48 protein-coding genes and 9 pseudogenes (1 of these 57 running past the window's edge) are annotated in these 57,671 nt (G+C 58.5%); 37 read left to right on the top strand and 20 right to left on the bottom strand.

Going from position 1 to position 57,671, the window contains the following annotated elements:
• The 4 genes from H0241_RS26880 to H0241_RS26865 all read right to left on the bottom strand — a co-directional run.
• Positions 1-478, bottom strand: the 5' portion of a protein-coding gene (locus tag H0241_RS26880; RefSeq protein ID WP_181060848.1) for a helix-turn-helix domain-containing protein. 170 nt of this gene lie to the left of the window's left edge; only the first 478 of its 648 coding nucleotides appear in the window; the start codon lies at positions 476-478; the stop codon falls past the left edge of the window.
• A 481-nt stretch (positions 479-959) separates the two neighbouring features.
• Positions 960-1,463 carry a ribonuclease toxin HepT-like protein gene (locus H0241_RS26875; RefSeq protein ID WP_181060847.1) on the bottom strand — a complete coding sequence of 168 codons (504 nt, stop codon included), beginning with the start codon at positions 1,461-1,463 and terminating at the stop codon, positions 960-962.
• On the bottom strand, positions 1,444-1,785 hold the full coding sequence (locus H0241_RS26870) for a nucleotidyltransferase family protein (protein ID WP_081738831.1): 342 nt from the start codon (positions 1,783-1,785) through the stop codon (positions 1,444-1,446). Before H0241_RS26870 ends, H0241_RS26875 begins: the two co-directional genes overlap by 20 nt.
• A 538-nt stretch (positions 1,786-2,323) precedes the next feature.
• Positions 2,324-3,133: an EipB family protein gene (locus H0241_RS26865; RefSeq protein WP_181060846.1), complete on the bottom strand. Its 810-nt coding sequence runs from the start codon at positions 3,131-3,133 to the stop codon at positions 2,324-2,326.
• A gap of 580 nt (positions 3,134-3,713) precedes the next feature.
• Between H0241_RS26865 and H0241_RS26860 the strand changes: the two genes are divergently transcribed.
• Entirely contained in the window at positions 3,714-4,070 is a 357-nt protein-coding gene (locus H0241_RS26860; protein WP_027038419.1) for a hypothetical protein, read from the top strand.
• A 33-nt stretch (positions 4,071-4,103) separates the two neighbouring features.
• On the opposite strand, the gene H0241_RS26855 is transcribed toward H0241_RS26860, so the two are convergent.
• Positions 4,104-4,310: a hypothetical protein gene (locus H0241_RS26855; protein WP_328824839.1), complete on the bottom strand. Its 207-nt coding sequence runs from the start codon at positions 4,308-4,310 to the stop codon at positions 4,104-4,106.
• Positions 4,311-5,611: 1,301 nt separating this feature from the next.
• On the opposite strand from H0241_RS26855, the gene H0241_RS26850 reads away from it, so the two are divergent.
• Together H0241_RS26850 and H0241_RS26845 are read left to right on the top strand one after the other, a co-directional pair.
• Positions 5,612-7,054, top strand: a complete 1,443-nt coding sequence (locus H0241_RS26850) for a UbiA family prenyltransferase (RefSeq protein WP_181060845.1) — start codon at positions 5,612-5,614, stop codon at positions 7,052-7,054.
• 444 nt (positions 7,055-7,498) lie between these two features.
• A complete protein-coding gene (locus H0241_RS26845; RefSeq protein ID WP_235984497.1) occupies positions 7,499-9,364 on the top strand; it encodes a hypothetical protein in 1,866 nt (621 codons plus the stop codon).
• 70 nt (positions 9,365-9,434) lie between these two features.
• Here the strand turns inward: H0241_RS26845 and H0241_RS26840 are convergent.
• Positions 9,435-10,135, bottom strand: a pseudogene (locus H0241_RS26840) (ABC transporter ATP-binding protein); the annotation flags it as partial.
• Positions 10,136-10,171: 36 nt separating this feature from the next.
• Positions 10,172-11,095 carry an NAD-dependent epimerase/dehydratase family protein gene (locus H0241_RS26835; protein ID WP_235984496.1) on the bottom strand — a complete coding sequence of 308 codons (924 nt, stop codon included), beginning with the start codon at positions 11,093-11,095 and terminating at the stop codon, positions 10,172-10,174.
• A 1,162-nt stretch (positions 11,096-12,257) separates the two neighbouring features.
• On the opposite strand from H0241_RS26835, the gene nifH reads away from it, so the two are divergent.
• The 15 genes from nifH to H0241_RS26760 all read left to right on the top strand — a co-directional run bounded on the left by nifH (position 12,258) and on the right by H0241_RS26760 (position 26,818).
• Positions 12,258-13,151, top strand: a complete 894-nt coding sequence (gene nifH, locus H0241_RS26830) for a nitrogenase iron protein (protein ID WP_181060842.1) — start codon at positions 12,258-12,260, stop codon at positions 13,149-13,151.
• 115 nt (positions 13,152-13,266) lie between these two features.
• A complete protein-coding gene (gene nifD / locus H0241_RS26825; protein ID WP_181060841.1) occupies positions 13,267-14,766 on the top strand; it encodes a nitrogenase molybdenum-iron protein alpha chain in 1,500 nt (499 codons plus the stop codon).
• Between the two features lie 158 nt (positions 14,767-14,924).
• Entirely contained in the window at positions 14,925-16,466 is a 1,542-nt protein-coding gene (gene nifK / locus H0241_RS26820) for a nitrogenase molybdenum-iron protein subunit beta (protein WP_181060840.1), read from the top strand.
• 4 nt (positions 16,467-16,470) lie between these two features.
• Complete coding sequence (gene nifE / locus H0241_RS26815; protein ID WP_181060870.1) at positions 16,471-17,964, top strand: nitrogenase iron-molybdenum cofactor biosynthesis protein NifE; 1,494 nt, start codon at positions 16,471-16,473, stop codon at positions 17,962-17,964.
• A gap of 9 nt (positions 17,965-17,973) precedes the next feature.
• A complete protein-coding gene (nifN, locus tag H0241_RS26810; RefSeq protein WP_181060839.1) occupies positions 17,974-19,356 on the top strand; it encodes a nitrogenase iron-molybdenum cofactor biosynthesis protein NifN in 1,383 nt (460 codons plus the stop codon).
• Positions 19,322-19,813, top strand: coding sequence for a nitrogen fixation protein NifX (gene nifX, locus H0241_RS26805; RefSeq protein WP_181060869.1), 492 nt, complete (start codon positions 19,322-19,324; stop codon positions 19,811-19,813). Before nifN ends, nifX begins: the two co-directional genes overlap by 35 nt.
• Positions 19,814-19,830: 17 nt before the next feature.
• Positions 19,831-20,310 carry a NifX-associated nitrogen fixation protein gene (locus tag H0241_RS26800; RefSeq protein ID WP_181060838.1) on the top strand — a complete coding sequence of 160 codons (480 nt, stop codon included), beginning with the start codon at positions 19,831-19,833 and terminating at the stop codon, positions 20,308-20,310.
• Positions 20,311-20,413: 103 nt separating this feature from the next.
• Positions 20,414-21,118, top strand: a complete 705-nt coding sequence (locus H0241_RS26795) for a response regulator transcription factor (RefSeq protein ID WP_235984494.1) — start codon at positions 20,414-20,416, stop codon at positions 21,116-21,118.
• Between the two features lie 110 nt (positions 21,119-21,228).
• The gene (locus H0241_RS26790; RefSeq protein ID WP_181060836.1) at positions 21,229-22,092 is read left to right on the top strand and encodes a universal stress protein; all 864 of its coding nucleotides are present in this window, start codon (positions 21,229-21,231) and stop codon (positions 22,090-22,092) included.
• Between the two features lie 709 nt (positions 22,093-22,801).
• Positions 22,802-23,218, top strand: coding sequence for a phasin family protein (locus tag H0241_RS26785; RefSeq protein WP_181060835.1), 417 nt, complete (start codon positions 22,802-22,804; stop codon positions 23,216-23,218).
• 341 nt (positions 23,219-23,559) lie between these two features.
• Positions 23,560-23,763: a CCE_0567 family metalloprotein gene (locus H0241_RS26780; RefSeq protein WP_181060834.1), complete on the top strand. Its 204-nt coding sequence runs from the start codon at positions 23,560-23,562 to the stop codon at positions 23,761-23,763.
• Positions 23,760-24,077, top strand: a complete 318-nt coding sequence (gene fdxB, locus H0241_RS26775) for a ferredoxin III, nif-specific (protein WP_027038815.1) — start codon at positions 23,760-23,762, stop codon at positions 24,075-24,077. The genes H0241_RS26780 and fdxB overlap by 4 nt, the downstream gene beginning before the upstream one ends.
• A gap of 36 nt (positions 24,078-24,113) precedes the next feature.
• A complete protein-coding gene (locus H0241_RS36250) occupies positions 24,114-24,368 on the top strand; it encodes an exopolysaccharide production repressor protein (RefSeq protein WP_181060833.1) in 255 nt (84 codons plus the stop codon).
• Between the two features lie 396 nt (positions 24,369-24,764).
• Positions 24,765-25,778 (top strand): 1-aminocyclopropane-1-carboxylate deaminase, encoded by a 1,014-nt coding sequence (locus H0241_RS26765; protein WP_181060832.1) that lies wholly within the window; start codon positions 24,765-24,767, stop codon positions 25,776-25,778.
• A gap of 197 nt (positions 25,779-25,975) precedes the next feature.
• The gene (locus tag H0241_RS26760) at positions 25,976-26,818 is read left to right on the top strand and encodes a radical SAM/SPASM domain-containing protein (RefSeq protein ID WP_181060831.1); all 843 of its coding nucleotides are present in this window, start codon (positions 25,976-25,978) and stop codon (positions 26,816-26,818) included.
• Between the two features lie 94 nt (positions 26,819-26,912).
• On the opposite strand, the gene gmd is transcribed toward H0241_RS26760, so the two are convergent.
• Positions 26,913-27,974: a GDP-mannose 4,6-dehydratase gene (gene gmd, locus H0241_RS26755; RefSeq protein WP_181060830.1), complete on the bottom strand. Its 1,062-nt coding sequence runs from the start codon at positions 27,972-27,974 to the stop codon at positions 26,913-26,915.
• A gap of 749 nt (positions 27,975-28,723) precedes the next feature.
• Between gmd and H0241_RS26750 the strand changes: the two are divergent.
• From H0241_RS26750 to H0241_RS26740, 3 genes and pseudogenes are all read left to right on the top strand, one after another.
• Positions 28,724-28,950, top strand: a pseudogene (locus H0241_RS26750) (ATP-binding protein); the annotation flags it as partial.
• Between the two features lie 190 nt (positions 28,951-29,140).
• A complete protein-coding gene (locus H0241_RS26745; RefSeq protein WP_181060829.1) occupies positions 29,141-29,488 on the top strand; it encodes a transposase in 348 nt (115 codons plus the stop codon).
• Positions 29,437-30,147 (top strand): IS3 family transposase, encoded by a 711-nt coding sequence (locus H0241_RS26740; RefSeq protein ID WP_181060868.1) that lies wholly within the window; start codon positions 29,437-29,439, stop codon positions 30,145-30,147. Before H0241_RS26745 ends, H0241_RS26740 begins: the two co-directional genes overlap by 52 nt.
• A 223-nt stretch (positions 30,148-30,370) precedes the next feature.
• On the opposite strand, the pseudogene H0241_RS26735 reads toward H0241_RS26740, so the two are convergent.
• Positions 30,371-31,536, bottom strand: a pseudogene (locus H0241_RS26735) (IS110 family RNA-guided transposase).
• 195 nt (positions 31,537-31,731) lie between these two features.
• Between H0241_RS26735 and H0241_RS36600 the strand changes: the two are divergent.
• From H0241_RS36600 to H0241_RS26720, 4 genes and pseudogenes are all read left to right on the top strand, one after another.
• Positions 31,732-31,827: pseudogene (locus H0241_RS36600) on the top strand (IS3 family transposase); the annotation flags it as partial.
• 1,433 nt (positions 31,828-33,260) lie between these two features.
• Positions 33,261-33,824 (top strand): hypothetical protein, encoded by a 564-nt coding sequence (locus H0241_RS26730; RefSeq protein ID WP_407941778.1) that lies wholly within the window; start codon positions 33,261-33,263, stop codon positions 33,822-33,824.
• 63 nt (positions 33,825-33,887) lie between these two features.
• On the top strand, positions 33,888-34,898 hold the full coding sequence (locus tag H0241_RS26725) for a S8/S53 family peptidase (RefSeq protein ID WP_235984493.1): 1,011 nt from the start codon (positions 33,888-33,890) through the stop codon (positions 34,896-34,898).
• A 163-nt stretch (positions 34,899-35,061) separates the two neighbouring features.
• Complete coding sequence (locus H0241_RS26720; protein WP_181060827.1) at positions 35,062-36,021, top strand: S8/S53 family peptidase; 960 nt, start codon at positions 35,062-35,064, stop codon at positions 36,019-36,021.
• A gap of 444 nt (positions 36,022-36,465) precedes the next feature.
• Here H0241_RS26720 and istB read toward each other — a convergent pair whose 3' ends face one another.
• Positions 36,466-37,212 carry an IS21-like element helper ATPase IstB gene (gene istB, locus H0241_RS26715; protein ID WP_210285091.1) on the bottom strand — a complete coding sequence of 249 codons (747 nt, stop codon included), beginning with the start codon at positions 37,210-37,212 and terminating at the stop codon, positions 36,466-36,468.
• Positions 37,190-38,059 (bottom strand): annotated as a pseudogene (gene istA, locus H0241_RS35810) (IS21 family transposase); the annotation flags it as partial. The gene istB and the pseudogene istA, both read right to left, overlap by 23 nt.
• Before the next feature lie 107 nt (positions 38,060-38,166).
• Between istA and H0241_RS26705 the strand changes: the two are divergent.
• The 3 genes and pseudogenes from H0241_RS26705 to H0241_RS36475 form a co-directional block, all read left to right on the top strand.
• Positions 38,167-39,264: a 1-aminocyclopropane-1-carboxylate deaminase gene (locus H0241_RS26705; protein WP_328824836.1), complete on the top strand. Its 1,098-nt coding sequence runs from the start codon at positions 38,167-38,169 to the stop codon at positions 39,262-39,264.
• A gap of 537 nt (positions 39,265-39,801) precedes the next feature.
• Positions 39,802-40,968, top strand: coding sequence for an IS110 family RNA-guided transposase (locus tag H0241_RS26700; RefSeq protein WP_181060825.1), 1,167 nt, complete (start codon positions 39,802-39,804; stop codon positions 40,966-40,968).
• A 1,095-nt stretch (positions 40,969-42,063) separates the two neighbouring features.
• A pseudogene (locus tag H0241_RS36475) lies at positions 42,064-42,144 on the top strand (IS21-like element helper ATPase IstB); the annotation flags it as partial.
• Here the strand turns inward: H0241_RS36475 and H0241_RS26690 are convergent.
• Together H0241_RS26690 and H0241_RS35805 are read right to left on the bottom strand one after the other, a co-directional pair.
• Entirely contained in the window at positions 42,145-42,774 is a 630-nt protein-coding gene (locus tag H0241_RS26690; protein WP_235984492.1) for a substrate-binding domain-containing protein, read from the bottom strand. It lies immediately after the preceding pseudogene.
• A complete protein-coding gene (locus tag H0241_RS35805) occupies positions 42,771-42,887 on the bottom strand; it encodes a LacI family DNA-binding transcriptional regulator (RefSeq protein WP_328824835.1) in 117 nt (38 codons plus the stop codon). Before H0241_RS35805 ends, H0241_RS26690 begins: the two co-directional genes overlap by 4 nt.
• Positions 42,888-42,991: 104 nt before the next feature.
• On the opposite strand from H0241_RS35805, the gene H0241_RS26685 reads away from it, so the two are divergent.
• Positions 42,992-43,351, top strand: coding sequence for a hypothetical protein (locus H0241_RS26685; RefSeq protein WP_181060824.1), 360 nt, complete (start codon positions 42,992-42,994; stop codon positions 43,349-43,351).
• A gap of 510 nt (positions 43,352-43,861) precedes the next feature.
• Here the strand turns inward: H0241_RS26685 and queC are convergent.
• The 5 genes from queC to H0241_RS26660 all read right to left on the bottom strand — a co-directional run bounded on the left by queC (position 43,862) and on the right by H0241_RS26660 (position 46,673).
• Positions 43,862-44,638, bottom strand: a complete 777-nt coding sequence (queC, locus tag H0241_RS26680; protein WP_181060823.1) for a 7-cyano-7-deazaguanine synthase QueC — start codon at positions 44,636-44,638, stop codon at positions 43,862-43,864.
• A 4-nt stretch (positions 44,639-44,642) separates the two neighbouring features.
• Complete coding sequence (queD, locus tag H0241_RS26675) at positions 44,643-44,996, bottom strand: 6-carboxytetrahydropterin synthase QueD (RefSeq protein WP_181060822.1); 354 nt, start codon at positions 44,994-44,996, stop codon at positions 44,643-44,645.
• On the bottom strand, positions 44,993-45,628 hold the full coding sequence (gene queE / locus H0241_RS26670; RefSeq protein WP_181060821.1) for a 7-carboxy-7-deazaguanine synthase: 636 nt from the start codon (positions 45,626-45,628) through the stop codon (positions 44,993-44,995). Before queE ends, queD begins: the two co-directional genes overlap by 4 nt.
• 236 nt (positions 45,629-45,864) lie before the next feature.
• The gene (locus H0241_RS26665) at positions 45,865-46,326 is read right to left on the bottom strand and encodes an iron-sulfur cluster assembly scaffold protein (protein ID WP_181060820.1); all 462 of its coding nucleotides are present in this window, start codon (positions 46,324-46,326) and stop codon (positions 45,865-45,867) included.
• A 26-nt stretch (positions 46,327-46,352) separates the two neighbouring features.
• On the bottom strand, positions 46,353-46,673 hold the full coding sequence (locus H0241_RS26660) for an iron-sulfur cluster assembly accessory protein (RefSeq protein WP_181060819.1): 321 nt from the start codon (positions 46,671-46,673) through the stop codon (positions 46,353-46,355).
• 976 nt (positions 46,674-47,649) lie between these two features.
• Between H0241_RS26660 and ectB the strand changes: the two genes are divergently transcribed.
• From ectB to H0241_RS26640, 4 genes and pseudogenes are all read left to right on the top strand, one after another.
• Positions 47,650-48,909, top strand: a complete 1,260-nt coding sequence (gene ectB / locus H0241_RS26655; RefSeq protein WP_181060818.1) for a diaminobutyrate--2-oxoglutarate transaminase — start codon at positions 47,650-47,652, stop codon at positions 48,907-48,909.
• On the top strand, positions 48,899-49,741 hold the full coding sequence (locus H0241_RS26650) for a 2OG-Fe(II)-dependent halogenase WelO5 family protein (protein WP_181060817.1): 843 nt from the start codon (positions 48,899-48,901) through the stop codon (positions 49,739-49,741). The genes ectB and H0241_RS26650 overlap by 11 nt, the downstream gene beginning before the upstream one ends.
• Positions 49,742-49,866: 125 nt before the next feature.
• Positions 49,867-50,740, top strand: a pseudogene (locus H0241_RS36155) (transposase).
• 299 nt (positions 50,741-51,039) lie between these two features.
• Complete coding sequence (locus tag H0241_RS26640; RefSeq protein WP_181060816.1) at positions 51,040-51,219, top strand: hypothetical protein; 180 nt, start codon at positions 51,040-51,042, stop codon at positions 51,217-51,219.
• Positions 51,220-51,259: 40 nt separating this feature from the next.
• Here the strand turns inward: H0241_RS26640 and H0241_RS26635 are convergent, their stop codons facing one another.
• Together H0241_RS26635 and H0241_RS26630 are read right to left on the bottom strand one after the other, a co-directional pair.
• Complete coding sequence (locus tag H0241_RS26635) at positions 51,260-52,555, bottom strand: ATP-grasp domain-containing protein (RefSeq protein WP_181060815.1); 1,296 nt, start codon at positions 52,553-52,555, stop codon at positions 51,260-51,262.
• 324 nt (positions 52,556-52,879) lie between these two features.
• Positions 52,880-53,566 (bottom strand): annotated as a pseudogene (locus H0241_RS26630) (helix-turn-helix domain-containing protein); the annotation flags it as partial.
• A gap of 88 nt (positions 53,567-53,654) precedes the next feature.
• Between H0241_RS26630 and H0241_RS35790 the strand changes: the two are divergent.
• The 4 genes and pseudogenes from H0241_RS35790 to H0241_RS26615 form a co-directional block, all read left to right on the top strand.
• Positions 53,655-53,983 (top strand): annotated as a pseudogene (locus H0241_RS35790) (transposase); the annotation flags it as partial.
• Between the two features lie 202 nt (positions 53,984-54,185).
• Positions 54,186-55,211: a condensation domain-containing protein gene (locus H0241_RS26625; RefSeq protein ID WP_181060814.1), complete on the top strand. Its 1,026-nt coding sequence runs from the start codon at positions 54,186-54,188 to the stop codon at positions 55,209-55,211.
• Entirely contained in the window at positions 55,208-56,260 is a 1,053-nt protein-coding gene (locus tag H0241_RS26620; RefSeq protein ID WP_181060813.1) for a KamA family radical SAM protein, read from the top strand. Before H0241_RS26625 ends, H0241_RS26620 begins: the two co-directional genes overlap by 4 nt.
• Before the next feature lie 435 nt (positions 56,261-56,695).
• Complete coding sequence (locus H0241_RS26615; RefSeq protein WP_181060812.1) at positions 56,696-57,454, top strand: class I SAM-dependent methyltransferase; 759 nt, start codon at positions 56,696-56,698, stop codon at positions 57,452-57,454.
• The last annotated feature ends 217 nt before the right edge of the window (positions 57,455-57,671 follow it).

Genomic DNA, 57,671 nt, shown 5'->3' with positions numbered 1-57,671 from the left:
CGCTCCGTGCCAAGGCGCGCCGCAACTCGTCGAAAGGCTTGAGCGCCTTGTTGAGCGCCTGGACATCGATCAGCTGAAATTGAATGGGAATGCTGCGGAGCTCCCTCAGGACCGTCGACGCGCGATGCAATTGCGAGTCATTGGGTAGAGCTGTGCGCAGCGTCTGCGTGACGATCTCAGCTTGGCGTAGTTTGTTCAGGGCGCTCGCGGCTGCTTTGCTGGTCGCCTGGGGCGTGGTCGACCGCACGACACTGTCCACTGCGGGAAGCGCCTTCTTCGGCACGAGCTTCACCTCAAGATCGAGGAGCCGCGCCAGCTGAATGAGGCTGGAAAGTTGCAGATCGACCTTCCCGCTCTCGATTTTGGAGATGTGACTTTGAGGCACGCCTGCGCGCGCGCCGAGGCCACGCTGGCTCAAGGCTTTCGCCTCGCGCGCGGACTTAAGCACATTAATGATGTCTTCTGTTTCGTAGGGCATTTGATGTTCTTTTACATATCAGTCTCGATCGCAGATATGCTTTTGCATATCAGATTGCAAGGCCGTTTGGTGGCAGAGAGTGATCCGCAATTATATATCGACACGGAATTCGATATGAAATAGAATATCATTTGACTGGCGGAATTAACGCCGCCGCTCAAGGGCCTAAGCAGCGCTGCGCTCGCGCAAAACAAGTGCAGACTTGCACCACGAGCTAGGAAGCGGGTGGGTTTTCAACATTGAACGCCGGATGCTTGACCGATCATTTCGATTGCCGTTGACCATCCAATCGCGCTCGACAATACCGCCTCGGAGCTAAATAAGGCGGGTCAAAACGGATGGAGCGCGCGCCCTGGCAGTCGCCGACCTGCTCAATCAATTGCACGGCATTAGGGAGCAAACGCCACCAAATCAATAGGCAATTACATCTTTATTTCAGCGAACTCGCGTCCGGGCTGCGAAAGTGGAAAGCCGTCGACTGTCAGGGCTTCCAACTGCCATTATTGTCCGGCCCGCTAAATTTTTGGGCGAACTCGTTCACTTCGGATCGGAATTTCTCGAATGCCGATCCAGTCTCGACCGCCCGCTCCAGCACAATCCCGGGATCAAGGGTGAGGCCGTAGCTGTTCCGCTCCCGATGGCGGAAGGACCGCAGCCTCTCGAGTGCATTGAAGCATTCGTCAGAAATCACCGTGTCCCGAACGCTTGGGAAGGGATGGGCCATCCGCTTCAGTAGCGAGACATGCCAGCCCTCGCTGTGGTCAATTCTCGCACCATCAATGTCGCTCGCTATCATCGCCATTACACGTTCGCAGCCCGTGTAAATCTTCTCCACACCCGAAGCAAGGCCTTGGACCGCAAGCCAAGTCCAGACAGGACCGACATTCGCTGCTTCTTCGTATATCCTGACACTGTCGGCCAGCATCTTCGCTTCTTTTGCGATGTCGGCCAGCTCGTTGTTGATGTCAACGAAGATGCCCAGCATCGACCGCCTCCCTGGTCAAACGCTCGAGCCTGTGGGCAGGCACTTCATCGAGATAGACGACATCGAACGGCAGACCACCGAGGCAATCCTCGACGAGTCCCTCGATGGCGTATTTCAGGTGACGCGGGCAGTGCTCGACGAGGAAATCAATGTCGGAATCCGGGCCAAAACGACCTGTGGCGAGCGATCCTATCACACGTACAGTCACGCCCATGTCCGAGAGCGCCTTGCAGGCAAGCCGCGCGCGAGCGACAGCCAACCGACGGCGCTCGCTTGCCCGATCCGACGCAAGACGCTTCAACCGACTGTGCGAGTGGGCCATCCCGGCAACCACGATTCCAACTCCGCTACACGCTGCGCTTTGGCAGATATGCGGTTGCCCCGTACTTAAGTCAACTCATGGTCAGTCACGAGTTTTCTCCTGAGGGACGAACGCTTGGGCGAGCCTTCCGTCCCAAGGCCTACCGTCGGAGAGAAAATGGCGAGATCAATTCCAGGCGAATGCTGCGCGATCTCGGTGAGTCCGGTGATCATGCCGTCGCCAAGGCGGCGCGAACCGCTCGAATATGAAGCCCATTCGACTTTTCAAGTTCGGCAAAAGTCGGTTCCGTCCGTGCGTCGTCTCATCCGCGGAAGCTTTCATTGGGCATAGCGCCTGCTGCGACCAAAACGCCTTTGAACCGAGGAGAGTTTTGTGTACGTGCCAACTTTCGTGTGCGCTATGTGCGAGTGGATCGAAACGTAGCGAAAAAGCGGACGACGGCTCGCGGGACACAGCCACTGTCGTAATCATATGCAGCGCAGAGTTGGCTCGATGCAATCGGCGCCGATCAGAAACCCTTTTGCTCCCGAGTGGCTACTTATTCGCAGGTAGCCGAGTTCATATCCGAGACCTCAAGACTGATGATCTTGCCTGAAAGCGAGAAGTCGCCATTGTCCGTCACGAAGTCGCGCATTATGCCAGTCTCGTGCAAGGTGAATCTAAGGGTAGATTGTGGTACTGTTACCCCCTCCTTATCGCTCTCGTCGAAATAGGTCTTTGTGACCGGCCAGACGCGACCTTTCGCAAGAGCTGGCGTCACAGGGTTTTTTTGTTCGATCTCGGCCTCCTTCCCGATCAGAATGCTCGTAGTTATCGCCTCCGAGCTGTCGTCGAACAGTCTAGTCTCATAAAACATCTCGCCGGCATCGGCACGGCTTAACACGTCGAGCATCTGCTGTGTCGGAAACAGTGTCGAGCCGATGTTGAGAGTCTGTTGCTTCGGCTTTTCCAGTTTGACTTTGACGTCCTCATCCTGTCGTGTCGCCGTCCCTCTCACCTCCTCCTGGAGTTCCTCGTCGATATAGCTTTTGGTCACGAACGAAAACGACTTGCCGCCGGGATCCTCGAAAGTCGTCGATTGCCGATCAATTACCCCGTCCGCTTCCTCCGAAATAACACGAAGCACCACACGGGTTTGAGTTGTGTAGCCTACGCAGGCAGAGCCACTGAACTCGTAACTCATGCGACCCGTTACCATGCCAACCCCTGATGGGGCGGATGCTTTAACTAGCGCCAAGTCGTAAACAGCGCGATGAGGCAACAGAACGCGCGCTGCCAAGGCGGTGCCCGGAAGTGGTAGGACACTGAGGACAGCGATAACAAGGATGAGCCGGGTCGAAACAAGCATTGAAATCTCCGTTTGATGCACCCGGATCGGGCTACAAGCGTGTCGTATGAGCTGAATGGCGCGACACCATTGGTGATGCGCCGGTGCTATCGCGCGGTCTCTGATCCACAAGGCGCACGCACTGCGGCGGGAAGACACATCGCAGACAGCCTCGCCCGGCTCGACCTCGTCATGCTGACGAGCTTGGCTGTCTGCGTCGCGGCGCAATTACTGTTCCAATTGTTCTATCGAGACATCGAACGCGGGAAGTGCTCTGCATGTTCGTGTGTGCGCAGGCACGGCTATCCCGAACCAACGGCTGGCGTAGCAACCACGAGCGCAGCAGCAAACTTTCCGAGGGTGTCTATCGGCAACCTTCTGGTGCCCGAAGCTGCACAAGAATGTCGCGACCCTCACCGAACCTGCTGGCAGCCGCCGCTTGCATCGTTCACGTTGCGGAAGGCCGAGAAGAGGGTGGCGCAGTCGCGACAATTGACTTATGAGTTCGGCCTCGGCTCCTGGCCATCAATTGGCGCCAATGTTCAAGGACGACCCGAGAGCTTGGGTCCGACCCGGGCTGAGCAAAGGGGATAAGGAACACTTGGGCGAGCACGATCCGAAGGAAGAGCTGATAGAGACGATTTTCCGCAACGGTTCGATCACCGTCGTGGGCATCCTGCTTGCCTTTTCGCTCGGCTTCGTTACGCATTGGGCGGCGAACCCCATGCCATGGGGGCTTTATGACCTGCTCGCCGTTGTGCCGATCGTGGTAGGCATCGCGTTACAGATGCGGGCACTGTCCTCGCTGCTCAACGTGAGTTCGTTGCGCCGACCCCTCTACGAACGCGCCAACCGCATCTTCATGTCCGGTCTTATCCTGACTGCCTGCGGTGTCGGGCTGGCCATCCTGCTCGATGTCCTCGAAATGTCGGCCAACGGCACCATGCCCGTCGCTTAGAGGACCCTTTGAACGCCTTGAACGATCGGTGACTCAACTGGCCGGCCCGTTTTCGCCGAAGGGCGATCGTGCTCGCGAGAGCTCTGCGGAACGAGACGACCGCATCGACCCAAATGTTCCATTCTTCGTGGCGCCAAATGACAAAAGGTCGACGCCGGCGCTCCACGTCATCTCGGCCGGGGAGCAGGCGAGAGTGGTAAGTACGTTGGCGAAGCAGGCGCCGTCCATATGGAGCGGCAGGTTCGCTGACCAGCAGATATGGCCGATCGCCTTGATCTCATCGAGCGCGTAGTCAATCCCACGTTGGTAGCCTGCGTGATGCTAACGCTGGAGGGTTGACGATTTGGGCCGGGGCATGGCCTCGCGCCTTTTCTACTCGATACGCACCAGCCTGCTGGTTGTCTTCGGCACCGCGCGTTCAGCGTGCCGGTCGGGACGGCGGTCGCCTTCGTTGCCGCTTATGTCGCAGCTCGTCGAGCATGTCCTGCTGCTAATCATCGACGTTCAGGCTTCGCTACCATTCCTCATCGTGGCGCTGGCCATGCTCGCTTATTTCGGTAATTCGCTGACGCGGTTCGTCCTATTGACGGGATTTACGGCTGGGAGCAAAAAATGCGCGGCAGGCGCCGGGACTGGCGATCACCTCCGGCGCAAACGGCTATGCCAGCGCAACGCGCCAGCTCGGCGCCCATCCGTTGTGTGTATATAAGGTATATTCTGCCCGACATTTGCGGCGACACCTCTCGTGGCCGCGACTGTGACCTTTCCGGAATCGTTCTGGTGGCTCTGCAACGGTTGTCGGTGGCCATGGTCGCCAGCGTATTCACGCAGGCGGAGCGCAGCTCCGACGGACTTTCGCTCGGCTAAGGTCGTAATCTTCGTCGAAGACACGTCGACCCAGACATCCTGATCTCTTCAACCTCAGTGTTGTGGGTGCTGAGGGCAAGCTTGGCCAACCTATGTATTTGGACGATCGGTCGCCATATGCGACGCGGCCATGGGTCCGTGGTTGATGTACGTCTTTGCAGCGACGGCAATCGCGGACGAGCTCGCTCTATGACGCAATAGCAAGATTGAATTCACCGCCTGCTCGGTTTGCCCCACCGCAGTTGGGTCGCTGCCGATCGTCGCAGCGCACCTGGCCTCACTTGTCGATTTGTTGAGTGTACGACAAAGGCAGGAGTTCGCTCAGAATCATGCAGCCATTGAAAACTACGCGAAAAAGTCTTTTGGGCTCCTGCTGCATAGTTGGCACGACTCTTGATCTTGCTTGGCTGCAACGCAGCTGGACTTAGCGAGCCCAGGAAGGAAGGAACAACATGTCAGGTCTGGTCTCCGGACACGGGGCGTATCCGAGGTTCAACACTCTCAAGATGCGTCCCCCAGCCGTGTTGACCTGGGACTTGGATCGGCAGCGACGCGCCAGACCAAATCGCTGCGTCGTTTCGCGTTCAAGGAATCGACACGCCTCGGTGTTGACCCAACCAAGCAGAGTAGAAGTTCGGATTCAGCGACGTGACTTCGGTTAGGGAGTCAAGATCATGATTTTCAATTTGCGCGGCTTTGATCGCCGATTGCCTCTAATTTGTGATTTGGATGGCACTCTGATAAAGTCGGACAGCTTGCATGAGAATTTCTTTCAAGCCTTCTTTCACTCACCGAAGCGCCTGTTTTGCTCCGTTCCGAGATGCCTTAACCGCGCCGCCTTGAAACGTACCCTGGCAAGCATTCGTCCGATCGAAGTTCGAGCCCTTCCATATCGTGAAGAAGTGTTGGTTCTGATACGTGAGGCGCATGCTGACGGACGTGAAATTCATCTCGTCACGGCAGCAGACCAGAGCATAGCTGACAGAGTCATTTCTCATCTTGGCGGATTCGACGGGGCGAAGGGCAGCGATGGCAATTTGAACCTCAAGAGCTGCAACAAGCTCAAATGGCTTCAAGAAAGCTTCCCAAACGGGTTCATCTACGCGGGCGACAGTGCTGCGGATCTCCCAATCTGGGAGGTGGCTACCGGAGCCGTTCTTGTCGGCAACGCGGTGAGGTACGCGAGCCGACTCCGAAACGCTGGCGTCGAGGTTAGGACCATCATCCCTGAAAAAAGCGAGTTGGTGAAGGACTGGCTGCACGAGCTGAGGATACACCAGTGGTCGAAGAACGTGCTGATCTTTGTCCCGCTGTTTCTCGCTCAAGAGGGGGGGGACTTTGGTGTCGTCTTGAACACGGCGATCGCCTTCGTTGCTGTCGGTCTGGTTGCTTCCTCAACTTACGTCATCAACGATTTGGCCGATTTGGAGTCGGACCGGGCGCATGCGACCAAGCGCTTCAGGGCGATTGCCGCCGGAAGAATACGCATCATCAACGGCTTCGTGGGAAGCATATTCCTGCTCGCTACAGGATTGGGAATGGCCTTGTTCTTACATCCGCGATTCGCGCTGACCCTCTCGGGTTATCTGGCGCTGACATTAGCATATTCATTCTCTCTAAAGCGCTATGCCTTGCTTGATGTGACAGTGATTGGATGGCTGTTCACATTGAGGATCATCATGGGACAAGTGCTGAACGATTTCGAATTCTCGCCATGGTTGTTTTCTTTCTCCTCCATGCTCTTCTTTTCGCTGTCGCTCGCAAAACGCCATGTGGAGGTGATGCGTGCACACTCCCAAGGACAGGAGGTTGTCAGAGGGCGCGGATATTTGCCGGACGATTGGCCACTCACCCTCGGCTATGGCGTTGCTTCCGCCTCAGCTTCGATTGTCATCATGCTGATTTTCGTCGCGCTTGATCCCAGAGTGACGGAAACCTATCGCAATTCCGTATGGCTCTTTGTGGCCCCGGCCGGCATGTTCGTCTGGCTGCAAAGGATCTGGATTCTAAGTCATCGCATGCGCTTGCATGACGATCCGGTAGTTTTTGCGCTCAAGGACAAGACGAGCTACCTCATCGGTTTTTGCATCGCATTGGCGTTTGCTTTGGCACTATAACATTAAGGCCCCGCGTGCAATCCAATGGACAATCGCAGTGATCTTGCTAAGCCCCTGTGTTCTGGCAGGAGTCGCCGGAAGTCTGGGAGAACGCGTCGGAGCCGCGCCAACGGCAGGTTTGCCGAAAGTGTGGCTTCATGCAGCCCAAGGCGGGCACTCGCTCTTGCACAAGTACACGTGGTGCAGTTGCGTCTGCAAGCCATCCAAGTGCGGCAAGTATATCTGAGACGTGGAACCTCTCCGCGGATCCGTAGCCGATGCACATGGCGCCGCATTAATCCCAAGATGCTGATTGTGGGTGCGAGCAGAGATTGCCGCCGCCAAACCTGAGGTCATCTTTTGCTAGTTAAAACCGCCTCCCTGATTTCAAGTGCTCTCACATTAGGCGCCGTAGGCTATGCCATCGGCCTGCCGGCCTCCAGGTACTTTGAGGGCAATGTTCGAATGCGTTTGCTCATCTCGCCGGCCATTGGGCTTGGCATATTCGGCGCCGCGGGTGCCTCTATCTTTCATCTACTGCCATTTACAGTCAGCAATCTACTTGCAACTACCATCTTTCTGTCAGTTGCCGCGGTAGGGTTGTCGAAAGCGGCCTGCCCGATTTTCAGCTCGCCGGTAAGTCCAAGCTTCTCCTGGATAGCTGTTGCGTCTGTTTTCGGCCTTTTACCTATGTTGACAGTCATTCCCCAATATTATGGCGCTGGCGCGAGTGTCGGTGCTCCGATTTTTGACCATGCCAAAATAGCCATCATCGATGAAATCGCTCAAAACGGTTTGCCTCCTTACAATCCGTACTATTCCGAGGCCCAGGGTTCCAATATTCTTATTTACTACTACATCTGGTACTTCTTAGCCGCTTCTTCATCAATCATTACGGGCGCCGGTGGCTGGGAGGCCGACATTGCTCTTACTGCCGTGACGGCGTTGAGTTCGATCTTCGTCGTAACATGGCTTGCCGTCGCGCAAAGTAAACGCTCAGATGCCGCATGGTGGGTACTGCCGCTACTGCTTGTAGGCCCGCTTAGCCGAATCCTTCTATTTATCTCTGAAAAGTCCGACGATTGGATTGTGGCAATGGGTCATCCGAGAACGTGGTTTGCGGAGGCGGCATGGTCACCCCAGCACCTATTTTCCGCGACCATCGTCCTAATCGTTATTACCGCATACATGCGAGTTCTATTTTGCAATATTCGAAACAATATTGCTTTGTCAGTGCTGATGGGAGCAATGCTAGCGACCGCTTACGGCAGCTCCATGTGGGCGGGCGGCCTTTCACCCCTTTTGGTATTGCCTGTTATAGGACTGCTGTCGACTCCCCATATATTACGCGCTAAGCGGACGATGCAGGTGGTCACGTCAATTTTCGTCATTGCTGCTGTGACAGTACTCTGTGCGGGGGTGCTGGCGTACGAGCAAGCAGCCATCTTGGAGACAAGAACCCCCGTGGAATTTTGGATCTTTCCCGTATTCGCCGGTGGGAAATGGTTTATTGACCTGCCGGGGTTCTGGCTCATCCGAATCATTTTCGACTTCGGCATTCTGTTTCTATCCTTTGTTGTGTGGCGGGCAGAGTCGAGCTATCCCCTCCAGAAGGATAACGGCAACCTGGCTCCAGCAGTAATGTCCACCGTATTAGTTCCGTTCGCGTGTGTTCAGTTCGTGCACAGCGTAGTCATGTATAATGACTTAGCACTCCATGTCGCAATGCCATCGACGCTCCTCATGATGGTGATTACTGCTACAGTCTTATCACGGCACATGGGCGAAAAAACAAAATTGGGACGGCTAGTGACGGTAGCTGTGGTGATATTGCTGACCCCATCGATTCTGGTTGGCGCTCGAGATCTATACGCATATGCGTTTCGGTTCCGGGTTGAGGGTCCGGAAACCGAAGAAACTAAGGCTTTCAGAGCGTCTTCTGAAATGTGGAAAGCCGTTCGACGAGTAACGCCACCCAATGATGCGGTCGCTAACAACCCGCTAGACCTTGCTGAGTTGACGTTTTCGCCGGCGAATATTTCATGGGCAATAATGTCGCAGAGGAGAAATTGTGCGACGTCTCTGCAACATCTGCGTGCTTTCGCTGGTCAACTCTCGCCGGAGCAAGCATCCGATATTGACGGGTTTTTTACAGATGTATTCCACGGCAACATCACTGAAGCTCGGCTGAAAGTTATGAAGGAAAAGTATCGTTGCAAAACGCTGGTTGTTACGGTTCGAGATGGGTTATGGGGTAAGCCGCTTCTGGACCATAATTCAGTTTTCCAGCTTGTTTCCGAGGAAAAGGGGAAGTGGCGCATTTACCGATAGTAGGTCCTAGGGTCCAACTCAGTGGGACTCAGGAAGACCTACTGATAGAGTCTTAGTAGTTGATCCGCAATCAATCGCGGTCGAACAGATGGACAGCCGCCACCTGCGGCATCAGACGCACGGTCGATCCTGGCTGCGGCGCCAGACGTTCCGACGAGATCGCCATCATCATCAGGGTTTCTGCGACTTTCGCAATGATCTGCGTCGACGATCCCATAGGCTCGATCATGACGACTTCCGCTGGAAAGCCCCCGTCATCAAGTTTAAGGTGCTCCGGCCGGATTCCATAAGTTGCCGCATCGCCATGCGCGTTCGCTGGGAGCGGCAACTGAGCGGTGCTATGCGCGACGAACACCCCGTCCTGCACTGTGCCGGGGATGAAGTTCATCGCAGGCGAGCCGATGAAATCGGCCACAAACACGTTTCGCGGGTGGTCGTAAAGATCAAGCGGCGACCCGATTTGTTGGATGATATCGTCTCGCATGACCACAATCCTGTCGGCCATCGTCATGGCCTCGACCTGATCGTGGGTGACGTCGAGGATGGTCGTTTTGAGCCGTTGGTGCAGCTGCTTGATTTCTGTTCGCATCTGCACCCGGAGCTTGGCAACCAAGTTCCTTAGCGGCTCATCGAAGAGGAGCACTTGTGGATCGCGCACGATCGCTCGGCCCATGGCGACACGCTGCCGTTGACCGCCGGAAAGTTGCCCGGGTAGCGTTTGAGGAGGTCGGCAATGTTTAGGATCCTGGCCGCATAACCGACCTTCTCATCCGTGGTCAGACGGCGCCAGCGGGCGTTGGCACGAATTTACAAGGACTTCAAAAACCCCGTATAGGCCTCGTAAATGATATCCATGTCACTCCAAATTGGCGCCCAGCCCAGGCCTTTGGTCGTCGCCTCGATGTCGAGCAGGTAATCAATGTTCGCGATAGCAAACTGTTCCGGATAGAGTAATGTCAAGGCGACGCTATCCAACAGTGAAAGAATAGGCTTCAGAATGATCGCGGGTACAGGAAGAAGGACCGATCTTGAACCGGCTCGCCGAGTTAATTCTCGGAGAAGCTCTTTGACCGTAGGCGGTTCACGGGAGCCGAGGTGAAATGGACCAGACGGGCAATTTCGTTCTACAGCCGCCAACGCAGCAGTGACGCAATCCTCAACGGCAATCATTTGATACCGGTTTTCGCCGGTGCCTACTAGCGGGACAGGTAGCCCTGCCCTGATCAGCCGAAAGAGCTTCATCAATATTCCAAGGCGCCCAGCGCCAGCGATCAGTCTTGGCCGGAATATGGTCGCGTGGAGGCCGAACTCCCTACAGGCACGCATCAGAAGCCGCTCCGCTGCCACTTTGCTCCTGCCATAGGGTCCGATCGGACGTTGCATATCGGTTGGATTGACCGGCGTACGCTCTGGTTTTCCATAGGTCATGTCGGTGGAAAAGAAAACAAGTCGCTGCGTGTGGCCAGCCGAGATTGCTTCCAACAGGCAGCGGGTCCCATTGACGTTCACGTCAGAAAACCATTGATCTCGATTTCTGTAAGGCACATCACCGTGAAATTGACGCGCCGCAAGGTGGTAGACCACATCATCGCGTTGGAGCTGAAGCTTCCTCAGGTCTCGGTGCTGCCGTACGTCACCAAGTATGAAATCCAAAGAGCTCTTCATTCCCGGCGGCTCGCCGAGATCAAAAACGACAACGTTCTCTCCACGCTCAGCGAGAACGGATGCCATGTACGTTCCGACGAAACCGGAGCCTCCGGTGATGATATGTCGCATCGGCTACGCCGTCCGAGCAATCAGGACTACGCCTGCGCAAATCAGCGCGATGCCAGCCAGCCTTGGGAGTGGTATTGCCTCGCCAAGCACAAAGAAGCTAAGTGCGACCGCAATTACGTATCCGATTGACAACATTGGATAAGCAAAACTAACCTCGTAGGTCGACAGTACAATGACCCAGGATAACACGCTTATCGCATAACAGCATAACCCACCCCAAAAATAAACATTACCAGCGAGTGCAAGAGCCGCAACTATTGGATCAGCAAAAGAAATGCTACCAAGAGACAGCATAGCTGCCCGGAGAGCGATTTGAGCTAGTGAGTTCATGCTCACGCTAAAAAGGATCATTCCAAATGAGGAAGCGGTCATGATATATTATCTGATGGTTTTCTGGAGAGTGAGACACGTAATGTCCGGAAGTGCCGTAGTTCCTTTTGGTAGGCGACTCAGAATAGTAATTTAATTTTTATGGTTTGTCGAGATCAAGTCAGGTCCTTTACTATTTATATTCGCAAGTGAATGCGTTATCCGTGCTGATGTGAAATCTGCAACCTGTGTCCGGTGTGAATGTTGATATACGAGGCACGTGGCATGAATAAGGCAACAGTGTTAAGGTTTTTCGATGTATTGTTACTAGTGTTTGCTATCCAATTAATAAACGTTGAACAGCTAAGCGTTTCGAAACTGAGGAGCGGCCGAACGAATAACGCTTACGATCAAAATTGATGAGCACGGGATCGGACGCGAATAGTGCCAATCTGCCGCTCAGATAGAAATCAGGCGCTGCGCAGACTGTGCGTGGACGGATTCCGCTATAGCCGCTTAGTAGCAATCGCCTCGGCGCTGCCGCATTCTGCCAGTCAGCGTAGCGGCCTCGAGGATCGCTATCCCACGCGATCTGTCGCCCTTTGTCGGTTCCGCTACATGGGTTGTCCGACAATGGCTGTCGGATGGCGAGCCAAGCCGTTGAGGAGCAACGCTTGGTTTTTCCTCGGGCTGGCTCGGGCGAGTTGGCATGGATCTTGAGGTCCTTCGGCTGTGAGGCGGCGAGAGCTGCCGACGGCATTGATGTCGCGGGCGACCGCGATTGCAGGAACGAAGGAAGGAAAGCACTATGGCAGGTCTGCGTCAGATCGCCTTTTACGGCAAGGGCGGCATCGGCAAGTCCACCACCTCGCAAAACACGCTGGCCGCCCTTGTCGACCTCGGCCAGAAGATCCTCATCGTCGGCTGCGACCCCAAGGCCGATTCCACAAGGCTGATCCTGAACTCGAAGGCGCAGGACACCGTGCTGCATCTTGCGGCCGAGCAGGGTTCGGTGGAAGACCTCGAGCTGCAGGACGTGCTCAAGATCGGCTACAAGGGCATCAAATGCGTGGAGTCCGGCGGTCCGGAGCCGGGGGTCGGCTGTGCCGGGCGCGGCGTCATCACCTCGATCAACTTCCTCGAGGAGAACGGCGCCTATGACGATGTCGACTATGTCTCCTACGACGTGCTCGGCGACGTGGTCTGCGGCGGCTTCGCCATGCCGATCCGCGAGGGCAAGGCGCAGGAGATCTACATCGTCATGTCGGGCGAGATGATGGCGCTTTACGCGGCCAACAACATCGCCAAGGGCATCCTCAAATATGCCCATTCGGGCGGCGTGCGGCTGGGCGGGCTGATCTGCAACGAGCGCCAGACCGACCGCGAGCTCGACCTCGCCGAAGCGCTGGCCTCGAGGCTCAATTCCAAGCTCATCCACTTCGTGCCGCGCGACAACATCGTCCAGCACGCCGAGCTGAGGAAGATGTCGGTGATCCAGTATGCGCCGGACTCCAAGCAGGCCGGCGAATACCGCGCGCTGGCCGAGAAGATCCATGCCAATTCGGGGCAAGGCACCGTGCCGACGCCGATCACCATGGAGGAGCTCGAGGACATGCTGCTCGACTTCGGCATCATGAAGAGCGACGAGCAGATGCTGGCCGAGCTGCAGGCCAAGGAAGCGGTCAAGGCGGTGGCGCAGTAGCCGGCCCTGCCGCACCGGGCGCGGGGCTTGAGCCGCTCGCGCCTGGCCAAAAGACAACGGCGCCTCGCCGCTCGAGGCGTCCACGCCAACCCTGCCCGACGTTGAAAGGGGTCCCATGAGCCTGCAATACGACAATGACGGCGCTCTGCATGCCAAGCTGATCGAGGACGTGCTGGCGCGCTATCCCGACAAGACCGCCAAGCGCCGCAAGAAGCATCTCGGCGTCGCCAGGAGCGGCGAGGCGCCTGGCGAGGACGGCACGGTCGTCTCCGAATGCGAGGTCAAGTCGAACATCAAGTCGATTCCGGGCGTGATGACGATCCGCGGCTGCGCCTATGCCGGCTCCAAGGGCGTGGTCTGGGGTCCGGTCAAGGACATGGTCCATATCTCGCACGGCCCGGTCGGCTGCGGCCATTATTCCTGGTCGCAGCGCCGCAACTACTATGTCGGCACCACCGGCATCGACACCTTCGGCACCATGCAGTTCACCTCCGACTTCCAGGAGAAGGACATCGTCTTTGGCGGCGACAAGAAGCTGGAGCGGATCATCGACGAGATCGAGGGGCTGTTTCCGCTCAACAACGGCATGACGGTGCAATCGGAATGCCCGATCGGGCTGATCGGCGACGACACCGAGGCGGTGTCGCGCAAGAAGGCCAAGGAGCACGACAAGACCATCGTGCCGGTGCGCTGCGAGGGCTTTCGCGGCGTCTCGCAATCGCTCGGCCACCACATCGCCAACGACGCCATCCGCGACTGGGTGTTCGACAAGAAAGAGATCGCGTTCGAGGCCGGTGCCCACGACGTCAACGTCATCGGCGACTACAACATCGGCGGCGACGCCTGGGCCTCGCGCATCCTGCTCGAGGAGATCGGGCTGCGCGTGGTCGGCAACTGGTCGGGCGACGCCACGCTGGCCGAGATCGAGCGCGCGCCGAAGGCCAGGCTCAATCTCATCCATTGCTACCGGTCGATGAACTACATCTGCCGGCACATGGAGGAGAAGTACGGCATCGCCTGGATGGAGTACAACTTCTTCGGCCCCTCGCAGATCGAGGCCTCGCTGCGCAAGATAGCCCGGCATTTTGGCCCCGAGATCGAGGCCAGGACCGAGGCGGTCATCGCCAAATACAGGCCGCTGGTCGATGCGGTCGTGGCCAAGTACCGGCCGCGGCTGGAAGGCAACACGGTGATGCTCTATGTCGGCGGCCTGCGCCCCCGCCACGTCGTCACCGCCTACGAGGACCTCGGCATGGTGATCGTCGGCACCGGCTACGAGTTCGCCCACAATGACGACTATCAGCGCACCGGCCATTACGTCAGGAACGGCACGCTGATCTATGACGACGTGACCGGCTACGAGCTGGAGAAGTTCATCGAGGGGGTCCGCCCCAATCTGGTCGGCTCGGGCATCAAGGAAAAATACCCGGTGCAGAAGATGGGCATCCCGTTCCGGCAGATGCACTCCTGGGACTATTCGGGGCCGTATCACGGCTATGACGGCTTTGCCATCTTCGCCCGCGACCTCGACCTGGCCATCAACAACCCGGTCTGGGACCTGTTCGACGCGCCCTGGCGCGAAAGACCGCGGCGGCGGGCAATCGCTGCCGAATAGACAACCGGCCGCACAGGTCTGCCCGGGGCAACGATGCTGGCCGGGCAGGCGATGAAGCCCGGCGGCCGCCTGCTTTGCCGGCGACCTTGGAAAAAACGTCCCGACATCCTGGGCTGGCGCATGGCGCGGCCAGGTGAACGAAAAGAGGGAGTTACGTTATGCCGCAGTCTGCTGAAAAAGTCCTCGACCACGCGCCCCTGTTCCGCGAGCCGGAATATAGGCGGATGCTGGCGCACAAGAAGCTGAACTTCGAATGCCCGCATCCCGACCAGCTCGTCAGCGACCAGCGCGAGTTCACCAAGAGCTGGGAATACCGCGAACTCAACCTTGCCCGCGAAGCGCTGGTGGTGAACCCGGCCAAGGCCTGCCAGCCGCTCGGCGCGGTGTTCGCGGCCGCCGGCTTCGAGCGCACCATGTCCTTCGTCCACGGCAGCCAGGGCTGCGTGGCCTATTACCGCTCGCACCTGTCGCGCCACTTCAAGGAGCCGGCCTCGGCGGTCTCCTCCTCGATGACCGAGGATGCGGCGGTATTCGGCGGCCTGAAGAACATGGTCGACGGGCTCGCCAACACCTACCAGCTCTACGACCCCAAGATGATCGCCGTCTCGACCACCTGCATGGCCGAGGTGATCGGCGACGACCTGCGCTCCTTCATCGAGAACGCCAGGGACGAGAACGCGGTGCCGCGCGACTTCGACGTGCCGTTCGCCCACACGCCGGCCTTCGTCGGCAGCCATGTCGACGGCTATGACGGCATGGTCAAGGGCATCGTCGAGCACTTCTGGAAGGACCGGCAGCGCAGCGCGGCCAAGGGCACCATCAACATCATCCCGGGCTTCGACGGCTTTTGCGTCGGCAACAACCGCGAACTCAAGCGCCTGCTCGATCTGATGGGCGTCTCCTACAGCTTCATCCAGGATGCCTCCGACCAGTTCGACACGCCCTCGGACGGCGAATACCGCATGTATGACGGCGGCACCAGGATCGAGGACGTCAAGGCGGCGCTCAACGCCGAGGCGACGCTGTCGCTGCAGTATTACAACACCCGCAAGACGCTCGACTACTGCCAGGAGGTCGGCCAGGAGACCGCCGCCTTCCACTATCCGCTCGGCGTCCAGGCGACCGACGAGTTGCTGATGAAGGTCTCGGCGCTGTCGGGCAAAGAGATCCCCGAGGCCATCCGCCTCGAGCGCGGCCGGCTGGTCGATGCCATGGCCGACAGCCAGTCGTGGCTGCACGGCAAGAAATACGCCATCTACGGCGATCCCGACTTCGTCTATGCCATGGCCCGCTTCGTCATGGAGACCGGCGGCGAGCCGAGCCATTGCCTGGCCACCAACGGCTCCTCGGCCTGGCAGGCCGAGTTGCAGGAGCTGCTTGACGCCTCGCCCTTCGGCGCCGATGCCCAGGTCTGGGCCGGCAAGGACCTGTGGGCGCTGCGCTCGCTGCTGTTCACCGAGCCGGTCGACCTGTTGATCGGCAATTCCTATGGCAAGTATCTGGAGCGCGACACCGGCACGCCGCTGGTGCGGCTGATGTTCCCGATCTTCGACCGCCACCACCACCATCGCTTCGCGCTGATGGGCTACCAGGGCGGGCTGCGCGTCCTGACGACGATCCTCGACAAGATCTTCGACAAGCTCGATCGCGACACCGGCGAGACCGGCGTCACCGACTATTCCTATGACCTCACCCGCTGACCCGATGGCCTCGCCCGGCGCCACGATCCAGCAGGTCTTCAACGAGCCGGCCTGCGACAAGAACCGCGGCAAGGACGCCAGGGCGCGCAAGCACGGCTGCTCCAAGCCGCTCACCCCAGGGGAGGCAGCCGGCGGCTGCGCCTTCGACGGCGCCAAGATCGTGCTGCAGCCGATCACCGACGTTGCCCACCTGGTCCATGCGCCGCTCGCCTGCGAGGGCAATTCCTGGGACAACCGTGGCGCCGGTTCCTCCGGCGCTACGCTGTGGCGCACAAGCTTCACCACCGACCTGACCGAACTCGAGCTGGTGATGGGGCAGGGCGAGCGGAAGCTGTTCAAGGCAATCCGCGAGATTAGCCAAGCCTATGCCCCGCCGGCGATCTTCGTCTACTCGACCTGCGTGACGGCGCTGATCGGCGAAGACATCGAGGCAGTCTGCAAGCGTGCGGCCGAAAAATTCGGCTTGGCCGTGGTGCCGGTCAATGCACCGGGCTTCGCCGGCTCCAAGAACCTCGGCAACAAGCTCGCCGGCGAAGCGTTGCTCGATCATGTCATCGGCACGGTCGAGCCCGATGATGCCGGGCCCTACGACATCAACATTCTTGGCGAATTCAACCTCTCCGGCGAGTTCTGGTTGGTGAAGCCGCTGCTTGATCGCCTCGGAATCCGGGTGCGCGCCTGCATTCCCGGTGACGCGCGCTACCTCGACGTTGCGTCCTCGCACCGCGCCCGGGCGGCTATGATGGTGTGCTCGACCGCACTCATCAACCTGGCACGCAAAATGGAAGAGCGCTGGGGCATCCCGTTCTTCGAGGGCTCCTTCTACGGCATCAGCGACACCTCGCAAGCGCTTCGCAACATAGCTGAGCTGCTCGTGAGGAAGGGCGCCGATCCGGGAATCCTCGACCGCACGGAGACCCTGATCGCTCAGGAAGAGACGAGGGCGTGGAACAAGCTTGATGTCTTCCGGCGGCGGCTTCAAGGCAAGCGCGTACTGCTCAATACGGGTGGTGTGAAATCGTGGTCGATCGCCCACGCGCTGACCGAGATCGGCATGGAGATCGTCGGCACCTCAGTCAAGAAATCCACCGTCGAAGACAAGGAGCGCATCAAGCAAATCCTCAAGGACGGCAACCACATGTTCGAGCAGATGGCCGCGCGCGAGCTTTACGCAATGCTCTCGCAAGGCGAGGCCGACATCATGCTGTCGGGCGGGCGTACGCAATTCATCGCGCTCAAGGCCAAGACACCCTGGCTCGATATCAACCAGGAGCGCCAACATCCCTATGCCGGCTATGAGGGCATGGTGGAGCTCGTACGCCAGATCGACCTTGTCATTCACAACCCGATCTGGCGCCAGGTGCGGGACCCGGCACCATGGGATTGTCCGCCTGTGATCATGGACGAAATGCCGACCACGACGAGCGAGATGGCGACCGTACGGGCCTTGAAGACATGTGCCGGCCTGGCGGCTGCCGCCGACTTAGACGCGTGTTGAGGAAACCAGATGGCCTGCATCCTGCCCCAAACCAAATCAGCCGCGATCAATCCGCTGAAATCATCACAGCCGCTGGGCGCTGCCATGGCCTTTCTTGGCGTCGATGGCGCGATGCCCCTGTTTCACGGCAGCCAAGGCTGCACCAGCTTCGCGCTCGTGCTCTTGGTGCGGCACTTCAAGGAAGCGATCCCCCTGCAGACCACGGCAATGGACGAGGTGGCGACCATCCTGGGCGGGGCAGACCGTCTGGAGGAGGCGATCCTCAACCTGAAGGTCCGCATAAAGCCGAGGCTGATAGGGGTCTGCACGACTGCGCTGGTGGAGATGCGTGGCGAAGATTGCGCAAGATACATCGCCGACATCAAGGCGAGGCGCGCTGAAGAAATCGCCGATACGCAGGTCGTGCTGGCCAACACGCCGGATTTCGACGGCTCGTTAGAACAGGGCTGGGCCAAGGCTGTAACAGCAATGATCGAGGCCATTACACGGCCTGGCGAACGGGCGCGGCAGCCGAAGAAGGTCGCGATCCTGCCCGGATGCCATCTCACCGTGGCTGATATCGAACATATGCGTGAGATGGTTGAGAGCTTTGGACTCGAGCCGGTTGTTCTGCCGGACATCTCCGGCTCCCTCGACGGCACGATTCCCGACCGGTGGGTCCCGACCACCTATGGCGGCACCAGCGTCGAGGATATCCGCGAGCTTGGCACTGCCGGACAATGCATCGCCATCGGCGAGCACATGCGCTGCCCCGCGAAAGTGCTGCGCCGCTTGGCCGGCGTGCCTTACGCGGTGTTCCAGTCGCTGACTGGATTGCAGGAGGTCGACCGCTTCGTCTCGCTGCTGTCGGCGGTTTCGAAGGCCGCGGCGCCGGCCCGGGTCCGCCGTCGCCGGGCGCAATTGCAAGATGCGTTGCTCGACGGACATTTCCATTTCGGAGGCAAGAAAATTGCTATCGCTGCTGAACCAGACCAACTCTATCAACTTGCAACATTCTTCGTCGGCATGGGCTGCGAAATCGCGGCGGCCGTCACCACGACCGATATGTCGGAAATTCTGGAGAAAGTACCGGCGAAGTCGGTTCAGGTCGGCGATCTTGGCGATCTCGAAGCTCTCGCCGCTGGCGCTGATCTTCTGGTCACCCATGCGCACGGTCGCCAGGCCGAGCAACGCCTTGGCATTCCCCTCATGCGCCTCGGCTTCCCCGTCTTCGACCGACTTGGCAGCCAGCACAAGCTCACCATCCTCTATCAAGGCACCCGCGACCTCGTTTTCGAGGCCGCCAACGTTTTCCAAGCGAACCAGCGGGCGCCGACGCGTTTCCCACTCCAGCCAGTCAGCAAGGGGGGGCCGGCAACTGGGCCCGGTTCGCCGCTTCTCGGTGGTCGTTGACGAGGGTCCAATGCGGGAACGAGCAGCAGGGGCTTTGCGGGTGGCAATGGCCACGCAGGACATGGAGGACCTCAACGCCCATTTCGGGTCGGCCAGGCGCTTTGCGGTCTATGACGTGACGCGCGAGGAATGGGACCTCGTAGAAGCCATCGAATTCGACGATGTTTCCGACGAGAGCGGGGAGCATCGGATCGAGGGGGATGACCGCATCACGCCAAAGGTGGAGGCGTTGAAGGGCTGTCATCTGCTGTTTTGTCTGGCGATCGGCGGGCCATCAGCAGCCAAGCTGATTTCGGCAAAAATCCATCCGATCAAAGTGCCTGAGAGCCAATCCATCCAAGAGGTGCTGTTGCGTACGCAAGTTATGCTCAAGACCTGCCCTCCGCCCTGGCTTCGCAAGGTGCTGGCGGAAGCAGGCGTCGTCGAAAAAAAACCCTCCTTCGAGGACGAGGACTGAAGCGAGGAGAGAGCGAGATGTTTGATGCCGCGGTCACCCCTGCTGTCGACGAGGACGAGGCGGCCCTTGCCACCCCGTTCGTCAAATGCCTGGTGCGGCTGATCCGCGCCCAGGATGCCAACGGCGCATGGGAAGGCAAGCCGGATGCGGATCTGCTTCGGGACTTCATCATCACCAGGGACCAGCGCCGTGCGATGCCGATCATCGGCGATCCCGATCCGGACGTGCTGTGGAGGCTCGACAAGTTCTACGCCGCCGTCGGGCTTGCGATCGAGGAGCGCTGCGGCCTGATGGCCTCGCCGATGATGGAGATCAGCGATGAGGGCTTTGGGCGCGTGCTGCTCACGGCCGGGCGGCTGGTCGTGCTGTCGCGGACCGTGCGCGATGTCCACCGGTTCGGCTTCGAGACGTTGTGGAAGCTGGCAGCGGCCGGCACCAAACTGGCCGGCGACGCCATCGCCGCCATCGAAGCCTATCCCGACGTGGCGCGGGCCTGAAGAAACCCGTGTTTTGAACAAGGGAGTCATGTCAGGCCTTGAGCAGTTGCGATGCCACCCAACCGACGCGGTCGAGGCCGATCTGGTTCCTGGGATAGCGCTGATGAAGCCACGCGTTCTGATCTGTTCGCAAGACGCGGAGTTCTATTTGTTCCTCAGCCACATCCTCGAGGTCGACGGTTTCGCCACCGAGCCGGCAGGCGGCGCCAAGGAAGCGCTCGCCCTGGCCGGCGAACGCGACTTCCAGGCCGTGGTGCTGGACTGCGGGCCGGCCGGCATAACCGGCTCCGCCATCTGCGCCCGGCTGAGGCGGGAGCCCCGGACCGGCGGCCTGCCGATCATTGCGCTGATCTCGCCCGGCGCCGAGAACCAGCACCTCAATCTCCTGAAGGCAGGCATCGACGAGAGCTTTGTGCGGCCGATCGCTCCGGCCAAGCTGCTCGACTGGCTACGCACCAAGCTGGCGCTGCCAAAGCCTGGTGCCAACGGGGCTGAAAACGGCCAGTGGCTCTCGTGTGGCGGCCTTGAGATGAGGCTCGATGCCCACCGGGTTCGCGGCAATGGCCACGAGATCCACCTTGGACCGATCGAGTTCAACGTGCTGCGGTTGTTGCTCGAGACGCCGGGCAGGGTCTTCAACCGCGACGAGCTGATCGGCGCGGCCTGGCCGGCCAACATCCATGTCGGTCCCCGCACCGTCGACGTCCATATCAGCCGGCTCAGAAAAGCGCTGCAGGCGGCCTCGCCCACCTTCGTCATTCGCACGATCAGGTCGGCCGGCTACTCGCTCGAATGGCCGGACGGCTGAAGAGCTAAACCGACGGAGTGTCACCACACCCATCTCCGTAGTGCTGAGGGCAAGCCTTGCGGCTTTAAAAACGCGCCCAAAGGTACGACTCACTCAGAAAGAACAGGCAGATGGCATTCAAAAGCGTACTCAGTGTGACGGGGGTCGGCCACTGCGATGAGGATGTCAAAACAGCTGCCGGCTTGTGTGGCGAGGTCCGCGCGCATCTTTCCGTGCTGGTGATGTCGCGACAGCCAATCGGTGCCGGCATCCCTATGTTAGTTGAACGTGAAAGGGACATTGCTGGACTGGAGAGGCGATTCAGGCAAATCGAAAGATTTTCCCACGACATGGCCAGACTGGAAAAACGGTATAGCGAAATCCAAAAACTGCTGAGAGCGACGTCGCTTTGCTATGGCATCGAAACCGATCATTGCGATCCGGTCAGCGTCGGCGAAATCGTGCGACAGCGGGCGCTATGCAACGATCTCACGATCGTCGGACCGACCCTACTCTACGACGAGGATCTCGGGCCTCCTGTTATAAACGGCTGCTTGTTCGATACCGGAAAACCGGTGCTGGTTGTGCCGAAGGGCGCCGAGGCGACCCTGTCGCCGCGGCGCGTGCTGGTAGGCTGGGATTCGCGAGCCGAGGCGTCGCGTGCGGTTCGGGAAGCTCTGGATCTGCTATCCGGTGCCGAGGAAGTCTGTGTCGCCCTGGTCGATCCGCAGGCGAACTACAACGGCAATGGCTCAAAGCCCGGAGCCGACATTGCTGCCTATCTCACTCGGCACGGTGCTCATGTGTCGGTTGATCTGTTGCGGAGCGGTGGCAAACCGGCGGCCTCGGTGCTTGCGCAGCACGCCATCGATACCTGTGCCGACATGATCGTCATGGGCGCTTATGGCAGCCGTCGGTTGCGTGAGCGCATCTTCGGCGGCGCGACGAGATGGATCGTTGCGAAGCCGACTTTGCCGCTGTTCTTGGCCCGCTGATGGGTTCGGGACCAATCGCCTCGGAGCGATTCAGTCAAAGCTTCTGCGCCAACCTGTTTGAGGACTCCGGTAAGGGTTTTGCGCCGAGTGGAGCTTATCCTCGTGGCCCAGCCGGGTAATGTCCTGTGGACTTACCGGGTTTTCACAGGTAGCTCGGTTGCCGCGACTTCGTTTGGCTTTAAAAACGGGTGAGACGATGAGGAGTGAATCCTCGACCTCCACGCAGCCGGGCTCGGAAGACGGCCCGGAATACAGTTCTGCTGTGGCGCCATCCGGCCCATTAAATGGATGGGCTGTCTGAGGGTGAGGCCTATGCAGAATTGCGCTGCGGTCCGCCGCTCGTCCTAGTGGAGGCTTGGGTAGGGAGTGTGGCTGCGAGGGACGCGTATCAGATCGCTTCCGTCGCGATGAGGTTATAAGCGTTACAAAACGACTGAATGAGATGCCATATAATTTCCTGTGTTAAGACGGGTTTTACAATAATGTAACAACAAATAACGTAAGAAATGTTTCTAATTTCTACCCATAATGCCACAGTGCCAAAGATGTATTGAGGTCCTTGGTGGTGCTTACATGTCCCTCGCCGCGGACGGTAGCGGCGGGCCAACGACACGGAAGCTCGGCGTTCGCCTTGCTCAGTGCGAGAGGACTCCTACTGCAAAAGAACGTTGGCGTGTCGAAGCGATTATCGGTCGGAAAGGAATCCGAAATGACCAGTGTCGAACACAAACCCGCTGACCCCGTCAGCTTCCTGGCGTTGGTTCCTGCCAAAACCATCGATCATCCCGCGGCAGTCGCCAAGAAGGCCCAGGCGCAGTCGACAACTGCGCTCGTCAAATTTGCGGCGGCTGCCGAAGACACCGGACGAATGCTCGACGCCATCGTCGAAAACACAAGAGCCAAGAACATAGAAATTTCGATGAAGACGCTTGCCGCATTGCGGGCCAACGCCGACGCCGAGTTCTCGCATCTGAAAGCGTTGTTGGGCGCGAAGTTGCCGTCCGAAGTTATCGAGCTGCAGTCTAGCTTCCTGCGCAAGCGCGTTGAGATGTGGGTGGAGCAGGGCAGGGCGTTCCAGGCACTCACCACTCGAACGATGGCGCAAGCATTCACCGCCTCATCGTAGCAGAGGTCCTAGTCGATCGAGGATGTCTCGGTAAAAACCCCTGACGGACTTCGAGGCGGCCTGTTTCCCCGGGGACTTAGGCGGGACGCTGCCCGGGCCGAAGTGCGCTCAGGCCGGCGGCACTGCCGATGAAATGAGCTGCCAAGTTTCGGATGCGTGCTGTTCACGGCTGGACGTTGGTCGTTCTGGGCAAATCTGTCGCGCGACGTCCTGCGGTCGGCTTCGAGTCCTTTCGGAGCTTCTCGGCGCGGCAACGAATCTGATCGGTGATGCGACCGCCACCGCTGAAGCCACTGGGGCGGCACGAGCGTAAATGAAGCCGGTTTTCAAGGAAGGTGATCATGTCAGATCTTGAGGCGTTGCAGAAAAACGTCCGCAGGCTCCAATCGCGCGCGGGAAACGCGAAGATGGCATTGCACGACCTTGCCGAAGACCTGCCCGTCAACTGGACTGAGATCAAGGCAGTTGCCGAAAAAACATTCGATGCTTTTGCCGAGTTGCATGCAGCCAAGACAGAGCTCGCTGCCTGGGAGCGCTCACAATGACGGCCGCCTCCGTCACACGCGATGGCTCCACATGGGAGCCGAAATATCTGACGGCTATAGACGGCAAGACCTGCATTGGCTGCGGCCGCTGTTTCAAGGTCTGCTCGCGCGAGGTCATGCATCTTTACGGCGTTGATGATGCGGGTGAAATCCTCGGCGCCTGCGACGGCGAGGACGACGATTTCGATGGCGAACTCAATCGCATGATCATGGTCGTCGACCATGCCGGCCGCTGTATTGGCTGCGGAGCCTGCGGCCGCGTCTGCCCAAAGAACTGCCAAAGCCATCTCGCGGCCGACCAGATCTCGGCATGAGCAGGACAATCGACGACACAAATCAGGAGAACGCCGGTGCGCTTCATAACTTTTTGTCGGCTCCTGGGCCTGGCCCTGTGCGGCAACGCTGTCATTGTTTACGCCGGCTCGAATTCGATCCCTCTAGCGGTCGTCACGACGCTGGCCTGCTCGCTGCTGCTTCAAGTCTTTTACTTCGCAAGCGTGCTCTTTCTGATCTGGCGGTCCAGCTGCTCTTCCGGAGGTGGTCCGGGCGCCGAGCAGTTCGGCGGCTGTAGTCAAATCGGTACCAGCCGCCGGACCACGAGGTGATCAATGACTACCAATGAATGGGTCCCTCGGTGTGTTCCGATGGGCGGTGTGCATTCCGCTCCGTCCCTGCGCACCGAGAGCTTCAGAGCTAGGTTCGCGCCACTTTGGAATGACCAGGGACGATGCGGTGACATTCGGAACAGGTGCGCCAGAGTGGGCAAAGGTGACAGAATGGAATCGTGCGATGGCGGCAGATGCAGCTGTTTGCATTCCAGCATGTGATGGTGCCGCCGCGGCGCTCGGATGCGGAGCTTCGTCTCAATCAGGAAGCCGATGCTGACAACGATGATGACGAAGCTGTCCTGCCACGCACCAAAACGCGGGTGGCCTCAAAAAAGAACGCTTGTGACCAAGGTCGCAGCTGTCTGAGGCGCGAGGGCCTGGTGCGGAGAAAACATGCTGAAAAAATTCGAACGCTATCCGCTCACCTTTGGGCCGACGCCCATCGAGAAGCTCGACCGGCTCAGCGAGCATCTGGGCGGCAAGGTGCAAATCTACGCCAAACGGGAAGACTGCAATTCCGGTCTCGCATTCGGCGGAAACAAGCTGCGCAAGCTCGAATACATCGTTCCCGATGCGATCGCGTTAGGTGCCGACACGCTCGTCACCGTCGGCGGCGTTCAGTCGAACCATACGCGCATGGTCGCCGCGGTCGCCGCCAAGATCGGCATGAAGTGTCTCCTGGTTCAGGAGAGCTGGGTGCCGCATGACGATATCGTCTACGACCGGGTCGGCAACATTCTGTTGAGCCGCATCATGGGAGCAGAAGTGCGCCTGGTCGACGAAAGCTTTGACATCGGCATCCGCCGCAGCTGGGAAAAAGCGCTCTATGAGGTAAAGGCAGCGGGCGGCAGACCTTATCCGATACCGGCCGGAGCGTCTGTTCATCCGAATGGCGGCCTTGGCTATGTGGGCTTCGCAGAGGAAGTGCGCACCCAGGAAAAACAGCTTGGGTTTGCCTTCGACTATATCGTCGTTTGCACGGTCACTGGCTCAACGCATGCCGGCATGCTCGTCGGCTTCGCCAAGGACGGTCGCCAGCGCAATGTGATTGGTATCGATGCCTCCGCCACTCCGGCAAAGACCAAGGCGCAGGTGCTTGGGATCGCCCAGCATACAGCGACGCTCGTCGAGCTCGCAACGGAACTTGTCGAGGACGACGTGGTGTTACTCGAGGACTATGCGCACCCGCGTTATGGCATTCCTTCGGAGCAAACCAAAGAGGCGATCCGGCTGTGCGCGCGGCTGGAGGGCATGATTACCGATCCCGTTTACGAGGGCAAATCGATGCAAGGCATGATCGACCTCGTCCAGAAAGGCTTCTTTCCAGAGGGATCGAGGGTGCTTTACGCGCATCTCGGCGGCGCGCCCGCGATCAATGGCTACGGCTACGCCTTCCGCGATGGCTGACGCCTGACAGATGCGATGGGCTGTCCTGTCGTGCCGACACGCTCGAAGTTCATGAACGTCGGCTCAGAAGTTCGAGGAAGCCGGCAGTTGACCGAGGCAAAGCTCGGGTCGTTCGCAAGGTCTTGGAGGGCAGTGTCAACAGCCAAAGAGCACCGTTGTGGTGTGTCGCCGGACCAGAGAAGATGGAGTGAGACAGGATGATTTTACCCGAATTGCGCTCTGCTGTCCCAGCCGGGAGAGTTTTGGAAATAACCACGACCACAGGATGCATCGTGGGATGCTCATATTGTCCGCAGGACAAATTCGCGGATCGGCAAAGAAAAATATCTCATTCTAAGCATCTTAGCCTTGAGGATTTCAAGCGGTGTCTGGCCCGCGTGCCAGCTTCCGTCGCCATTGGTTTTTCGGGCTACTCCGAGCCTTGGCTCAATCCGCACTGCACCGAAATGGTCGAGCACGCTTTCGCCGCCGGCCACGGCATCAGGATCTTCACGACGCTTGTCGGAATGAACCTGCAGGATCTACAACGCCTGCAAGCACTGCGCTTGGAGGTGTTTATGGTTCATGTTTTTGATGATGGCACCTACATGAACAGTCGCCTTGTCGGAGACAAATACCGCAATTTGATTCGTCAGTTCGTCGGCGCGGAGATCCCCTCGATTCAGTTCGTGGTTTTGGGCGAAGCCCATCCAGATGTCGTCGACATTATCCCAGCCGAAACGTTGATTCATGGACGGCCGGTGAGCAGCAGGGGTGGAAGCGTCGATCCCAAGATCGTTCAACCGCGGCAGCCAGTCGTTGGAGCCCTGACATGCGTGGACGGACGCCAGTATCGTAACGTTCTTCTTCCCAACGGGGATGTCACTTTGTGTTCCATGGACTTTGAGCGCCGTCACTTATTGGGCAATCTGCTACGCGACGAATATGCCGAGCTCTTTGACGGACCAGCTTTTCGCGAAATCGTGGATCGCATGAATGGAGCCGATGGTTTTCTGCTGTGTAGGATGTGCGAATTTGCCGATGCGAACGACCGCACCTGACTGTGCCGGTTAACGCCTGAAAAGGCCTGCAGCGAATGCGAAACGGCTTGGAGTGCAACTAAGCTGTGCGCTCGGTTGAACTCATCGCGTTTCATCACGCGAGTGCGATCCCATAGGCGCGGCAGTCGGCCTCCACCATTTCCGAGACGAGCTCATCGAAAGTGGTCTTCGGCTTCCAATCGAGCTTGGTAGCCGCCTTAGAGGCATCACCGATCAGCAGGTCGACCTCGGTCGGACGGAAATAGCGTTTGTCTATTCGGATGAGCGCCTGGTTGCTGATGGGGTCGCGGCCCACCTCGTCAACGCCTTCGCCCTCCCAAACGATCTCCTTTCCGACTCGCCTGAAGGCAGCCTCGACGAAGCTGCGGACCGTATGTGTCTCGCCGGTCGCGAGCACAAAATCGTCAGCCTCGTGATGCTGGAGGATCCGCCACATGCCCTCGACATAATCGCGCGCCGAGCCCCAGTCGCGCTTTGCCTCGAGGTTACCGAGATAGAGACAATCCTGTTTGCCGGCCATGATCGCAGCTACCGCACGCGTCACCTTGCGCGTGATGAAAGTTTCGCCGCGCGTCGGCCCTTCGTGGTTGAACAATATCCCGTTGCTTGCATAAAGGCCGTATGCCTCGCGGTAGTTCACGGTGATCCAGTAGGCGTAGAGCTTCGCCACCCCATACGGCGAGCGTGGATAAAATGGGGTCGTCTCGTCCTGCGGGACGCCCTGGACCGAACCGAAGAGTTCGGAAGTGGAGGCCTGGTAAAACCGGGTCTTCTTCTCAAGACGAAGAATGCGGATCGCTTCCAGCAGCCGCAGCGTGCCCAGCGCGTCGGCATTGGCGGTGTATTCGGGGGTCTCGAAAGAGACTTGCACGTGGCTTTGCGCAGCCAGATTGTAAATTTCGTCGGGCTGAGTTTCCTGCAGGAGGCGGATCAGGTTTGTCGCATCGGTCATATCCCCGTAATGCAGGACCATGTCGGAATGGTCCTCATGAGGGTCTTGATACAGGTGGTCGATGCGCTGGGTATTCCCGATCAGCGACGCGCGCCGCTTCAGGCCGTGCACCATGTAGCCCTTCGAAAGCAGCAGTTCGGCGAGCAGCGCGCCGTCCTGGCCGGTGATACCTGTTATGAATGCTGTACGCCGAGGTGAACTCATTTCGCATGGTTCCAGTGGATGAAGTGTGGGACAGGAATAATCAACGAAGCACCGAACGATTTCGGACCCGGCAAACGCGGTGCACGACGCTGATGCGTCTTGGCTGGCATCTGCGCCTGAATGACTCTAAAACGCATGCCCATCACGCGGAGTGTTGTTTCGTGGGCCTCATACCCAGGAGCGTCTAGCTCCTTTTCCGCGAGCCGGAGACATCTCCCTGTAGAACAGCCTTTCGAAGCGGCGTCTTTTCATGTGCGTTACACTTCGTAAAATCGATTGTTTCGATGCGATGCATCCTCGGGATGGATGAGCTCTTACCGCTTGGATGGAGGGTTCAAGTCCCTGACCCAGATAAGTTCCGGGAGAGCCGCGCCACAAGGAGGTGGAAAGGGCTGCTTTTGTGCACCGCAGTTCGTAACACAGGCTTGCTGGCGTGGCATGGATGTCGTCGCCTTCGGTCTCATCGGCCTGCATCACCAAGCCCACGCCAAGCTCAAGACGTTAGTCTAGCCGAGCGTTCACACCGTTGGGCGGTCGCGCGCGAGATTGGATTGTATCAGCTGTCCGATTTCTGCTGCATTGCGGTGCCGGCGATCTCGATGCCTTCCAGCGTTCGTCTCCGAGGAACGGCCTCGGCGCCGAATGTCGAGCCCTCTAAGAAACTCCGGTGCGGAGCTGCCCTGTTGAGCACCGGGGCAAGGACGACATCCAAAATCGGCCGCCGGTGTAGGGTTTTATCCCTCAATGTCGGATATGTCCCCTTCGCCCAAGCCGGCCGGCAGTTTCTCTTCCATCTCGTCGGTTGGCTCTACCAACGCACCTCCATCATTGTCACCACCAACCTGGCATTCGGCGAATGACCGAGTTCTTTGCCCGCGACGCAAAGATGATGACAGCGCTGCTCGACCGGCTCACCCATCACTGCGAGATCATCGAGACCGGAAACGAGTCCTGGCGCTTCAAGAACCGCGCCTGACGCGCGTCCCATCGCCAAACAATGCACGCTCGCCGGGCTGCGCAACCCCGACCAGCTCCGCCCGGCGAGCGCTCTCGTCGCGCTTATGCAAGGGGTCAAAAATTGCACGCCGATCTGGAGTGCGCCCCCGAGGGTGGACAGATCGGCTTGAGGGATTGACCAGTCTTGTCGGGTTTTCGAAGAGAGAACCATGGCAAGGTATCGCACACACAGCATCGAGTTTAAGCGTCAGGTCGCGCAGGAATATCTGTCGGGCGAGACGCTACATGGATTGGCAAAGCGCCACGATATCCAGCGCCAATTGATCCGCGTCTGGGTCCGCAAGTATGAGGAAGGCGCTCTTGATGATGCGCAGGCGGCCGATCTCATCCAGGAGTATGAGGCTCGCATCGCTGCGCTTGAACGGCTCGTCGGCAAACAGGATCTGGAGCTGGAGTTCCTAAAGGGGGCTCTGAAAAGCGCACCGCGGCAGAGAAACAGGCCTACATCCGCGATCACCGGTCCCGAGGTCTCTCCGTCGCCGAAGGATGCCGGCTGATTGGGATCGCGCGTTCGACCTACTACGACCGCCTGGAGAAGACGTCCGACGACACCGCGATCGTCGAAGCGATCGCAGCCATCTGCGACGAGTTCGAGCACTATGGTTGGCGTCGTGTCCGTGCCGCTCTTCGGCACAAGAGCATGATCGTCAATCACAAGAAGATCCGCCGCCTGATGCGCGAGCATGACCTTCAGCCCAGAATGCGCCGCCGATTCACGGTGACCACGGACAGCGATCACAATCAGCCGATCTTCCCGAACCTCGCCCAGGACATCATCCCCGACGGGCCCAACCAACTCTGGGTGGCCGATATCACATACGTCACCGTCGTCGGCGGTTTTGCCTATGTTGCCGTCGTCCTGGATGCCTGGTCGCGGCGGGTTGTCGGATACGCCATCAGCCGCTCGATCGACGCGCGGCTGACGCTGGCGGCTTTGACCGCCGCAGTCGAAGGACGCAAACCGCCACCCGGCTGCGTGCATCATTCCGATCGCGGATCAAAATATGCCGCGACAGCCTATCGCGATCACATTGCCGCCCACGGCCTGGTCGGTTCCATGGGCCGACGCGGCAATCCCTCACATGAGGCTTTTCGGGTCAAGGGGTATTTTCAAGGCGGCATGGGATTATCCCTGTTCACGGTATCCATGGTCTGAGCCCGTTTCTAATACCGGTCCGATATCCGGACCTGTACAACCTCACATCCGGTCGCCGCTCCAAGGCGGCTGCACCAATATCCCGCATCCAGCGGTCAGGGCTCAGGAGGACGGGACCATTCTACGACACGGCTGTTGAGGGCCATAGGATTGCTCGGTGCGTCCACCCGGATCCGTCAGGAAAGTGATCAACTCCTGAGGATAGGAAGAGAGTTGAAGAGCGTCACGCTGCCTTCACGATGGCTCCTTCGATAACGATGCCGTGGTGCACGTATTTCCAGAGCGCGACGAGCAGCTTGCGGGCAAGCGCGACGATTGCGACCTTTTTGCTGCGCAAGGCGCCCTTGTCGATCCGCACATGGAACCAGCGGGTGAGAGCCGAATCCGGCTGATGGCGCAGCCAGAGCCAGGCCAGTTGGATCATCGTTGTCCGTAGCCGAGGATTACCCGCCTTCGAGACACCTTGCTCCTGATTGATCGTCCCGCTTTGCCAGGGAGACGGTGCCAGCCCGGCGTAGGCGGCGATCTGCCTTCGGTTGCCAAACTGCCGAAACAGGCCTTCAGCATACAAGATGGCCGCAAACTCCGCACCAATCCCCTTGAGAGCAAGAAGCGCAGTCATAGGCGCTGTCTGGTCGGGCTTCTCTTCGGCGATCAGCGCATCCCGTTCGGCCTCGACCGCCTTGATTTGGCCGAGCAGTAGTTCGAGACGATCAAGCTCGCGAACGATCTGGGCCTTGAGATGATGGGACAGCGGGCGGCCATCGCCGGTCCGCAATTCTTCCAGCCGCTTGCGCCGGTCACGGCACATCGGTTCATAGGCCCGGATCCCTTGGTTGAAGAGAAGCCCCTTGATCCGGTTGTTGTGAGCAATCCTCTCGGCCACCAGCGCCTTGCGCTCGCGGGAAATGCGGAGCCGATCTTCCGCCTCGAGGCTCGGCACCTTGACCATCGAGCACACCCGTGGCTCTCCCCGCTTGTAGGCCATCAGCGTCCGGATTAGCGTCTCGCCATCGATCCGGTCGGTCTTTGCTCGCCGCCGCTTGCGCGGCACCGCAATCGAGGCGGCATCGACCACGTAGCTTTCAATCCAGGACTCTGCTGCGAGTACTCGCTCGATCCAGAAGCCGTCCAACCCCGCCTCCTGGATGACTACCACTGGATACAGTTTGCCCTGCCGGCCTGCGCTTTCTGCCGCAGGGCCTCAAAGCGGGCAAACAGACCGGCAATGTCACCGCCCTTCACCGAGTGGAATGACATCTTCTCGCTGCCCGGCGACAGCGAAGTCACAAGCCAGGTCGACTTGCTCAGTTCCAACGACACGAAGACTGCGCCAAGATTGGTTCGGATAGCGGCTTGGGTGTTGGGGCCGTCAGTGTTCAAAAGCATGATTGTCTCCAGAGTGGGGATATTGAGCAACCTCACTTTGGCAGAGCCTAGGCCGCTATCCACTCCTCATGGGATCTACGACAACGCAAAGGCGGAAAGCTTCATGAAGACGCTCAAAGTCGAGGCCGTCTATCCGATGCCTTCGAGACGTTCGCCGATGTCATCGAACACCTTCCGCATTTCTTTGAGGAGGTCTACAACCGGCGACGGCTTCACTCAGCACTTGGCTATCTCAGTCCAATGCAATTCGAGGATCAACACACCCGGCAAACGGTCAAATCAGCAGCCTGACTCTGTCCGGCCCGAGGTGGCCCACTCCAATCAGGGGTCAAAGTTCGGCGCCGATGGCAGGTCTCCGCTATGGTTGCGTCCCAGAACAACTGTCCGCATCCTCGGCGACATCGCCGTGCCGCCATCGAGGTCTCGGCGTTGCCATACGACGGTCCTGCTGTCGCCCGCTCACCGTCTCAGGCGCGGATATCTTGCACCCTATTTAACTCCGTGCCCGAGGGGACCTGACCTGCGATGTTTTCGAAGCACCGCCTGACGTGCGCTCGAGTGCCTCAATGCTCTAAGTCTGGGCCAAGCAGGAAAACGCGTCTAACTTTCGTTCTTCGTGCGCTCGACGGCTCACTTGCTGGGGCGTGACATCGCGATGTCGCCGGAGGCTGATTGGCCTACGGCGCGTCCATGTGTGTGACGACAGGTATGTTGGCCGCCTAACGACAATCGAGATGGCCGGTTTGTGATGCGCCTGTCAGTTTTGCCCCCTGCGATCGCAGGGGGCAAAACTGATGTCGGGTGAATGGATCACGGATCGCCAGTACAGGCGGCTCATGGAACGTAAACGAGCGGGTGACACCGAGGCGGTCGCAGCGGCAAAGGCCGGGATCAGTGAACGTAGCGCCCGCCGACTTGCCGGGACCGGCGTGCTACCGAGCCAGTGCCGCAAGCCGCGTGGGCGGACACGACCAGATCCACTGGTGGATTTATGGGACGAGATCGTTCTGCCAATGTTGCGTCAGGGTACGCAACGTAGAGGAAGCTGACTCCCGGGTGCTTTTAAATGCTTTTTGGCTTGGCACGGTACATGCTCCTTATTGCGCAAAAAGCACGGATTGAGTGGTCCCACCGCCACTAAAGCCGCTAGCATTCGCCACCTTCCAAGGCGAACCCGGCCCGGCAGGGAGCTCCGTCTCTGCCGGGCATGCCTTTTCAGACGTACTCGCGTTCAGAAATTGGGCGGCGCAATGTCCGGGAATATGGAGGCCGTTTCGAGGGCTCTCCGATGCACGGCCGGACGCGAAGGGATTGTTGGCCCATGAGGCTGGGTTCACGCTCAGCGTGTTCGTCGAGATCCGGTCAATTGTGTCGGCTTTGTCGGTTTGACGACACAGCCTTGGTTGGCCGGCATCTTGGACGTTTTGGTCTAAGCCGCTTGAAAACAAATTACATAATGCCTTCTCTTACACGCTCATCTAGATGGCATGAATTTTGCTGGATTTCGCTGATCGGGCGGGAGCAGTTTGCCAGGGAAGAGCGAAGAGATGGCTCGACAAAGTTGAAGGACGGGGGAGCACAGGTTTGTTGGGATGAATACGTTGCCCGCTGGCAGCCCTGCGTCTGCGGCTAGAGCTTCCGTGCGGTTTGAAGATGCGGCGAGGGACTGCAGTACGCGTGTCGATTACATGATTTGCAGGCGGGTCCAACAATGGGCGCTGCAGATGTGCATGCCGTTGGCGGCGGGTTTTGGCCTGTTCGTCGTGGCATTCTTCGTCACCGCGATGGCTGCGAACGGACAGGAGACCAGCCTTGTCGGCATTTACCAGGGTTCGGAGCTAACCGCGGCCGCTAACCATCTGGGACAAGGCGGATACGAGCTGTCGGGTGGTACCAAAGTGTCTTTCGACAAGTGGTACCACAGCAAATGGATCGACATGCGATTTGAAATGTTGACGCAGCTGTCGGATGATTTCGGTCTCCTGTGGGGCGCGAGCACCGGACAACGCGCCGAAAAGGTCCGAATCGGCCCAAGTGTGAAACTCGGCTTTATTCTGCAAAAGCGACCGACGCCGTCCACGACGCTTTCTCTCACCGTCAGTTCCATTTTGGGCGGGAATCTGACGGAACGACCTTGCACGGCTGACTATGGCGCCGTCGGCGGCTTCCATACAGTGAATTGCCGTCTGGCGGCCTCGCAACTGCGGCCCTCGGATACGTTGAAATACATGACAAACCTCGAGCCAAGCCGATGGAAACTCTACCTTCGGTTCAGGGGTGAATTTTAGCGATGGTGAAAGGGAAGGCCGTAAATTTTCGTTGATGAAGAACAATCAGACAGGAAGTTGATTATGCACAAAACACAATTGTTCCCGGCAGGTTTCCTTGTCGGTCTTATCGCGTGCCTGTTGGCTGCACCCGGTTTCGCGGGTGATCTCGATGCCGGTGTCAGCGGCAAAGGAACGACCGGTACTCCAGCCGCGGAAAGCAGTAGCTCGGGCTGTCCACAAAATGCCGACGGCACATTCTGCTGGATGAGCCCGGATATTGGTGAAGCATGGACATCAGGCTTTATCGGTTCCGGCGTATCGATAAACGTCATAGATGACTTCACGGGACAGCCATTTGATGCAGATCTCGGTCGCGGTAGGCAGACGCAGCGACATGGAGATTGGGTCTCTGAAATTGCCGGCATGGTCGCCCCTGGCGCAAACATATTCAAGTATGGCTATCTCGATGGGTCTTCGATCGGGCTGCAGGACGGCCTCAATATCATCAATGCGAGCTACCGCATTATAGAGCCACTGAGCCAGCATCCGCGCGAGCAGGCGATCGTCGATGCAGCCTGGGCGGGCACTGCCATCGTCACAAAGAGTGCCGACAACCGCAGCAGCGAGGTAGGTAGGCCGCACGAAGGGGATTTCGATGAGCTAACACTCGGGCTGATCGGGGCGCCATCGGCAATCTTCGTGGGTGCTCTCGACCATAATGGCACTCCCGGGAACAAGACGCGGCTGGCCCGATACTCGAATTATCCCGGCTCAAACCCCGAGGTGCGGAACCAGTTCCTGACCGTGGGTGTCGAGGGTGACAAGACTGACTTATACGGCACGTCTCATGCGGCACCTGTGGTTGCAGGCTATGCCGCCATCCTTGACAGCAAGTTCACGTCCGCAACTCCGACACAGATTACTAATCAGCTGCTGGATGCGGCCAGGACCGATACGCTCGTCAACTACAATCCGGCGACTTACGGCCGCGGCGAAGCCAGCCTTTCGAGGGCGCTGGCACCTGTTTCGACTAGACTGCCACCGTACCCTCATGCGTCCGAACGTGGGTGGATCGCGGCGCCCGGGCTGTAAATTGCCGTGTGTGGCGTCGCTGCTCCGGCTGGCGGACACGTTGAAATACCCCGCGAACGCCCATCTGAATCCGCTGAACATCGGTCTCTGGTTCAGAGGTCGTTCCAGCCATGGTGAAATGCTTCGTCTTGTTGATGAAGAACAGTTCAAACAGGAGAGTTGAATGCAGATAAAGCGATGGTTGCCGGTGGCGTACCTTGCCAGTCTTATCCTATGGGCGTCGGCACCACCCGGTTTCGCCGATGACCTCCAATCCAGGCTCGCCGGCGATGGAGGGGCTGCCAGGCCAGCCATGGAGGGCAGCAGCTCGCGTTGCCCACAAAATGCCGATGGCACCTTTTGCTGGATGAGCCCGGACGTCGGCGCAGCATGGGCCTCGGGCTATAATGGGTCTGGCGTGTCGGTAACTATCATAGATGACTTCACAGGTAACATGGGACAGGTGGGGGATCTCGGCCATGGCTCCCAATGGCGGCGACATGGGCAGTGGGTCGCTCAAGCAGCCGGCATGGTCGCGCCTGGCGCAAACATAACCGAGCTTGACTATTCAGAACAAGTTCCGCTCACGCTGAAGCAGGGCCTCAATGTCATTAATCTGAGCTATGGCCTTGAGGAACCAGTGAGCGGGTACCGGCTTGAGCAGTCGGTTGTCGATGCGGCTCGGGCGGGTGCTGCGGTCTTCACAAAGGCAGCCGGCAACGGGTCCGTAGCAGTAGATACCCTTGCCAACGGGGATATTGATTTCCTTGTTCTCGACCTGATTGGGAAGCAATCGGCAATCTTTGTCGGTGCGCTAGAGCGCAATGGCACTCCCGAAAACAAGGCAAAGCTCGCCTCCTATTCGAATTACGCCGGTTCAGATTCGGAGGTGCAGAACCACTTCCTGACGGTGGGGGTCGAGAGTGACAAGACTGGCCTACCCGGAACGTCTGTCGCGGCATCCGTGGTTGCAGGCTATGCCGCTATCCTTGGCAGCAAGTTCACGTCCGCAACTCCGACACAGATTACTAATCAGCTGCTGGATACAGCCAGGACCGACACGCTCGTCAATTATGATGCGGCGACTTATGGTCACGGGGAGGCCAGTCTTTCGAGGGCACTGGCACCCGTTTCGATCAGGTAGACGTGCATCCGATTGAGCAGCTAAACTTTCTTTGAGGCGTCAGAGCCACCAAAATCGCCTCACAGAATTCGCCCCAGAAACCGCGCGGTTCGTGCCGATCCAATCGCAAACAAGAGCTATTGCGTTCTATCGAAGTGTGTTGGTTTGGCTGTCTGGCTGCGCTTGCAAAGCCGGCAGAAACGCAGATGTCGATCGGGTGTCGTCGTACGTTTCCGAGGCGATGGTCGCCTCGTCGCAGCATGCTGACATGTGAATCGCTTCGTCTCGGTCGCAAGGAAAGCGCTGGTCGCCAAGGCTCTGATGGGTGGGAAGCCGGCCACCGATTCCGATTTGAAGCCGGCCAGTCATTCCGATTTCATTCCGGCCACCATTCCGATTTGAAGGCGGCCATTTTTCGGTCTGATCCTGGGTCTCGTTGATGTTTGGGTTGGGTTTTATTTCAGGTCAAGCTTCGGTGCTTTCGGGGACGATCGGCGGGCGCTGTTTTCGCATGCTTTCGCCGGTCAGATCGATGCGATAGGCATTGTGAACGAGGCGATCCAGGATGGCGTCGGCCAAAGTTGGGTTTGCAATGATCTCCCACCAACGATCCACGGGCACCTGACTTGTGACGATGGTTGAGCGTCGTTCGTAGCGATCCTCAATGATCTCCAGGAGATCGCGGCGTTGGTCGTCATTGAGTTTTTCCGGTCCCCAGTCATCGAGGATCAGCAGGTCGGTCCTGGCAAGAGATTTGAGGATCCTGCCGTATCGCCCGTCGCCTCTTGCAAGCGCGAGGGCGGCGAACAGCCGGGGAACCCGGTGGTAGGCGACGGAGAAATCCTCTCGGCAAGCTTTGTGGCCAAGCGCACAGGCCAGCCAGCTCTTGCCGACGCCCGCCGGCCCGGTGATGAGAAGACTGTGATGCTTTCTGATCCAGTCGCAGCCGGCGAGCGCCATGAACAGATTGCGATCAAGGCCGCGTGCGGCGCGGAAGTCGGCATTCTCGATCTGCGCGTCATGACGAAGCTTTGCAGCCCTGGCGCGGGCTTCGAAACGCTTCTGGCGGCGCATGGTAGTCCGTCGAGACGCGGGCCAAACGCCACTCGGCGAATTCGTAGTCTTCGCCCGGAAGGCTTGCGAGCGCAGCACGCTCGACGCTCTCAAACAGTTGCCGGCGACTGACGCCCAGCCGACGCATGACGTGATCATTGATGCGATCGAGTGCCTGGCGAATGGCGGCATTGGCGTCAGCAAGCGAGAAGAAGGTCTGGTTGCGCAGCCGCCCCAGAATGCATGACTGGGCGAAACGCACTCCATTCTCCACTTTCGATTTATCCCGAGGCTTTTTTGGCCGTGCCGGAAGAACGCCGACGCCATAGTGGGAAGCCATCATGCCGCAGCTGCGGTTGATCTCGGGATCGTAGAAACTGGCGCGACTGACGCCCGACTTCAGATTGTCGGGGACGATCAGGCGGGGAACGCCATCAAAGAAACGAAACATCCTGACGTGTGAACCAATCCAATCAGGCAGTGTCTGGGTCCAGGTCGCCTCGGCAAAGGTGTAGCTGGACGCACCCAGCACCGCCACGAAGATCTCCGCCTCACGGATCTCGCCGGTGTCTCGATCAACGATCGGGATCTTCTTGCCGGAATAATCCACGAAGACCTTGTCGCCGGCCGCATGCTCCTGACGCATCGTCGGTGACAGTCGCTGCTTAAATCCCCGTAGAAGTTCACAAAAGCGACTGTAGCCGTAACCGTCGGGATGCGACCCGCGATACTCCTCCCACAGGATGAGCAAGGTGACGCCGGGCTTCTTGAGCTCGACCGCAAGATCGGCCCAGTTCGGTTCCGTGCGTCGTCGCGTGCCCTGTTTGACGCCGTTGCGACTGAAGAGCTTGTGCTCAAGCGCATCGTCGGTCAGCTCGCCCGGCAAGGGCCAGCTCAATCCAACCGCAGCTGCACGCTGCAGATTATCCTGCACCGTACTGCGCGCTATCCCCAATACGACCGCAATCTCGCGGGAGCTCGTCCCGCTTCCGGCAAGCCGCAGCATTTGTCTCAATTGTCTCATGGTCAGCCTTCTCTTTGCCGGCATCAAAATGTCCCCGTTCATGGCGAGGTGATTGATGCCAAAGTTGCTGACCCAGGAGGTAATCTTCAGTGCCGAAATCTGGCCGGCTTTTGATTGGAATGGTGGTCGGCTTCAAATCGGAATGGTGGCCGGTCTTTGATCGGAATGGCGGCCGGCTTCACGTCGGAATCCGCAACCCGCTCACCTTTGGACCCACGCCTATCGAGAAGCTCGACCGGCTCGGCAAGTATCTGGGCGGCAAGGTGGAGATCTACGCCAAGCGCGAGGACTGCAATTCCGGTCTCGCGTTCGGCGGAAACAAGCTGCGCAAGCTCGAATACATCATCCCCGACGCGATCGCGTCTGATGCCGATTCCCTGGTCACCGTCGGCGGCGTGCAGTCCAACCACACGCGCATGGTCGCCGCGGTAGCCGCCAAGATCGGCATGAAATGTCTCCTGGTTCAGGAGAGCTGGGTGCCGCATGACGATGTCGTCTACGACCGGGTCGGCAACATTCTGTTGAGCCGCATCATGGGAGCAGAAGTGCGCCTGGTCGACGAAAGCTTTGACATCGGCATCCGCCGCAGCTGGGAAAAAGCGCTCTATGAGGTAAAGGCAGCGGGCGGCAGACCTTATCCGATACCGGCCGGAGCGTCTGTTCATCCGAATGGCGGCCTTGGCTATGTGGGCTTCGCAGAGGAAGTGCGCACCCAGGAAAAACAGCTTGGGTTTGCCTTCGACTATATCGTCGTTTGCACGGTCACTGGCTCAACGCATGCCGGCATGCTCGTCGGCTTCGCCAAGGACGGTCGCCAGCGCAATGTGATTGGTATCGATGCCTCCGCCACTCCGGCAAAGACCAAGGCGCAGGTGCTTGGGATCGCCCAGCATACAGCGACGCTCGTCGAGCTCGCAACGGAACTTGTCGAGGACGACGTGGTGTTACTCGAGGACTATGCGCACCCGCGTTATGGCATTCCTTCGGAGCAAACCAAAGAGGCGATCCGGCTGTGCGCGCGGCTCGAGGGCATGATTACCGATCCTGTTTACGAGGGCAAATCAATGCAAGGCATGATCGATCTCGTCCAGAGAGGTTTCTTTCCAGAGGGATCGCGCATCCTCTATGCCCATCTCGGCGGCGCGCCGGCGATCAACGGTTACGGCTACACTTTTCGCGACGGCTGATGCTCGACAGATCTCTACGTGCTGTGCCTGCCGTAACAGCGCTGCGCCAAGTTTGACCGGAGGCCCGTTGGTAAACCTCAGCGGCCAGCTGTTAACTGTCGCCACGAGGTGGGGTCGTGGTCTGGCATGCTTGGCAGTATTGGCCTGTGCTCAACGTGTCCTGGAGCCGCATAAGAAGCGAGAAGACATGGCCGTTTGCCTCCTTGTCATTTTGCAGTGCGGCGATAGCCGCCGTAAATTTGATAAATTACAAGCCAGCGAAGCTGTCGCGCGGACGCGGAGGTATCTTCTTGATCAGGTGTGGAAGCTGTGACCCGAGCGTGCTCGATCTGGTCGCCGTCGGCGAGCACATAGCGGGACCCCCCAGCGCAGTGGTGAGCTAGGCCAAGCATGGGCGAGGGAAGGGGCCGCGAGAGTGACAGCGGGCAGATCGGTATCCGGCTTAACGAGGCCTTGCTCATACCTGTAGATGCTATGGGCGGCGGCGAGCGTGTGGCACCCTCGGCGCTGTTGAGCAGCTACCTAAGGAGCGCCCCCATGTCACCATTCTTTAATGCAAGCAAATCCCTTACCGCCCTTGATCAGGACAGCACGTTGGTCGCAGTGATTGAGATGAGCCAGACAAAGTGGCTCATTGCTGCGACGGTCCCTGGCTTTGAACGTAATCCTCTCAAGAAGCTCGATGCCGACCCGGATTCGGTGCTCAGGCTGTTGCGCCGCTGGCGCAGCGAAGCCATCCAAGCCGGGCGCGAAGTCCGGCGCATCGTTGTCGCCTATGAGGCTGGACGCGACGGCTTTTGGTTGGCGCGCTGGCTCCAGGCGCGCGCTGTCGAGGCTTATGTCATACATCCATCGAGCGTCGCGGTTTCCCGCGAACATCGGCGCGCCAAGACCGATCGCCTCGATACCGAACTGCTGATGCGCGCCTTTCTTGGCTGGCTGCGGGGCGAGAAGCGCCACTGCAGCATGGCAGCCATCCCAACCATCAATGAGGAGGAGGCTCGCCGTCCAAACCGTGAACGAGACAATCTCGTCCGCGAACGTACACGGATCGTCAATCGCATCAAGGCAATCCTCGCTCGCTTCGGCATTCGCGCCTTCAAACCCAATCTGCCCAAAGCTGCCGAGAAACTGGAGGCTCTGCATACGGCGGAAGGTATGCCCCTACCGGAACGAAGCCGAGCAGAGTTGCGCCGTAATCTCGGACGGCTTCACCTGTTGCGTGAACAAATCCACGAGATCGAACAGGAGCGGTTGCGGCAGTTCTCGGTGGTTCCGGACACGGAGAAGGGTCCGCTCGCAATGGTTCGCCTTCTTTCGCGGATCATCGGTGTCGGTATCGAGACTGCGGACATGTTGGTGAATGAGATTCTCTCACGCGGCCTGCGTGATCGGAGAGCCGTCGCTCGCTATGCCGGACTTACCGGGGCGCCGGATGAGAGCGGCCAACGCAGGCGCGAGAAAGGTCTTGCGCGGGCCGGCAACGCTCGCGTCCGCTACGGCATGATCCTATTGGCTTGGCGGTTCCTCCAATTCCAAAAGGACAGCGCGCTGGCGCACTGGTTTTGCGCGAGAACGGCCGATGGCCGTGGCGGTACGCGCAAGACAATGATCGTGGCTTTGGCACGCAAGCTACTGATTGCATTCTGGCGACTTGTCACGACCGGCGAGATCCCGACGGGAGTAGCCCTGCGTCCGGTATAAAGCATGGAGGAGCGCTCGACAGGACGAGCATTGAAGTTTGGCAGCTGCAATAGCGTCTGCCGATAACGATCCGAGGTGGTGGTGATCCCGGTCGCTCACATGGCCTTACGACGCCGCGCTGTAGAATGGGCCCACCGCCCGGAGCTTCGCCGCCGATGCGTATGGCTGCATCATGGTTTTTGATCCGCGAGGATCAACCGCATACAAGCTTGCGGCGCGTTTACGGCGCCTGATGGCGAGCTCCCCTCGGTTTGCAAGTTATAGACCTCTACAAACAGGGCACCTGCCGGCTCAATGTAACGCTGCCGCCGTGCTCGTGACCATCAAGGGCAAGTCGCTTCGCGATGGCCAAAGGACCACCCTTGACCGTCACTACGCGCGGCGCCCCCAATGGACCCCGGAGACAAAGCAGGAACAAATGGTCGCCACGGCTGAACAAGGAGACGGAACGACTGAAAGATCACGTTGACAAAGATCACCCCATACAAGCGAGCGTCGACGAGACTGTAGCAATTTTGACCGAAACGGCGCGTTCAGCCGGCGCGTTGCCTTCGGGCGGGTTCGTCCACCTGGCGCTCTTTTAGACTAGCACTTCGTGCGTGAGGGCTACGACGTAGCTGAGCCGCTGTATACGGGGGTGCGCGCGAGGCGACGATGAGGTCGAGTTGTCCCCCGATCGCCTCTACGTAGCTGTAAGTGTCGACAGATACACATCGGCCTGGTTCTCGATCTTCGAAACAAGGGCTTGCTTGATCTTGAGGGGAGGCAATCTCTGCCTGGCTTCGCGCCCGCACAGCGCAGCTCGCCGAGGCTCTCGACGTCCTCCTTTGACTCTTCGAAACGTGCGTCGACACGCTCCCGGCGCTGCTCAGGGAGGCTCCGATCAGGTCATCAAGCTTGCGTTCCATCGTTTTCTTCTCTTCTTCGCCGCCGCCGGGCGCGTGAGATCTCCCCTGATAGCGTTTGTTCGATGGCGTGCTGATTTAGTGATGGCGTGCTGATTTGGTGGCCCGGAACGGGAAGTCGCATCTGGCCATTGCCATCGCCCGCGCGCTCATCTGTGACGGCGGGCGCGGCCGCTTCTTCAACGCGCCCGCACTGCTCGATTATCTCACCCATTATTGCGAGATCATCGAATTCGGACATGAATCCTGGCGCTTCAAGAACCGCGCCTGATCACCACATCGCCCAAGACGATCCGCGCTCGCTTGGCTTCGCAACCCGGACCAGCTCCGCCCTGCGAGCGCTAAGCGCGATGCGCTGCAGCCAATTTTTACCGGGATAGGAGCGAAAGCTCGCATCCGAGATGTCTTGGAACTGATAACGGTTGCTGCCGATGAGAGCAAAGACTTTGCCGGGCCGACGGGACGTCTGGCTGATAAACCATGCGGCGGTGCGGCCGGCCTTCCAGTCGTCGGTTCCCACAAAGCCGGTCCGGCTGGCAGCGGATACGTCGCTGACGTAGGCGATCACCGGAACGCCCTTGACGCGCAACTCGTCAATCACCTGGCCGACGAGCGGGTGATCGGCCGAGATCACCGAGATTGCATCGGCGCTCTCGCCTGTCTTGAGCAGATTGGCAGCGACCGCTTCGGGGGAAGGGTCCTCCTCGAAGAGCACGTCTGGCTCAATAACCGCATCTGTGCGTCGCGCGGAGGCACCGAGAAGCGCCTCGGCCCAGATCTGGCAGAGCGGCCGGTGCGATTGCTGCATGAGAAAGCTCAAGTGCCGATGCGGGAGATTGTCCCGCCTGCGTTCGTGCAGCGGCCCCGAACTGCGGAAGCCGATCTGCTGCGCTGCGCTCAAGATGAGGTCGGCCGTCTGCGGTCGCAGTTGCCAGTTCCGTGCAAGAGCCGATTGACCGTGGAAACACTTACGCCCGCGGCTTTAGCCAGATCGGCGATCGTTGGCCTGTTCACCAGCCGCCTCCCATATTCAATTCGTGAATGACGTCTTCCAAGTGCAAATGCATGTCAGCGCAAAAGAGGCGTACGTTTCCGGATCCTTCGAGGAGAGGCCCGACATGTTGCAAGAAATCTCCGCGCCGCCTGACGCCCTATCGGCAAGATTGTTCGGCCGCGGCCGTTTTTCCCGATGGCACCACGCGCTGCGGCTGTGCGATCCGAAGCCGCGCGGCGCACTGCAACGCGAAGGCGCCAATCTGGCTGACCTCAACGGACAGCGCTTTCGGGACCTCAACAACACTTTCGCCACCCTGATGCATAGGGATGGCTTTGCCCCGGCGCTTGATGCGGTTGCGCGCATCCTTCGTGACGGCAGCCGCCTTTTGAATTCGACGGCACATGAGATCGACCTTGCTGAACTACCTGGTCGATTGTTTTCAGGCGGTCGAGCAGATCCATTTCGTCAAAATCGATACTGAGGCTGTGACGATCGCCATCAAGCTGCACGCGCATTCACCAAGCGCACGAGCATTGCAGATCGAAGGGCGCCTATCAGGTATCCTTTGATTGGGCCGAGGCGGGGCCAGGGGAGGGACATCCGCAACATCGCTTCGCCGCAGGCGCCTGCGCCCGCGCCGGCTTACGCAGGCGCCGACCATCGATTGCCGATGACGTCGTCATTCGTCGCTTCAATGATGCCGATGCTGGTTATGGACGTGCATGGACGATCCTCCACATAAGGGCAGGCTCGGCCATCAATCGCCTCCCGTGGAAACCACACCCTCTCTTTTTTCTTGGCGGTAACGCTCCACGATCAATCCGACCGGGATCAAGGATAACAACCGCAGCCTGCTCGCCATGGTGCTGCCCAAACAGCACCACGCGAACGGCGAAGATCATCAAGGTCAATGGTATGGAACAGTCCTTCGAAACGGCATCGAAGGCGCCTACCCTGGTCGTGCTGAATATCACAAACAGAAGGAAACGATCTATGGAACAGATTGCCACCGTCGGCCTGGATCTGGGCGCTCACGTTTTTCATGGGCGGCTACGGGTGCCTCTTTGCAGGATCGGAATTGCTCCCATCCCGCTGCGCGAAGATTACACTCGACGCAGGTCCCGCAACCGAAACCCCAGCTATGTCTATGCTCGCGGTTTCCGCTATAGCAGGTGTGGCTTCCTTCGCGGATGAGCTCCACGAGCGCCTCGCCGCCCAACCAATCCACCAGCGCCCAGGTCTGCGCTTTGTCGAGCCGCATGAGGGGTGTGTGGATGATGAAACGCGTCTCCATTGCAAGGTTCAGGGCAAGTTGCATCGCTTTAATTGCGTCATCTCGACAATCCGGGTAGCTGAAACGATCCGTCTCGGACACGCCGATCACGAGGTGTTTCGCGCCCACCCTGTAAGCTATCGCGGCCGCAAAGCCGAGGAACAGAAGGTTGCGGCCAGGCACGAAGGTATTTGTTATACCGTTCGCGTTCAGTGCGATCTCGACGTCGCGCGTGAGCGCGGTATCACTGATTTGGCCGAGCACGGCCATGTCAATCATGTGGTCCTCGCCTAGTCGACCACGCCAGGCCGGAAAGTCTGTTCGAATGCGCTCGATCAAGTAAGGCCGCACATCGAGCTCGATCCGATGCCGCTGCCCATAGTCGAAGCCGATTGTCTCGACGCGCTCGAAGTTCTCCAGCGCCCAAGCCAGGCAGGTTGTCGAATCCTGGCCGCCGGAGAAAAGGACGAGCGCGGTTCCCGGATCTCGTTGCATCGGGTCAACCCTCGTATTCAGCCCAACACAGCGGTGTCTCATAGACTGTCACCGAGCACATTTGGCCAAGAAGCGGCTTGGTTTGATCCCAGATCCAGACCGCAATGTTTTCCGCGGTCGGATTGTCGAGACCCTCAATTTCATTCAGATAGTGATGGTCGAGACGTTGCAGAAGCGGACCGAACACAGCCTCTACATCGAAGAAATCGATGACAAAGCCCGTGTCTGGGTCGACGGGCCCTTCCAGACGCAGTTCCACACGGTATGAGTGGCCATGCATGCGGTGACAGCGGTGGGTGTCTGGAACGCGCGGAAGACGGTGCGCTGCCTCGAAGGTGAAAGCTTGCGTAATTTTCATGGGATCCCGAGAAGCTTGTGGGTTTGCAGGCTCAAGCGCCAACGTGGGTTGGCAAGACAATAGGCCACTGCGGCGGCTGTATTCGCATCGCGCTCGGGCCCATCCATCGGCTGAAGCAAAAGGTGCTCAAACGCGAGAACTTCGAAATGTGCGGGCTCCGCGCCAATCTGAGGATATACAAGCTTTAGCTCGTCCCCTGCCATGACCACGAGGCGTGCATTGCATTTCGGACTGACGCACAGCCAGTCGATGCCGTCGGGTGTGGGGATGGTGCCGTTGGTCTCCACTGCAATTTCAAACGCCAAGGAATGTAGCGCTTCCAGGAGTTCTTCATCGATCTGGAGAAGGGGTTCCCCTCCGGTGAGCACCACAAGACGCTGCCCAGTTCCCGACCCGCACCAGGCTTGCTCGACCGCCAACGCAAGCTCCCGTGCGGTGGCAAAATGTCCGCCACCGGGGCCATCTACCCCAACGAAATCGGTGTCGCAGAATCCGCAGAATGCTCTTTCCCGGTCGCCTTCACGTCCCGACCAAAGGTTACAGCCGGCGAAACGACAAAATACGGCAGCCCGCCCGGCATTTCGTCCCTCACCTTGAAGGGTGTAGAAAATTTCCTTGACGGCATATGACATTGCTTAAGCGGCTTTCGAGTGAGCAAGGGAGCATCTCTGTTGGCTTACGAGACACGGCAATAAGTGGGAAATCTCCCACTGGACGTTTTGCAGGTCGTTCCACCTTCGAGGGTCGTTGCCGAAAACCCACTCGCCCGAACTCCATGCAGAATTAGGTCTCAGCGGGGGAAGGCTGCGGGGAAGGGCCTCTGGATCCTCGAAGCCTATCACCTCGAGAAACGCCTCGATCACGTCGCTCATGCCGATGATGCCTTGACGAGGACGAGGCGTGAGAATCCTGGCGTCTCCTCGAAAGCCTGCCTCACAGCACGGAAGAACTCGCTCATCAGCCGCAAGCCGCGTTCCAGGATGAGGCGGTCGAGCGATGAGTATGTCGTGTGCGGCGGCAGGGCGCCGAGAAAATCCGCCATGTCCTGATCGGTGATCTGAAGGGCTTCATCGATGGTCTTGCCGACGATGAATTCGGTAAGCGGCGAGGAAGCGGTTACGGCCGAGCCGCGGCCGAAGGTCTGGAACGTTGCGGCGGAGATCGTCTGCGTCTTACGGTCGAAAGCCATCGTCAATTTAAGCCCATCACCGTAGGCGACGGCGCCGACCTTGCCGGCCGCTTTGGGGATGTCCAAAGCGCCGACATTGTTCGGGTTGATGAAATACACCTTGTCGCTGATGAGGTAGACGTTGTCGGTGTCACCCCGCATGGCGCCGATCCTTGTCGTTATGGCGGCTAGCCGAAGGACTTGCCGCAGGCGCATTTGTCCCGCGCATTGGGATTGTCGAAGACAAAGCCCGAGGACTCCAGGTCCGTGACGAAGTCAACGGTCATGCCGGCGAGATGGGGCTGGGAGTTTGCGTCGACGAATACCCTGACCCCGTCCATCTGCATGATGGCATCGCCCTCGCGCGAGACGCTTTCCAGACCCATCAGGTATTTGAGGCCGGCGCAGCCGCCCGCCTCGACCATGATGCGAAAGCCTTCCGCCGGTTCGTCGGCGCGGGAAAGCGCGGCCTTGACGGCGGCGACGGCGTTTTCAGTAAGTGTGATCATGGGACTATTTTCTCGCTGATGCGTTTGCAAGCCACGCTGCACAGAACGTGCCAGAGAGGAAATTCGATCACACAGCTGGTTAGCGGATTTGGCGCCCTGTCTCACATCCAACAATTGTCGGATGTCGGACAGAGTGAAATCTTGCGTACAAAAAGCGGCATCGGACAAATCGCCAGTATCGTCGCCTGAGCCAGCGTTTTCGAATGAATGTGGACCGGGTGGGAACTCTTAGTCGTGCTGCGCTCCAAGCCGCGCCATCGTCACCACACAGTGCAGTGGCGAACACCGGGGTTGTCGATACCGCTTCGATCCCCCTTCTCGAAGCAGGCGCCGTCTGCGTCAGCTCGTGGGTGCCGAACACCACTCGCTCGGCTCGTGGCCTGCAGTGCGGCCGTCACCTCGCGAGGGCCGACTGAGGCATTGTAAATGCCGCGAAGCCAAGGGTGGGCCAACGCGCCGCCCAGGGAACAGCGCAATCACCGTCACGGCGGCCACGGCCACGATTAGAGGCCGTGGTCAATTTCAGTTCTGTCGCGAATCGCGGTCTGGCTGGTCCGCGTTCCAAAACGAAACTCGAGCGAACACCGGTCTCGCCGTCACATCGAAGGAGAGAAATCGCTATCTGCCACAGCTACTCGTCGGCAAGGATCCCGTCACGGCCGACGTAGAGAAATACCAAAGCATCGTGGTTGAAGTCATGCTGGAAAAACCGGTGCGGTTGTGTCAGTCGCCCGCGCCAACCATGCCGCCGATAGCGTTGCCGCAAAGGCGGGTACTGGCTGTCACGCTATCCAAAGCGTTGCAACAGATTCGTCAAACAAGTTTACAGACTCTTTGCGAATGCAAGTCGCTGACCATGATACGTTCGCTTTAAGGCAGAGATTGGCCGTAGCTAATCGTCAAAATCAATGGTTTGGAATGCGTGAACATAGAACTTGCAGCGTTGATCGCAAGCCGCATATGGAGAGGCCCTTTAATGGATATCGACATTTTTGAAGCTTACGAGTCTAACGTTCGTCGCTATGGACGATCCTTTCCAACAGTCTTTAAAAAGTCACTTGGGGCGACAATCTGGGACGAGTCCGGAAAACCATATATTGATTTCCTTGTAGGCTCCGGCGCGCTCAACTACGGTCATAACAATCCAGATATTATGGCCCCGGCAATTAAATATCTCGCCGATAAAAATATTGTTTTGTCGCTTGATATGTATACAGCTGCAAAGCGCGATTTCATCGAAGTGTTTGTCGAGTCGATCCTGAAGCCCCGCGGCCTTTCTTACAAGATACAGTTTCCTGGGCCGACCGGGACAAACGCTAACGAAGCCGCGTTGGCGCTGGCGCGAAAATTTACCGGCCGCTCGAGTGTCATGGCCTTCACAAATTCGTACCATGGCATGTCGCTCGGCTCCTTGGCGGTGTCGGGTTCAGCGTCAACCAGACAGCTTGGCGGCGTTGCTCGCCACGATGTGATCCGTGTCCCTTACGAGAACTATCCGAACCAAACTTTCGATTCCGCGAGTTACATTGATCACGTATTGGGCGACCCAGGCAGCGGGATAGAAAAGCCGGCCGCAATCATCCTGGAGCCCATCCAAGCAGAAGGCGGCATGAACACCGCATCCGCCCCTTGGCTCTCAGAAATTCAGCGCATTTGCCGTAAGCACGACGTTGTTTTCATTGTCGATGACATTCAGGCAGGTTCCGGACGAACGGGCGATTTCTTCTCGTTCGAGTTCGCGAAAATCGAGCCCGACATCGTCTGTCTTTCGAAATCGCTAAGCGGTTCAGGTAATCCGTTGTCCATAGTTCTGATTCGCCCTGACATGGACATATGGAATCCGGGAGAACATAGCGGGACCTTTAGAGGCAATAATCTCGCCTTTGTGACTTCCGCGGCCATGTGCAAAATGTGGTCCGATAGGCAGTTTACTAAAGCCGTCGAGGGGACGGCAGTAAAACTGCAAGAACACCTTGATCGCCTCGTTGCGAAATTCCCGAAGTGCATCGAACAAAAGCGCGGCCGTGGTCTGATGGCCGGCCTCAAGTGCCGGTCACAGGCCGTTGTTGGGCGTGTGCATGATTTCGCGTTCGAAAACGGCCTGCTGATCGAATCCTCCGGGCCAAATCGCGACGTCATCAAAGTCCTTCCGCCGATAACAATCTCAGATGACGAACTCGATCATGGCATTGCCATCCTCGATCAGGCACTACAGGAGAAAACAAATGGCGACTAATCAAGTAGCTCAACCGCCGGCCATCTCGCCTCTTACCATCAAGGAACGAACCGGCTCGATCAGCACGGCGGAGATCATCTCGGTCCTGAAAGGTGAGATCACGGCTCTGCACATCAAGCAAGGTTTCAGCACCGAAGTAGCCGAGGAGATCACCACGAATTTTGTTAGCAGTCCCGGTCTCAAGGAGCGTAAAGACGGCGTCCCCGGACAATATGTGGGCGCATCCCACTATAGGAAGGATGCAGCCACCTATTTCGCGGAGTCGAAACATGCGAAACCGTTCGTCGACGCCCTATTTGAGAATTTGGTTGATCCGGTCCGAGGAATATTCGACGCATTGAAGCGCGAGCTGCACAACCAAGGCATTGAATTGCGGCTGGCCCGTTCAGAACACGGTCAGGCAAATGTTTGTCGCGCTCTCAGTTGGTCTGGGAGTGGCACGTTTTCCTTGGACCCCCACGACGATGTCGCTCAAGTGTTACGTGCTGGGAACGATTACGAGATTTCTGCGGTGGCGCACAACACCGTCGCAGCACTCAACTTTTATCCCAGCATGCCTGACGAAGGTGGAAACTTGAGGCTCTGGAGTCACAAGCCGACAGTTGCGGATCGAAAGTCGCAAGGTGTGGAGACCACGGGATATCCCTACTCTGCAGCTTATATCGAGGCCGTCCCTAGTCGCGAAATCCAGCTCAAGGCTGGGGATATTGCCCTACTTGATGGCGGTTTCGTTCATGGGGTCACCGGTCATTCAGGCAACGGAAAGCGTCGCGTGCTGCTGAACAGCTTTTTCGGGTTTGCGCGGCCGGATCTTGTTCTCTGGTGGACATGAAGGCCGATGCGGCAGCGACCCACCGATTTGCGCCGCGTCGGCAGTGAAGGCATCTCCAGATAGTGTCCTGAAGGTTCTGCAAAAAGCTCTGGAGAGAGAACAGCCCTTTGAGGCGAGGGGCGGCCATGGCACGCTGGTGGCGTTGCGACCACCGATTCCCGTGGAAGGGGAGTGCCATCACCAATCGAGAAGTTAGACTGAGCAGAGGCGAGTTGAAAGCGTTGCCGGATGAGGACGGCTTTCGCAAGGTATTGCAGACTGTGGTGCAGGAGGCTTTGGAAGCCGAGATGACGGAGGCGATCGGGGCCGAGAAAGGCGAGCGGACGACCGAGCGGGTTGGTTACCGGTCCGGCTATTATGAGCGCAAGCTTGTGACGCGGGTTGGGGCCCTGGAGCTTCGCGTTCCGCAGGATCGGGCCGGCCGGTTCTCGACGGAGTTGTTTGAGCGTTATTAGCGCTCGGAGAAGGCATTGGTGTCGGCGCTGGTCGGCCTCGAAGGTAGGCCAGGCGACGGCGCGGCTGGATGAGGCGCTGAAGGCGTTCTTTGAGCGGCGGCTTGCCGAACCTTACCTATACCTCATTCTGGATGCGCGCTATGAGCGGGCGCGCGAAGCCGGCGTGATCGCCAGCCAGGCGGTGCTGGTGGCGATCGGCGTCGACTGGGAGGGCCGGCGCCAGGTGCTCGGTGTCGAACTGGCCAAATACCCGAAGGTGGTGGATTGGGTGGAGAACAACATCGAGGAGACGCTGAGCTTCTACCGGCTGCCGCTTGCCCATCACAAGCACATGAAGTCGACGAACATGCTGGAGCGGCTGAATCAGGAGATCAAGCGGCGAACCCTGGTCGTTCGCATCTTCCCCAGTCCGCAGAGCTGTCTGCGGCTGGTTCGGGCACTGGCGGTGGAGATCCACGAGAACTGGCTCGAGGCGACCCGCTACCTCAATATGGATCATTTGCGCGAGCACAAGAAGGAGAACCTGAGGGCACTGGCCGCCTGAGACGCGGCCCGCCATGTCCGCCGCTCAAACGCGGGGGCTGCGCGGCGGCACGCCAACATCACCGCCTGAATGCCACGCCATTTTTTGCAGAACTTGACGCACACAACTTCACCAGGTTTGCCGGTCCAGCGCCGTCGATTAGGAAGGCGTCGCGCTGGTTAGGGACCAAGGGGCCGCTGGCTAACTCGCGGACAGCGCATCATTACGGTTCCACAGCAAACTCCAGGTCCTCATGCTCGTTGGCCAGCGGTAGCTTGGCCACGTTAATAGCCAGCCGGCGACAGCCGCCTAGGCCTCAGATGAAGCTCAAACTCTGGCGTCGAGCTGCCATGGAGCTGGTCATTGGCTCGCCGCAACCGGCCGAAGTCCCTGAGAGCCAAGCGCGCTCCATTAAATTCCAGCGCCAGTATCATGCCTGGGCCAAAAAAATCAGCCTGACTGGGTTCCTTCCGGCCGGCCAAATCTCCTCATCGATCTGAGTCTCTTTTGCGCTTTCGAATCCACCTATGTTTGGCGCGATCATCCGTTAACTGGCGTCACCTGCCCTGGTGCCGCGAGGTGAGGGGCCGCAGATTGCTTCTGTTCGCCGAGGGTTGGAAAGGGTGTGATCGACCAACCTATTAAGTCCAAAGCACACTGCAGTATCGCCTCGGTTTCAGCGTGGCTGGGTGAGGCGGCGATGACATGTCCCATGGTGTCTCGGAAATCGCCTTTCCTGACGATCGGCGTGCTGGGTTCAACATATACCTTGACCTCGGCGACACCTGGTATGGCAACCGCCAGACTGTCGCCCTCGATCCAGTCGAGAACGCCGTCGCCCTCAGGAATCAGGAACCGCGCGGCCGCAGTCTGCGAATGCCTTCTGCGCAAATCCCATTCCTCGCCGATCACAAGCTTGAGGTGCTCGGCAATTAGATCGATGCCGTAAGCCAGCTTAATCAGCCGAGGAGTGGTCCAACCCGGAAGACGCGGATTGACTTCGATGACTACAGGGCCACGCTCCGTCCACCGGAATTCAATGTTTGCTGGTCCCCAGGCAAGGTCGAGAGCGCGCAAACAGCTCAGCGAAACATCGGCAATGCATTTATGCTCGTCGTCAGTCAGCAGGGCTGGAAAGATGCTACCACGAACGACGAATTGGGGTGGGCAGTCGAAGTCAGCGGCACCTACTGCAATCACCTCATTTCCCATTGTGTCAGCGCTATACTGGGGGCCTTGAGCGAATTCTTCGATCAGTATCCTCGACGAAGACCCCCACGTCGTCTCCCCAGCCAGCAGATAGGCTGTATGTTTGGCCAACTCGTCGACGTTACGGCACAATCGGACACCGCAGCTGCCGCTGCCGATGGCTGGCTTAACAATCACCGGCAGGCCGATCTCCGTTGCAGCGCTTTCCACCTCCGTCGCGTTCGTTGCCAGGCGATAAGCAGGCATTGGAACGCCGGCCGCCGCGAGGAGTTGACGTTGAGTGAATTTGTCACAGCATTGTTCAATGGATGCCGGGTTAGGTCCTGGCAGATCGAAATGCCAGCAGAGCTTGCCAACTGTCGCATAGATCGACTCGTCGAGGCCCGAAAAGCCCGTGATGCCAGCAATGTCATAGGTCGCACGTAGCCGGGAACATTCGCGGATCAGCGAATCGAGATCGTCTGTGTCGACAAGGATGGCCTCGAGGCTTTCCGCCGCAAGATAGTCGTACTGAGTTGGATCCCCCGACAGCGTAATTGGGTGAAGACCAAGACGCTGGGCTGCTTTCATGTATGACAGACCAACACTCCTGTGACCTTCCAGCAGGATGAGCGCTCGTGTTGCCATTGGCCATTAACTCCGACGTTGCGGGATGTGCGCGGTTACGCGCGTAACGGGCATCGGTCTTATTCGGGTCGACCTCAGACGCTGCGGGAAGGTATCACTGTCAGTGATCCGCGATCGCAAAGATTCTGTAAAGTTATTTGAAAGGTTAGTTGCAACGTTGGCTCCGGCCTTCTCGATGGCACGGAGCATCTCGAAAACTTCAGAGAGCTGCGATGTCCAGGAGAAGCTAGTTTTACTCTGGCGTTCATTCAGGGCCGCTTTGATGCGGATTTGCTTGCCCTGTGATGCCCGTGCGCATATTAGTCTGAACTCTTACGGGTCAGGGCGCTGCATGTTCCTGCCGATGACGGTGCCGTCGAGCACGTTGAGGGGCGGCAAACAGGGTGGTCGTGCCGTTGCGCTTGGAGTCGTGGGTTATGGTGCCGAGCCTCCTTCTTCATGGGCAGGCCGGGCTAGGTGCGGTCGAGCGCCTGGATCTGGCTCTTCTCGTCGACCGACAGCACGAAGGCGTGAGCCGGCGGAAACATAGAGGCCGACGACGTTGCGCAGTTTGTCGACTAACTGCGGATCGTTGGAGAGCTTGAACTGGCGCCAGCGGTTGGGCTGCAGCCCGTGCGCTTCCAGATCCGGCGCACCGCGCTGGCTGTTGCCGGCAGCACGCGCCGTCATGGCGGCGGTCCAGTGCGTCGTCTCGCAGACGAGTTCTGCAACGTCACTGCCATCACACGATCGGCGACTTCAGGTCCGAGTGGGGCAATGCGCGAGGGGCGCGTCTTGTCGCTGCAACAGTCCCTCGAAGCCTTCCGCGGCGAAGCGCTCCTGCCAGCGCCACACGCAGGTCTTGGACTTACCAGTTTGCCGCATGATCTCGACGGTGCCCACGCCGTCGCTGCTCAACAGAATGATCTCGGCAGTTAACGTGCTTCTGCGGCGCATTGCGATCTCTCATCAGCGCGCCCAGCGCGCTGATGATCAATTCGAAGAAACAGTGAGGAATATCCTTGTGCGCATGCGCCAGACTCGCATGCGCACTCACAAAAGGGAATCCCAAGCCGGACTCTTATGTCAGGCGTAAACCACTAGCGCTCGGAGCGCGCCCTTGGCGGCTACTATTGCGAAAGGGTATGTGCAAGGCTGTGGATCGGCCAGATGAAAGCGATCACGGATGAGCTGTGCGGCCATGCCTTTCTCAGCTTCGACTTCGGCCATCAGCAAGCGCCTGGACGAAAGTCTGAAGGCCTTTGCCCAACGCCAACTGCAAGAGCCGTTTGCCCACTCTGTCCCGACGCCCGATACGATAAGGCACCTAGCACCGTCCTGAGCCAGGCTATGCTGATCGCGGTCGGCATCGACTGGGACGCAAAGTGCCAGATCCCGGCCCTCAATCGCGAGAGCCGCTCGGCCTGGAAGAACTCACTCCTCTCGTTGACGGCCGTCATCCGAGGTCCTTGCTCAGCAGTGTCCGGGTGAAGACATCTGTGTTCGGAACCTGACATGCTGAGGCGCAGGAAAAATATGGTGTTGCCCCTGTTGCTCGCACAACCTCTTCGGTGGCACGCCGATTGCGTGGAACACGGCGAAGAATCCGCTACGACCTTGCGGTCTCGCAATCTCCGGCAGAGAGGTTTACATGAAACTTCCTCGAACGATGCTAATCAATGCGATAGGCGCTGCACTGAATGCGGTCCCGCGAATTGAAGCTTTGCCGCGTCCGTCGCGGGTGCCGCTGTCATTCGCCCAGCAGCGGCTTTGGCTCCTTTCGCGTCTGGCGGGCGGTAGCGAGGCCTGTCACATCCAAGCGGGGCTTCGGCTTCGCGGCCAGTTGGACGAGGTGACTCTGCAGTCAGTCTTGGAGGGGTTGGTGGCGCGTCATGAGGTGCTGCGCACCACCTTCCGGATGGAGGGCGGCGAGCTGTTCCAGCAGATCGGTCTGGTCGTCGGCACGGCGAGCGCCAATCGCGCGCGGTCCGAGATCGAAGGGGTGATCGGCCTCTTCGCCAACATGCTGCCGTTGCGGACCTTGCTGGAGCGGGTGAATGCCGTTGCGCTTGGAGCGCAGACAAACCATGACCTGCCGTTCGAGCAGGTGACGAAACTCGTGAACCCGCCCCGCAACCTGGCTCATACTCCCATTTTTCAGATCATAATTGCATGCGAAGATAATGGCGAGGAGCGGGCGTCGCTGACCGGGCTCGAACTTGACTACGTCGGCGTCGACCGTGTCGCGCAACGCGATCTTGCGCTTGAGTTCGCTGAGGTCGGCGGGGCGATCTGCGGGAGGCTGATTTATGCGACGTCGCTATTTGAGCGGAGCACGGTCGAGCGGTTTGTAGGGTATTTGCAGCAGGCGCTGAGCCGGATGGCGGCTGACTCAGGGCAGCGGGTCTGGTCGGCGCCGCTCCTGTTGGCGGAGGAGCATCACCGTTTTCGAGCGGAGTCCAACCCGACCGAAGTTGTCTATCCGCGAGACCACTTCATTCAAGAATTGCTTGAGGCGCAGGAGGAGCGGGATCCCGAGGCGATCGCGGTCGGCTATGAGGATCAGGGCCTGAGCTATCTCGATCCGAACGTGCGGGCGACCTCGGCGAAGACAGCCTTTGCCCGCCTCAATCATCGTCCACTAACCCCGGTCCGGGATTGGGAATTGCGGCTATGAATTTCATCGAGGGGAGGCGCGTCGTCACCGAGGGTGAGCTACAAGCTCACAGCATCACGCGTTATCATGTCACAAAATTCTATCGCGAGCAGATCACCAAGAGTGGTTACTACGACCAGCTTAAGTACATTGTCGAGCCCTCATTCGAGGAATTCGAGAGTCCCGGCAATCTGGATACGAGCGGCGAGCATGACAACACTGTCGTGCCCGGACTTCAGCACAAGTACGCCCAGACCGGGTTGTTGCTGGTAACGGACCGTTGTGTTTCATATTGCCGTTTTTGCTTTCGCAAACGCATCGTCGGAAAAGACTCCGATGAGATCGCACCTGATTTTGCCCAGAGTGCGCAATACATTCGCGGCCATCCTGAGATGACGAACGTGTTGCTATCGGGAGGCGACCCGTTCGTGCTCAGCACCGCCAAGATTGACAAAATTCTTGATTATCTGCTGCCGATCCCTCATCTGGAGTCGATTCGATTTGGCACAAAAACAGTCGCCTACGAGCCCAAACGGTTCGGGGATCCCGCCCTACCTGCTTTGTTCCAACGGATCCTTGAAGCCGGCAAGGCCGCAGTGATCGTCACTCATTTCGACCACATCGGTGAAATCTCGGTCGAGGCGGAGCGCAACATTCTCTCCTTGCGCGCACAGGGCGTGCAGTTCCTCAACCAATCCGTGCTTCTCGCGAAAGTCAACGATGATCCCGAGGTCTTGGCTGCGACCTTCGCCAAGTGTCACCAAATGGGTGTCCGCCCTTACTATCTCTTTCAGGGCAGGCCGGTGAAAGGCGCATCGCATTTTCAGGTTCCACTGCGCTGTGGACTAGAGATTGCGCACGGCATCAACCAACGTCTGAGCGGCATTCAAAAGACATTCAAATACATTATGTCCCATTACACAGGGAAGATCGAAATTCTTGACTTTGGAGCGGATGGCCGCGTGTATATGCGGTATCACCAAAACAAGGATCCGAAAAAGATCGGCAAGATCTTTTCCCGGCCGCACCGCGAGGGCGCCTGCTGGTTGGACGATTTGCCCGAAGGATGAGATCGAAAGGCGCGCAATACTGATTACCGAAAGAGTGCTATTGAAGGATAAAGAGCGCGGAGCGGGGGTGGAAATGCTGTGCGCCGGCGGGAATGCTATTGATGCGGCGGTGACTGCGACTGGCGAGCGGCGGGGCTTGCCCGATTCCATGCACTACTACGCTGGACCGCGCGTAGGAAATACGGCGGGCTCAGTCGCGAAAAGGTCGATGCCATTCGCTATCGGCATGGTGGAAGAAGGCCATCCGGTCATGCCATCGCAGCACACACCCAAGGACTGGTGGATTACCGCGGCTATCCGATTTCAGCTCCCCGCCAAAAGTCAATGACCGCCAAAAATTTTAGCAACGGTATGAAAAAATTCACAAATGTTTTCTTTCAATATTATCAGCACCATGCAAAAATCAATCTAAATGGCCCTATAAGGTAAAGAAACATGAATAGCAAGATGAGCAATTCAGTGTCCTTGTCAGAACTTGCATCATACTTCAGTGAAGATTACTATCATTTTGGCGATATGGTAAATCCGCCGGAGACAAGTGACCAACAAGCAGGAGCAATTTGGAATCTTCTTTCCCTTGCGCAAGACAGCTCAGTTCTTGAACTGGGATGCGGCTATGGGCGGATTACCAACCGGTTGGCTGAAAAAGGAGGGAGGGTAGCCGGACTTGATATTTCGCCGATCTTGCTAAAAAAAGCCGAAGCGGATGCGGCTGAGCGCGGAGTACATGTTGAATATGTTCTGGGCGACATGCGCTCACTTCTCTGGCGAGATCGATTTGACGCGGTTTTTATGTGGTACACGACGTTTGGCTATTTCGACGACGCGGACAATGAGAGAGTTCTTCGTGAAGCCGCTTCTTCACTTCGAAAGGGCGGGCGTCTTCTAATTGATTCCGCCAATCGCTTTGCTTTCCTGCGCCGAGAGTCGCCTATCTACCTTGTGCAGCGTAATGACGATCTAAGAATCGATATAATGAGCAACGATGTGCTAAGCGATCGTCGGAACCTCGAAAGGATTATCGTCCGCGATGGATGCGTTAGACGAACGCAGCTTTCTTTCAGGCAGTATGGGTTTTCCGATTACGTTCGCATGTTGCGAAGCGCGGGGTTCGAGACTGTTGAAGCATATGGGCAGGAAGGTGGAGCGTTTACAACCAGTAGCGAGCACCTCGTGGTTATCGCGTACAAATAATATCAATGTGAATATCCTATGATACACTTTGCGTGTTCCATCCTTCGTGGGATGCTGTCTCGGCAGAGTTCACGAGTATTCAAGCTTAACAGCCCAATGTTCCGCTTCGAGGAAAGCAAAGCCGAATTGAATTGCCTCGTGCAATCGTCGTGTATCAAGGTAGGAGAACTGCCAGTGTCTGCATTTAGTCAAGAAGAATATCGCGCACGCACGACCC

It is taken from the genome of Mesorhizobium neociceri, from assembly GCF_013520985.1.
In the GTDB taxonomy this organism is placed as follows: Bacteria; Pseudomonadota; Alphaproteobacteria; order Rhizobiales; family Rhizobiaceae; genus Mesorhizobium; species Mesorhizobium neociceri.
The sequence above is the reverse complement of the archived record's forward strand: the minus strand, read 5'-3'. Positions and strand labels throughout refer to the sequence as shown.

Excerpts from the sequence above, each read along its gene's own strand:
- H0241_RS26875 (WP_181060847.1), bottom strand. The coding sequence starts at position 1,463 with ATGCTGGGCATCTTCGTTGACATCAACAACGAGCTGGCCGACATCGCA.
- H0241_RS26870 (WP_081738831.1), bottom strand. The coding sequence starts at position 1,785 with ATGGCCCACTCGCACAGTCGGTTGAAGCGTCTTGCGTCGGATCGGGCA.
- H0241_RS26865 (WP_181060846.1), bottom strand. The coding sequence starts at position 3,133 with ATGCTTGTTTCGACCCGGCTCATCCTTGTTATCGCTGTCCTCAGTGTC.
- H0241_RS26850 (WP_181060845.1), top strand. The coding sequence starts at position 5,612 with ATGATTTTCAATTTGCGCGGCTTTGATCGCCGATTGCCTCTAATTTGT.
- H0241_RS26845 (WP_235984497.1), top strand. The coding sequence starts at position 7,499 with ATGCGTTTGCTCATCTCGCCGGCCATTGGGCTTGGCATATTCGGCGCC.
- H0241_RS26835 (WP_235984496.1), bottom strand. The coding sequence starts at position 11,095 with ATGGCATCCGTTCTCGCTGAGCGTGGAGAGAACGTTGTCGTTTTTGAT.
- nifH (WP_181060842.1), top strand. The coding sequence starts at position 12,258 with ATGGCAGGTCTGCGTCAGATCGCCTTTTACGGCAAGGGCGGCATCGGC.
- nifD (WP_181060841.1), top strand. The coding sequence starts at position 13,267 with ATGAGCCTGCAATACGACAATGACGGCGCTCTGCATGCCAAGCTGATC.
- nifK (WP_181060840.1), top strand. The coding sequence starts at position 14,925 with ATGCCGCAGTCTGCTGAAAAAGTCCTCGACCACGCGCCCCTGTTCCGC.
- nifE (WP_181060870.1), top strand. The coding sequence starts at position 16,471 with ATGGCCTCGCCCGGCGCCACGATCCAGCAGGTCTTCAACGAGCCGGCC.
- nifN (WP_181060839.1), top strand. The coding sequence starts at position 17,974 with ATGGCCTGCATCCTGCCCCAAACCAAATCAGCCGCGATCAATCCGCTG.
- H0241_RS26800 (WP_181060838.1), top strand. The coding sequence starts at position 19,831 with ATGTTTGATGCCGCGGTCACCCCTGCTGTCGACGAGGACGAGGCGGCC.
- H0241_RS26795 (WP_235984494.1), top strand. The coding sequence starts at position 20,414 with ATGAAGCCACGCGTTCTGATCTGTTCGCAAGACGCGGAGTTCTATTTG.
- H0241_RS26790 (WP_181060836.1), top strand. The coding sequence starts at position 21,229 with ATGGCATTCAAAAGCGTACTCAGTGTGACGGGGGTCGGCCACTGCGAT.
- H0241_RS26785 (WP_181060835.1), top strand. The coding sequence starts at position 22,802 with ATGACCAGTGTCGAACACAAACCCGCTGACCCCGTCAGCTTCCTGGCG.
- H0241_RS26780 (WP_181060834.1), top strand. The coding sequence starts at position 23,560 with ATGTCAGATCTTGAGGCGTTGCAGAAAAACGTCCGCAGGCTCCAATCG.
- fdxB (WP_027038815.1), top strand. The coding sequence starts at position 23,760 with ATGACGGCCGCCTCCGTCACACGCGATGGCTCCACATGGGAGCCGAAA.
- H0241_RS26765 (WP_181060832.1), top strand. The coding sequence starts at position 24,765 with ATGCTGAAAAAATTCGAACGCTATCCGCTCACCTTTGGGCCGACGCCC.
- H0241_RS26760 (WP_181060831.1), top strand. The coding sequence starts at position 25,976 with ATGATTTTACCCGAATTGCGCTCTGCTGTCCCAGCCGGGAGAGTTTTG.
- gmd (WP_181060830.1), bottom strand. The coding sequence starts at position 27,974 with ATGAGTTCACCTCGGCGTACAGCATTCATAACAGGTATCACCGGCCAG.
- H0241_RS26745 (WP_181060829.1), top strand. The coding sequence starts at position 29,141 with ATGGCAAGGTATCGCACACACAGCATCGAGTTTAAGCGTCAGGTCGCG.
- H0241_RS26730 (WP_407941778.1), top strand. The coding sequence starts at position 33,261 with ATGTGCATGCCGTTGGCGGCGGGTTTTGGCCTGTTCGTCGTGGCATTC.
- H0241_RS26725 (WP_235984493.1), top strand. The coding sequence starts at position 33,888 with ATGCACAAAACACAATTGTTCCCGGCAGGTTTCCTTGTCGGTCTTATC.
- H0241_RS26720 (WP_181060827.1), top strand. The coding sequence starts at position 35,062 with ATGCAGATAAAGCGATGGTTGCCGGTGGCGTACCTTGCCAGTCTTATC.
- istB (WP_210285091.1), bottom strand. The coding sequence starts at position 37,212 with ATGATCACGTCATGCGTCGGCTGGGCGTCAGTCGCCGGCAACTGTTTG.
- H0241_RS26700 (WP_181060825.1), top strand. The coding sequence starts at position 39,802 with ATGTCACCATTCTTTAATGCAAGCAAATCCCTTACCGCCCTTGATCAG.
- H0241_RS26685 (WP_181060824.1), top strand. The coding sequence starts at position 42,992 with ATGTTGCAAGAAATCTCCGCGCCGCCTGACGCCCTATCGGCAAGATTG.
- queC (WP_181060823.1), bottom strand. The coding sequence starts at position 44,638 with ATGCAACGAGATCCGGGAACCGCGCTCGTCCTTTTCTCCGGCGGCCAG.
- queD (WP_181060822.1), bottom strand. The coding sequence starts at position 44,996 with ATGAAAATTACGCAAGCTTTCACCTTCGAGGCAGCGCACCGTCTTCCG.
- queE (WP_181060821.1), bottom strand. The coding sequence starts at position 45,628 with ATGTCATATGCCGTCAAGGAAATTTTCTACACCCTTCAAGGTGAGGGA.
- H0241_RS26665 (WP_181060820.1), bottom strand. The coding sequence starts at position 46,326 with ATGCGGGGTGACACCGACAACGTCTACCTCATCAGCGACAAGGTGTAT.
- H0241_RS26660 (WP_181060819.1), bottom strand. The coding sequence starts at position 46,673 with ATGATCACACTTACTGAAAACGCCGTCGCCGCCGTCAAGGCCGCGCTT.
- ectB (WP_181060818.1), top strand. The coding sequence starts at position 47,650 with ATGGATATCGACATTTTTGAAGCTTACGAGTCTAACGTTCGTCGCTAT.
- H0241_RS26650 (WP_181060817.1), top strand. The coding sequence starts at position 48,899 with ATGGCGACTAATCAAGTAGCTCAACCGCCGGCCATCTCGCCTCTTACC.
- H0241_RS26640 (WP_181060816.1), top strand. The coding sequence starts at position 51,040 with ATGAAGCTCAAACTCTGGCGTCGAGCTGCCATGGAGCTGGTCATTGGC.
- H0241_RS26635 (WP_181060815.1), bottom strand. The coding sequence starts at position 52,555 with ATGGCAACACGAGCGCTCATCCTGCTGGAAGGTCACAGGAGTGTTGGT.
- H0241_RS26625 (WP_181060814.1), top strand. The coding sequence starts at position 54,186 with ATGAAACTTCCTCGAACGATGCTAATCAATGCGATAGGCGCTGCACTG.
- H0241_RS26620 (WP_181060813.1), top strand. The coding sequence starts at position 55,208 with ATGAATTTCATCGAGGGGAGGCGCGTCGTCACCGAGGGTGAGCTACAA.
- H0241_RS26615 (WP_181060812.1), top strand. The coding sequence starts at position 56,696 with ATGAATAGCAAGATGAGCAATTCAGTGTCCTTGTCAGAACTTGCATCA.